This is a genomic window from Parvularcula marina (genome assembly GCF_003399445.1).
Lineage (GTDB): Bacteria > Pseudomonadota > Alphaproteobacteria > Caulobacterales > Parvularculaceae > Parvularcula > Parvularcula marina.
On record NZ_QUQO01000001.1, the window covers coordinates 1,201,879 to 1,258,550 of the forward strand.

A 56,672-nucleotide genomic window follows, 5' to 3' on the forward strand; every position below is an offset into this window, starting at 1 on the left:
GTATAGGAAGGCGCAGAAATCTGGGCCGTCAGCCCGTCGTAAGACGCCCCGCCGCCCAGATGGGCTGCAATATCCGTCCCCAGGGTATCAATGCTGATATCCAGAGCTGATGCGACGCCTGTGAGCTGCGCGACATTGACGGCATCGGTATCCGCAGACCCAGCTGCGAGATTAGTAAGCTGTCGGGCCGCACCCGCACTGCCAATGGAGACTTCACCGACTGAGCTTTGAGCGCCTGTTACACCGATGGCGGTATAGCTGGCTGTCCCTCCCCGAAGCGCGATTGAGTTCTGCCCAAGGGCGGCAGAGTTCGCAGCATCGACCGATGCCCCAGCGCCTAGCGCAAGACTCCCAACGGCATTAGCTGCAACATTCGCATCTGTCCCGAGCGCAATCGACTGGGTCGCGGTCGCATCCGTGACGGCGTTATTCCCGAAAGCGATCGAGTCTGCCTCGCCCGCAATAGCCGCCTCGCCTCCCGTCCCAAGTCCGGTAATCTGGTTGCCACCAATGGAGATGCCGCCTTCGGTGTCCAGTTGGAATGCATCAGCTGTTGCCGCGCACATGTCAGCCGGCCCAACGAGATCGCCGTCGAGAGCAACAACCTGCAAAGAGATATTCCCGCCTGCTGCGGCGTCAGATAGCAACGTCGTCGTATCAATCGATAAATCCGGAATCGTCGCACCAACAATTGGGATAATCTCTATAATCCCCAAAGCATTGTTGACCGTATTTTCTGTCGGCGCGACAATCCCTTCTATAATAGGTGTGATGACATCCGTTATGGTACTTCTACTGAGAGAAACACCGGAACATACACTTACAGCATCACCTGGCGCTATTTGAGCACTAGCCGGATTATTATAGAATAATGCGGATATTGCACTCACACCAACACACAAACGGAAGCGCATGATACGCTTTGACATAGTATAAACCACACTCCACCTCCCAGATATATATATACATCATGCAATAATCCAAAATCTTGACTCTGATTATGACAAATATATGCCTTGTTTGGAGTCATGCAGAGTCGAATTGAATCGACTATTAATTAGAATCAGAGACTATATTTGTGTGCACTGCACATTTTTGGTCGATGGAATCTACTGCTTTGATATTCAATCACACTTTGTGACACAACCTATTTGTGTGTCTAATATTATTTCTCTACCTTAGTTTGTGACTGCGACTCAATATCGCCGCCAGTGGCAGCAGCCCTGCGTCAACGCTCTGAACTGCCGGCACTTATATGCTATTATTTGGATTTATCGATATACATAAAAGCTATTTCGCCTTCACATCGCGTACCACTACCAGTACGGGCAAGAGCAGTTTATGCCACCCTATGGTTGCGTCAGAATGTCGCAATTATAACCAGATGTTAGCCATCGGCGCGCGGACCAATAGCCCTTTTAACTGCATTACGAACGCGCGCAGTCATCTATACTTGAACGTCAGTAATCCCCATTCACCAGGGGTCAAAACGCGCCCGCTGCGCCGGGGAAGACAACTGGCGTTTCAGAGCCGTCCTTTGCGACAGCAGAGACACCGAAATAGTAATTGTCGATCACGATGTTCGTGAAATCCCACACTGTGACATTCCCGACGAAACGGGAATTCGTCCATTGCGGCGCTGTCGTCTCACGCCAGTAAACCCGGTATCCGGCAAGGTTCTTCATCGCCTTTTTGTCTCCGCCATGCTCCCAGGTGAGCTTGGCGGAGGGCTGGACCGCCCCTTCGGCTTTGACATTGGCAGGGAATGGCGGCGCGCCAGCGATCCCGGCAAGCGTCACCATGTTGAGCGCCGTCAGCTTGGCGGCATATCCCGCATCGACTCCATCGAGCGTATCGCCATATTCACGGCCCTCCTCTGTCCGAAGGTCCTGATGCTGACGGTCATAATGCTCATGGGTTTCCATGATCCGCACGCCCGGAATGCCAACTGCATTGAAGGGCCGGTGATGCCCACCCCGCCCGAACCGGTCGAGACGGTAGATCATCATGACATCGAGATTGGTCAGATACTGATCCGCCATGCGGTCAATATAGCGCGCAAGGTTCCGCGACGGGCTGTCGACTTCGCCACCGGTAAAGCGGCGGGCGCGTGCTTCTTCGGGCGTCTCGACTGCCCGCGTGCCCTCTGAGAATACCCGTGCCACCGTATTATCCGTAACCCCATCAATGCCGGAGATATTCGAGATCATGTCATTGTTGAGGACGGCCTTGATCTGCCAGCCCTCATCGAGCGCATGTTGCGCAACGATCTTGCCGCCAAACAGCCCCTGCTCTTCACCCGCAAGGCCGGCATAAATGATCGTCCCATCGAACTCATATTTTGAGAGGATGCGTGCGGCTTCAATCGTCCCCGCCATGCCGCTGGCATTATCATTCGCCCCCGGACTGTCGGACGTTGCGTTCATGGCGTCCGTTACCCGGCTGTCGATATCGCCCGACATCATGACCATGCGGTTCGGGTCGCGCTTGCCGCGCTGGATCGCGAGCACCGAGACGACCTCGACCGGATCTGGGATGCGCGTCTCGCCGGAGACCGTGTCCCCGACATAGATCACCTCAAGGCAGCCGCCGCATTCATCTGAAATCTTCTCGAACTCGGCGAAAATCCAGCGCCGGGCCGCGCCGATGCCGCGCGTGTCGCTCTCTGTTTCTGACGCCGTGTGCCGCGTGCCGAAACTCACCAGCTTTTCAATGTCGGCATAAATCCGGTCCGCCGATGGCGCCTCGGCGATGTCATAAAGCTTCATGACCTCCGAAGGCGGCGCGGTCTGGGCAGTTGCGGCGGCGCCCAGCATCAGGGCGGTGGTGATGGCGGCAAGTCTGATCATGGAGGCAATCCTCATTTTTGCCGGACCATGCGATATTCGGGCGAGCGCCGCAAATCCTAGCGTGAGGGATAATACCAGACCCGTCGGATCAGCCCCTCGTCGAGCTGATAGACCGCGATGGAGGACTGCTCTTTTTCCTCGCCATCGGCGCCTGTCCAGCTCGCGGTTTCCGTGACAGCAACGAAGTCGTCATTGACCGACCAGTTTGAAAGCTCACCATGCGGAAAAGTGGCGGAGACGAAATGCCCCGTCATCTCTTCTGCCAGCGCCGCTGTCCCTGCGGAAAAGACCTCGCTCTCTGATCCATCGACCGCGATCCATTCGATATCGGGATGGGCGAGAGCCATCATGCCGTCGAGATCCTTGGCATTATACGCTGCCACAAAGCCCTCAATCACGTCGCGGCTCGCCGGCATCTCATCCGGCTCGGCATGCCCCATCCCGGTGAGCAACAAGATCGCAGCGATCATCGCAAGAGGTTTCATGGCGCGCTCCTTCTTCCTCTCCTTCAGCCTATCGAAGCCCCCCGGCCGTGACGAGTCTGCGATGCGGTGCCCAGTTGTCGTCACACCGACGCGCTGTGCTAGTCAGCCCGGATGAGAGAGATCAGCGACGCCTTAGGGCTGGAGATATCGCCGCGGGTCACCGGCAGCGGGCAATTGCCCTCCTGCTATGCGGTGACGGATCTGGCCGTTCATTCCTTTGCCGCGATCGGGACGGCGCTTGCTGGCCTGATGATGGAAATGGGCCTGACGCGAGAGCCCGCGCCAGTCACCGTTGACCGGCGGCTCGCCTCCCTCTGGTTTGGCTTCTCGATCCATCCGCAGGGCTGGGAGCTGCCGCCCGTCTGGGATCCCATGGCAGGGGATTATGAGACAATCGACGGGTGGATTCGTCTTCACACGAACCTCCCCCATCACCGGCAGGCAGCTTTGCGCGTTCTTGGCACCGAGCCGACCCGTGACAGCACCGCGCCTGCCGTCCGTGAATGGCAGAAGGATGATCTTGAAGCCGCCATCGTGGCCCAAGGTGGCGTCGCTGCCGCCATGCATTCCCGCGCCGAATGGCAGGCCAATCCGCAAGGCATGGCCGTCGCCGCCGAACCGCTGATCGGTTGGAGTGATCCGGTTCAATCCGCCCCCAGACAATGGGAAGGCACAGCAGACCGCCCGCTGAAGGGACTGCGCATACTCGACCTCACTCGCGTCCTCGCAGGGCCCGTCGCAACCCGCACCCTTGCCGGCTATGGCGCGGAAGTCCTGCGCATCGATCCGCCCGGCTGGGATGAGGCCAATGTCATTCCCGAAGTGACGCTGGGCAAACGCTGCGCCCATCTCGACCTCAAAACCCCGCAGGGGCGCGAGATTCTCGAAGACCTGCTCTCGCAAGCAGACATCCTTGTTCACGGCTACCGGCCGGGCGCGCTGGAGGCGCTAGGTCTCGATGCCTCGCGCCGGCGATTGCTTTCCCCCGGCCTGATCGAGATTACACTCGATGCCTATGGCTGGACCGGGCCCTGGGCGGGACGGCGCGGTTTTGACAGCCTTGTGCAGATGTCTTCGGGTATCGCCGATCAGGGCATGAATTGGGCGAGCACGGATAAACCTCACCCCCTGCCCTGTCAGGCCCTCGATTTTGCCACAGGCTATCTGATGGCCGCCGCCGCCATGGTCGCGCTCCGAAAATCCCTTTCAGGCAGCGTTCATTCCGCCCGGTTCTCCCTCGCCCGGACGGCAGAACTCCTCGCATCCTATCCGGCACCGGAGATACAGACCTTCCCCATGTCATCGTCTACGGACGATCTTGATGAGAAGATCGAGGAAACCAGCTGGGGCCCCGCAAAAAGATTGAGGCCGCCCTTGCACGGGAGCGGCCTCATTTGGGGTTGGGACCGTCAGGCCACCGAGTTGGGCGCCTCCCTCCCCCAATGGGCAGGACGCACCCCGTAACGCTAGAACGTCTTCGAGAAATTGATCCCGACAATCGGATTGAAGGCAAATTCGCGCGCCTCACGGAACAGGAACTCACCATCCGGCCGCTGGCCATCATAGACGTCGCGGCGGAAATCTTCCGTGTAGTTCAGAATGTTGAACACATAGATTTGCGCATTCATGCCAAAGAAATCCTTGTGCTCTGCATAAATCTCACATGTCGGGGCGCTCTGGTCATAAAGGCTAACCTGAGTGCCAAAGAAGGCTTCTGAATTTTCAAAATCCTCGATCGACATGCCCCAGGCATAATCCGTATCCGGTATGTCGTGCCGGTATTCAAAGCGGTAGAACCATTTTGTCTCGTCATTCAGGCGGCGAAGGGCCCCTGAGAACGGATCGGCAATTTCGCTTTCTCGATAGAAAACGCGGTAGTCGAACTGGCCGCCCTTGACGCCCATCTTCTCGAGCATCTGGGTCCCCTGCAGCTCAATCCGCCAGCGCGTGGCCTCGGGAACATTGCCAAAGCCTTCGCTCATCACCGTATCCATCGTCATCGGATCAGTGACGGCAATCGGGATACGCTGGACGATGTCCTCAATGTCTTCATACTGGAAGGACAGCGTCACCTGACTTTCGTCCTTAAACGTCTTTTCGATCGCCGCCTCATAGAACCAGGATTGCTGGGGTGAGAGGTCGGTGTTCCCGGCCCGGTCATTGCCGTCCTGAAGATCGACAGAGCTGGCAAAGGCAAAGAAATCGAGCTGACCGACACGGCGGTCGACCCGCGCACGCAGCTCAACATTCTCTGACCAGTCATAGGTCGCGGAGACAAAGCCCTTGGGCCGTGTGAAGGACCGCTTATTGCCATTATCGCCGGTCTGTTCGAGCTCGGAATATTCCATGGCCAGCGAGGCCTGAATGTCGAGTTTCTTGCCCAGCGGGAAATTATAGGTCCCGGAGATTTCGCCGCGGCGCTCTTCGATCTTGGTGTTCCCGCCCGGAACATCGAATTCCATTTCGGTGCCGTCTTCAGCAATGTCAAAGAAAGCGGATTCAGCTTCGTTGAAATTATAGACAGCTTCTGCGCCAAGCTCGAAAGACTTGCCCTCGCCCATCGGCCAGTTCTGCTCGATACGGAGGATACTCTCCCCCTCATCGACCGTCCGCTCGAACCGTTCAGAATAGACAAATCCGTTCTCGTCATGCAGGCGGCCTTCAGATTTGAAGGGGCTGTGTTCGAGATACTGAAAGCCGATCAGCTTCATCCGCCCGCCAAAGGCATCAAAGGCGTAATCGCCGCTGATCTCCGTGTTCCACTCATCCTCATAATCATCAATGACACGATAGCTGTCAGGGATCATCGGATCGGTCGGGGACCGGCGAGAAATCTCGGAGAACTCAAAATCGAAAAGCGCAAAGCTGGCATTGAAATTGGCTTCGCGGCCGGCGGCATCCTTGTGACCCAGGCTCAGCGTGACTTCCGGATTCTCCCCATAGGGCTGGACGTCATCGTAACGGGTTTCAAGGATCTCCCCGTTCGGACCCGTCACAAGCTCTGGTCCCCATGCGCCATTGCGGAAGGCATCATTCTCAAAACCGAGCGTATAAGAGACGCCCTTCGCCGTCCCGGAGACAGAGACCGAGCCATTGGTCCAGCGGGTCGCAAGGCCTTTACGGAATTGCGGGCGCCATTCGAAATTGCCCGTCGTTTTGGTCGTGTTCAGAACGACATTCGCAACCGGTCCGGATAGCCCTGAGATCCCCAGCGTTGCGCCGTCGAGAATCTCGATACGGACGACCGCCTCGCGCGATGTCCGGGAGAGAACATCAAGCGGATCTGTTGATTTGCCAGACACCCGCGAGCCATTGATCAGCACATTGGTGCCGCCCTGCCCCAACCCGCGCTTCTGATCTGCTGAACGAACCTGAAAGCCCGGCACATTGAAGATCATGTCCCGCGCTGTTTGCGGGGCATACCGATCAAAATATTCCGGCAGGAAGATCTGCTTACCATCTTCCTCATAGGTCAGCTGGCCTGCGTCCTGAGCGGCATATGCTGGCGCGAGCGCCATCATTGCGGCGCACACGGCGCACGCTGTCGAATTCAACAATTTCACCTGTTCGGCTCCCCGATATCTGCCCGGTCGTACTCTGTGCGGTACGATCCCTCACTTACTGGATATCGATAACGGGAAACGAATTAGACTACACGTGTAGTCTTGGAAAGGTTCCAGTCAGACTTGGTTAATCACCTGAATTTTCGTCACTATTTCTCTTCGCCCGGGTCAGCACCTTAGGCAGAAGATAAGTCGACCCGATCAACGCGATTAGGACCACTGAGAAGACGAGATAGCTGAAATTCCGGTGCCCGAAATACCACCAGGCAACCGCCAGAATGAGTGCTGTTCCCTCGATCAGGCCATACCACATGAAGAATTTTGTATCGTCCTGCTGCTGATCACTCATCGGTCACTTCTCCAAAAATGCCGCGCGCCTCGATCTCCGAATCGATGCGGGCTTCATCTGATGCCCAATAGTCAAAAGTGCGCGGGCTGCGGCCATTATCGGCGGCCAGCGCAGCCACCCGCCCCTGCCCGGTGAAAAGCGTCTCGGGGATCATCTGCGCGATGGAATCGGCAAAGGCCTCATCGGGGCTGACGATCTCCCAGCCAGCTTCGCGCAGCGCGGTCACAAGATCATCCGCATAGAGCGCGGCAATGTCATTTTCATGAAGAAGGAGCACATGAATGGGCGACCGGCCGAGCGTGTCTACCGCCGCCTCATCGAAGAAATCCGCTGCACCCAGTAACATATCCGTATAAAGCTGGCCGAGCTTTTCGAAATCGACCTCGCGGCCCTCTTTCAGGGCCTTTTGCATCTGGCTGTCGATATACCAGTCATAGTTATCGATGGTGACATAGCCATTGCTGAGCCCTCTCTCCGCCAGCCCCGCTGCAATGACATCCCGCTTTTCAATCTCCCGCCCTTCATCAAGATAGGGATAGCGATACCAGGGCCGCCAGTTCTCAAACCCCTCCAGCCGGACAATCGCCTCGTCGATATCGGCAAGATAGTCCTCAGCAGAAACTCTGTGCGCCCATTGATGCGTATGGGAATGATTGCCAATGAGGTGCCCTGCCGCCGCATAGCGCTCCATCCGCGCCTTGCCGCCCGGCAATTGATCAAACCCGTCCGTCGTCACGAAAAATGCGACGGGTCCTGCCTCAACGCCCTTGAGCGCCGCGATCAGCGCTGTTGCCCGCTCATCGCCGGTAAAGACCCGCCCATCCTCACGTGGCCCGTCATCATAGGTGAGCGCAATGCGCCGGGGCGCAGGCTCCGCTGCGGCCAAGGAAAAAGCGGCGATCAGGGCGGTCAGCAGGGAGAGAAAGGTTTTCATACCAGCCAGTCTAGGCCGGTCATGACCTTCTGTCACTTTTGCGGCGGGCTGAAAGGCAGCATCATTGCGGTCTGGATCGCGCTTGCCAGCAGCTTTCCCTTGTCATTGAAAAGCTCCGCCGAGGACGTGCACAGGGTCGCCCCCATCCGCGTGATCCTTGCCGTGCACCGCATCGGTCCGGGCAGGCCCGGGCGGTGGAACTGGGTGTGAATGTCCGTGGTCGACGGCATCATGCGCCCGGCTGACATGATATGCATCAGCGGGCCCATCGTATCGTCCATCATCGCGGTCAGGATGCCGCCCTGCACTTTTTGCGCAGGGTTCAGCATACGGTCCGTTGCCAGAAAATCGATGGTCGCCGTGCCGGCCTCGACATCGATCTCGACAACATCAAAGCCGAGGAACTGCGCCGAGGTCGGCGTCGGAAACCCGGCCATGAAGCGGTCTCGATAGGCGGTGAGTTCCTCCAGCGTCGGAGGCTTCGTCACCATGGCTCAGCCGGCTTCTGCGGGCTCGGAATTGGGCAGCTTGCCGATCTTCTTCGCCGCCGATCCATCATAAAGCGACGCCTCGGTCAGCGAGGTATTGTCGCCCTCAGGATCGGAGGTGTGACGGCCCGGATTGAACACACCCGGCTCGACATATTCCCCGCGATCGAGCTTGCCGAGGATCTCCTCGAGTTTCTCCGGGGTCAGATCTTCGTAGTAATAGTCATTGATCTGGGCCATCGGCGCGTTGCAGCAGGCGCCAAGGCATTCGACTTCGAGCCAAGAGAGATTGCCGCTCTCATTGACCGTGTTCTGCGGGCCGATGACCTTTTCGCAGACTGCCGCCAGATCCTCTGCCCCGCGCAGCATGCAGGGGGTCGTCCCGCAGAGCTGGACGAAATAGGTGCCGACCGGCCGCAGATTGAACATCGTGTAAAAGGTCGCGACCTCATAGACCCGGATATAGGGCATGCCGAGTTGCGAGGCGATCGCCTCCATCGCCGGGATCGAGACCCAGCCTTCCTGCTTTTGCGCACGCCACAGGAACGGAATGACGGCAGAGGCCTGACGCCCTTCAGGGAATTTGGCGATCTGCGTCTCGCACCAGGCTTTGTTCTCTTCGGTCCAGGCGAAACTGTCGGGCTGCTGTCGGGCGGGTTTACGGTCGGCCATGGAATATCCGTCGCGTTAGGAGATTGTCTTGTGGCGGGCCTTTTCGTGATGTCGCCCGTGAATGTCCAGCGCAGATCATGCTACAGGGTGTCTCAAGGATACCTTGCATCGAAATTCGATAAGACTATCTTGGATCTAGCGATCACCGGAATGAGGGATAAATTCATGCGCGCATTTCTGCTTACACTTCTCGGCACGACGGCTCTTGTCGCCTGTAGCGGCGACAAAACGCCGGCGGAGACCGGCAAGACCGAGACCAGCAAAGAGGTCTCCTACACAAAAGCTGAGATCGAAGCGGAATCCGCCCGGCTCAATGAATGGTTCGAGGATCGCTGGCTGGAGCAGCTGGAGTTCTCGCCGATCACCAAGGCCTCCCTTGGCATCAAGGACGAAGATTACGGCAAGATCGACGATGTTTCCGAAGCTGCCGAGGACGAACAGCTCGAATGGCGCCGCCAGACCGTCGCCGATCTGAAAGCGAATTTCGACTACAACAAGCTGAGCCCCGAGGCGCAGACCTCCTATGACATCTGGATCTATGAGCTCAAACGCGCAGAAGACGCCCTGCCCTTCCGGCGCATGGGCTATGTCTTCTCCCAGATGCAGGGGCCGCAAAGCTCGCTGCCGAATGTCATCATCAATTTCCATTCGGTCGAGACCGAGCAGGACATGGCCGATTACGTCTCGCGGCTTTCGGAACTCGGGCGCGCCCTCAACCAGCTCATCGACCGGGCCGAGCTAAGCGCCGCCGAAGGCATCCACCCGCCGAGCTGGGCCTATGAAGCCGTGATTGAGCAGTCAAAAGCGCTCTCAAGCGGCGCGCCGTTCGAGGGCGAAGGCGAAACCCCGCTCTATGCTGCCGCCAACCAGAAACTGGCAGGCCTCCTCGAAGCCGGCGTCATTGATGAGGCGGAGGCGGAGGAATTCCGCGCAGCGGCCCGCACCGCCCTCCTCGAGGACGTCAAACCCGCCTATGACCGTCTCATCGCCTTTGCTGAAGGCGATCTTGAGAACAGCCCCGAAGTCGCGACCGGCTTCTGGCAGTTCGAGAATGGCCGCGAATTCTATGCCGAGCGGCTCGCCTTTGCGACGACAACTGATCTGACGGCGGACGAAGTCCATGAGATCGGCCTGTCGGAAGTCGCCCGCATCCGCGCCGAGATGGAAGCCATCAAGGAGCAGGTCGGCTTTGAAGGCACGCTGCAGGAGTTCTTCGCCTTTGTCCGCGACGATGAACAATTCTATTTCCCGAACACGGATGAAGGCCGTCAGGCCTATATCGACGCCGCCGATGAGCACCTCGCATTCATCAATGATAAGCTGCCTGAGTATTTCGGCCTGCTCCCGAAAGCTGATCTCGTCGTAAAACGGGTCGAAGCTTTCCGCGAACAGGATGGCGCTGCCCAGCATTATTATCCGGGCACGCCGGATGGCTCGCGCCCGGGCGTATATTACGCCCACCTCTCGGATATGAGCTCGATGCCGATCCCGCAGCTGGAGGTGATCGCCTATCACGAGGGCAATCCGGGCCACCACATGCAGATTTCGATCGCGCAGGAACTGACCAGCGTGCCGACCTTCCGGACGCAGTCTTTCTTCAACGCCTATGCCGAAGGCTGGGCCCTCTACTCCGAACTCCTCGCCAAGGAGATGGGCGCCTATGAAGACCCCTATTCAGATTTCGGCCGGCTGACGACCGAGATCTGGCGGGCTATCCGGCTCGTCGTCGATACGGGCGTCCACCACAAGGAATGGACCGAGGAAGAGGCCATCGCCTATTTCCGTGACAATTCCCCGGCTGCGACCCAGCAGATCGTCTCAGAGGTCCGGCGCTATATCGTCTGGCCGGGTCAGGCGACCTCCTACAAGATTGGTATGCTGAAGATCCTCGAAATCCGCGCCAAGGCCGAAGCAGAGCTTGGCGATGATTTCGACATCAAGGGCTTCCACGACACCGTTCTTGGCGGCGGCGGTCTGCCGATGAACCTGCTCGAAAAGCGCGTCGATCAGTGGATCGAAAGCCAGAAGGGGTAAGTCCCTCATCATGGTAGGGCGGAACGCCGAAGGCGCTCCGCCAGTTACACATCGCCCAAAGTGGCGGATGGCATTGCCATCCGCCCTACGCATTGTTTCTGTAGGGGCCTTTTTCTTTTATCTCACCCCCAACCCCTGCTACCGGTCAAGCCCATGAGCGAGACCGACACCAAAACGCCTGACGCCGTGCCGACCTTCGTCGACAGGCTGCCCCGCCCGATCCAGCCCTATCTGCGCCTCATGCGTGCTGACCGCCCAGTCGGGGTCTGGCTCCTTCTCATCCCCTGCTTCTGGGGATCGCTGGTCGCGCGGCCCAACCCGACACCGGCCCATGAGATGTTCGGTTTCTGGTTTCTCTTCCTCGTCGGCAGTTTCGTCATGCGCTCGGCGGGCTGCATCTATAATGACATTATCGACCGCGACATCGACCGGCAGGTCGAGCGCACCGCCGCCCGGCCCCTCGCCAGCGGCCGGATTAAACCCGCCGCCGCTTGGGTGCTTCTCGTTCTTCTCTGCCTGATCGGTCTTGCCGTCCTCCTCCAGCTTGGCCTGCCCGCGATCATTACAGGGCTCTGCTCGCTGATCCTTGTCGCGGGCTACCCCTTCATGAAGCGGATCACCTGGTGGCCGCAGGCCTGGCTCGGGCTGACCTTTAACTGGGGCGTGCTGGTCGGGGCCGCGACCCTTGCCGGGACGATTCCCGTCAGTGCGATGATGATCTATGCCGCCGGCATTTTCTGGACGCTCGGCTATGACACGATCTACGCCCATCAGGACCGGGAGGATGACGCGCTGGTCGGGGTCAAATCCTCCGCCCGGCGTCTGGGTCAGCATTCCGCCACCGCCATCGCCGCCTTTTTCGGGCTGACCCTCGTTCTTTTTGCCTTCGCCCTTATCGCAGAAGACGCCCTTCACGGGCTCCCCTTCCTTCTGCCCGCAGCGCTCCATTTCATCTGGCAGATCCGCAAACTTGATATCGAGGACCCGGCGCTTTGCCTGAAGCTCTTTAAATCGAATGTCCTGACCGGGATCCTCCTGACCCTGCCCCTTTTTGCCGCATGACGCGTAACCTTGAGCGCGCCCGCCCGAACAGGCAGGTGTAGAGCCATGAGCAAGACCCTCACCTTCGCCGCTGCCCTCCTCGGATTTCTGGCCGTCGCGGCTGGCGCTTTCGGCGCCCATGCCCTTGATGGCCAGCTCACCGAAAAGGCGGCGGACTGGTGGCAGACCGGGACGTTCTACCTTCTGACCCATGCCGTGGCGGCCTTTGCCGTCGGGGTGTCGGGACAAAAGGGCCTGTTTGTCACCGGCGGATGGTGCCTCGCCCTCGGCTGCACCGTCTTTGGGGCCTCGCTTTATGCTCTCGCTCTTGGAGCGCCGTCGATCCTCGGGGCCATCACCCCGATCGGCGGCATCCTGATGCTGGCGGGATGGGCCCTTGCGGCCATCGGCGCGATAAGGAGATGAGTGATGCATTTTGCGATGACACGACGGACCATGCTTCTGGGGTCGGCGGCGCTGATCGGCGCGGCCTGCACTTCTGGAGATGCGCGCGAGGCAAAGGAGGATTCCATGATAACCGATGACAGCAATATCGACTGGGCGAACCTCACCGAAGCTGAGTGGCGCGAGCGGTTGAGCGAAGAAGAATTCCGTGTCCTGCGCAAGGAAGGCACCGAGCGTGCCGGCACCTCTCCTCTTAATGATGAGAAACGCGAGGGCACATTCGTTTGCGCAGGGTGCGAGCTGCCGCTTTTTGCGTCTGAGACCAAGTTCGAATCAGGCACGGGCTGGCCGAGCTTTTACGACCACCTCCCCGGCGCGCTTGAAACCAAGCGCGACTTCAAGCTGGTTGTCCCGCGCACGGAATATCATTGCTCGCGTTGCGGCGGGCATCAGGGCCATGTCTTCAAGGACGGCCCTCGCCCGACGGGGCTGCGCTATTGCAATAATGGCGTGGCGCTGAAATTCGTCCCCGCCTAAGCCGGTCCGTAGATTTCCTTCCAGGCGCCGGGCGGGATCGTCAGACTCCCGCCCGACAGAATCACATTCGTTACGCTGTCATCCGTCGCGGTGAAGCGGACCGTCTGGCCGTCGAGCAGGCCGAGGGCGGATAAATCCTCATAGCTCCACACATCATCTGCGGGTGATTGCGCCGGGCCGGTCGTCACAGCCGCACCTGAGGCAAAGCCATCTGTGCCGCTACCAGCGGCATAGTCCGCCATATCGAGCGACGCAGAATGACTGCCCAATGACGGGTCCGTATAAAGCGGATCGGTGATTGTCGTGCCGACCTCTGCTGCGCCGGCCGTTCCCAGATCGCTGGTATTGCCAAAGAAAGTCGATGAGGTGATCGCCGATCCAGAGGCCTGCCAATAGCCAACTGAAAAGCTTTCATCGAGATCTATAGCTTTCGTGTAGCCTGTAAAAATGCAGTCATCGATCGTCAGCTCACTGAAGCCCCCGGGATCGTAATTGGCGAACAGGAAGCTGGTGCTGACCCCTGCGGCAGGACCGGTGAAGACACAATTCTCGAAAACGGGCACGGCACTCGCCCCCTGCCGCAACCTCACACTTCCCTTTCCATAGCATCGGGTCATGACGCCCTCGAATGTGTTCATTTGGGCATAGAAGTGCACAAAACTATCCGTCACCTCCGCGGCTGTGAGCTTAACATAGTCCGTTAACGTCCCGAACTGGCATTGATCGAAGACGGCAATTGCGCCGCCGCCAACATCGTTGACTGCCCCGCTGGGACTCGGCAGAATCCGGCAACGGAAGAATTCATGACCCCCCAGCGAGCCTTCGAACCCGCCAATAATACCTGCGGGCGCTCTGACATCCTCACCGCCATGTCCTTCGCCGCCGATGAAGGTGCAATCTTCGTGATAGGACGTGCTGTCATTGACGTGGACAGCTGCGTATTTGTGACAGTCTTCAACCCAGCATCTATAGGCTTCCAGTCTGCCGTCAGCATGTGCCGTCAGGCCATCGCCGCAGTTGGACACCTTGACATCATGCACGGTCAGATCACCTGATCCGTGCACGGCAAGACCATTTGATGAGCTCTGGAAATCATCCGAAGCGATTTCGTCGAGGCCTTGCCAATCACGGATATGAAGCCCGTTCCCATATAGGATAACGGTGCCGTCCGTCATATCGAATGCTTGCGTCGACCCAACACCGGTGAAGGTTGAGCGAAGTGTTGTCCCCGGCTCAAACACTAATGTGATCGTATTGGTATCGATGGAATAAACCAGCAGTGGATCATCCACATAGTCGCCCTGCTTGATCCGTACATTGACGGATGCACTCGTGGCAAGGCTTCCTAGTCGGCTTGATAGTTCTGAAAGCGTCGCCAGAGGCGCAGCCGGCACGCCTGTATTGCCATCACTGCCAAGCACCGTATCAACGACAAAATCAAAAGTCAGATCAAGTCCTAGCAACGCTGGAGGCGTGGGTGCGCCATTCGGCAGCGCGGGCGTCTCCGCCTCGATCACATATCCCCATGCTCCCTCTGCTACATCATAGGATCGTCTCGGCGCGCCTGTGGCCGCGGCAGCCGGTTTGCCTGTGTCGAGAAGAATAAGCGGATTGCTCCCAGCACTGAATTCAGCATCCTCGGGTGACAAGAGGTTTGAAATAGGGCCCGTCGCTTCGGTCCAGACCGCCGCTTCCTCTGCAGAGATTGCAAAACTCGCACCTGCGGGCACCCATGCAGGCGCAGAAGGCCCGCCAATGCCTGTCGAGTTGGGAAAGCTGACTTCCCCCGTCTCGTGATCAATCAGGATCGCATCAACAAATGTCTCGCCGTCCGCACTGACCCGAATGGTCAGATCGTCCGAGCCCGTCAGGCCGATCTCGACACGGCCCGACGCCCCAGTCTGAAAGACAAGTGAGGCCGTATCACTCGCACTCGCCTTGTTGATCGACTGACGCATGTCCCCCGTCCCCGGCGTAACGTCATCATGGGAGAAGAGGACAGCATCAGTCTTCACGGCCAGCCGATTGGTATCATCCGGCCCCGTATTGATCCCGAAGCGGGCCGCCTCTTCACTTCCGAAAGCACCCCATTCAGAGCCGTCCCAGACAATGTGCCGCCCTTCGTCAGCGACATAGGCCGTGATGCCTTCAATCGCGGGATATTCCCGCCAGGCATTATCCTGCCAGACAGCGATTACATCATCAGCAAGACCAGACCAGCTTTCGCCCGTTTTGCCAGACGGCAGGATATACCCCTCGCCTTGAGCAGGTTCTTCAGGCTCTTCGCTGACCGTCCGGGAGCTGACAGATAAATGCACCAACGCATCAAGAGACCGGATCGTTTCATTGACCGTGACATGCTTTTGCGCCTGGGCTTCCATCACGTAAGGGAAAGAAAGTCGGGTCGAGTTGTCCATGACGTCTCCGGAGAAGGCTCGTTTCAGCGTTCAAGATAAGTCAGGCGCGAGGTGCGGGGATAAGTTTGCGGCGGCGGGCAAGATTGACCCCGCCCCTCTCGACTGTTCTAGTCAGGACAGGAGAAATTGAATGCTGATTTCATTATTGGGCCTCATCGCCGCCAGTTCCACGATAGCCCAGGAACCCGGCTCACCGCCTCAGGACGGCTGGGAAATTGGCGCTGTCTCCTTTGAGCTGACCATCAATGGAAAGCGCGGGAAGAGCGAGCCCATCCCCACCGTTTTTACGGTCAGGGAAGACGTCCCCGGCGTCCTCTTTATGTGTGACCAGTCTTCCTATCGTGTACGGATCGCCGAGAAGCCGATGCCGATGCACAATGTCGTTCACGGCACACAAAAACGTAACGTGCCGAATGTCCGGTTTTTCCTGTTCCTGGATGATGAGAAAGTGCTGACCGGAAGGGCTGATCGCTGGACGCAACTTGACGCCATCGCACCGGTGGGACGCGAACCAGCCGCAAACCTCTTCAATGCGATCATCACCGGCCAAAAGGCTGAATACGCCTTGCGCCGGGAAAAGAACCGTCAGCTGCTCCATCTGCCGCCCGTCGATGAAAACTTCCGTGCCTTTGCCGATGCCTGCAAGGCGCTCCAGTCATCGTCTGAATAGAGCGAACTCCCGCAACCTGATTATTTTTCGCAGTTGCAAAATAAAGGTGGTCATCTGCGCGAAAATATGCGCTCATGCCCCATCGAAACATGACGGGAATTCAAAGCCTTACTTCCAGCAGCTTCGAAATCACTTTCTCGTCATTCCACTTCCAAAAGGATCAATGCCTGTGTTCAAGCGTCTCGCCCTTATGGCCATTTTTGTTCTTACCGCCGCTGCCTGCGCCACGACGCCGGAAGAAGGCGAGACTGAAAAAGACGATGATGGCACGCATTGCACCGTCGAACGCGACATGGGCTCCCGCATGGGCACCAAGGTCTGCCGCTAAGACACGATTTGCCGGGATGACTGTCATCTGACTGCATCCCGGTCTGTCATGCCTCCCCTCGAATGGTAGGAAGTCAGAGCCGCCGGCAACACCGGCGGCTTAAACTTGTTGCTGCCCAATTCCGGAGGAAGCCCGCATGACACGCCGTCTCATCTTCACGACATTCGCCGCTCTATTGCTTGGCGCCTGTACGACGCCGCCCGAAGAGAAGAAAACGGCTGAAACCGAAGACCCTGAGGGGCTCACCTGTACCGAAGATGCGCTCGTCAACACGCCGCGTGATCCGGTGAAAATCTGCCGCGACTGACGCCTCCGGCATTCATGAACACATGAAAAAAGGGCGGCTTTCTCCCAGAAGCCCCCCTTCCCTTGCCTCATCAAGATCGAGAAACGGTCAAACGAGGCGTTCGTGATCCAGCGAAAAACTCAGAGTCTTTTCATCAGGACGGAAGCGTAAGGTGCCTTTGTCGGCTTTGCGCCACCAAAAAACTGGGCCCCGAGCTGACCGAAAAACCCAATCACGAGTGCTGTTGCCAACTGCTCAGTATCAAGGTTCGGGATCGGCAGCGGTTCACCACCAGGAAGGGTCGTTGGTACCCCAACGATCTTCGCCACCAAAAGAAGCACGATGACTGTGATCAGAAGATTGATCACGTAGCCGAGGAAAAACTGCTTTTTGACGTCATTTTTTTCCTGTGGCGTCAGCCCCTCGCCTGTAAATTGTCGCTTCTGTGCCTCCAAGCGATTGAGAATATTCGGCATATTGACGAACCAGCCCAGCAGGAAGAGCAAGAAGATTACCCCGCCGCCGAAATAGGCGAAGGGTACCCCCACCACTTTCATCAACAACCAGCCAAAGAACCAGATCGCAAGAAACTGCGCGACAAATTCGATCAGCATCAGGATGACCAGACCCGCGATCATGGTGCCCATCGAGACGCTTTCACCAGATGCGGCATTGGCTGCGACGTACGGGCTCTCGCCCCCTTGTATCACGCCTTTGAAGCCAACGACCTCCGCATAATCGGGGTCTTCTAGAAACGCATTATCGAGAGCTTCCTGACGGCGTTTGAGCGCACGGAATTGGTTCAGCGATACCATGGCGCTGGTCGCGAAGATCGAATACATTGGAATTTCCCACCCAACTATTGCCCCAGAACTCTTGTCTAGCCTCTGCAATGTGCAACTTCAAGGCTAGGAAGAAGACTGGCTCAACTCCCCAATTGGCGTAAGATGAGGATCCAGATCGGCGCGGTGATCAACGACCCGACGGTTGCAAACATCACTGCACTGGCCGCCGCGCCGGTGGCCCTTCCGTAAAGCTGCGCAAAGACAAATGCGATGAGCCCTGATGGCATCGCCGCCGTCAGGACGGCCGATTGCGTGACCTCAAGCGGCAGATGCATCGGCCCTGTCGCGAGCCCAATGACAATCAGCGGATGAATGATCAGTGAGAGACCGGCGACCATGGCGGCCTCGCCGAAGGCCCGCTTGGGTTCGCACTTTGTCAGCACGCCGCCTAATCCGAAAATGGCCGCAGGCAACGCTGCTTCTGCCAGCATATCGACGCTGTCCATGATTGGCGACGGGACGGTCAGCCCGGACAGATTGACGATAAAGGCCGCAGCCAGCCCGATCATCAACGGGTTGCGTACGACCTCTCGCGTAATGAGTTTCAGCGATGCCGCAGAGAACTGCCCATCCGCCTTGGCCAGCTCCATTGCCGTGATCCCGACCAGGAAGCAGATCGGTGAGTGAATGGAGATGATTGCGAAATTCGGGCCGAGCGTGTCGGGGCCGAAAGCTCGTGCCGTGATCGGCACCCCCAGCATCAGGCAATTGGTAAAAAGCGCGGCAAAACCAATTACGACACTATCCGTCCAGGGACGGTTGAAGATCAGCCGAGCGCCCAGCATGCCGAGCACGAAACAGCTGAGTGCACCGGTATAGAATGATACGAACAGCGCCGGATCGAACGCCGCGGCCAGGTCCAGACGGGATATCTTGCTGAAAAGAAGACAGGGAAAACCGAAGGTCAGGATAACTTTCATCATCCCGTCAATCGCGGCGATCGGGATCACGCCCGTCCGGACCGCGGCAAAGCCGGTGCCAATAATAATAAAGATCGGCGAGATGATCAGCAGGATTTCCAACATCCACCCGCCATGCGCGCGCCGTGCGGGAAGGTCAATCTCTGCTGCGCTCGGCGCCTGACAGGTCGCAAGACGAATGATAGATTGCAGCCGTCATGCGGCCCCTCTCTTAACGCCGCCGAACTCGAAAAGGAGTTTCATCATGGTACAGCGTATTCTTCTTGCCGCCCTTCTTGTCCTTTCGGCTACGGCCTGCGTCACGCCGCCCGAAGAGGGAGAGAAAGAAGCGAAGAAAGAGCCCGATGCCAAATATTGCGACACCGACGCCGATGACCGCCTCGGCACGGAAGTCTGCCGACAATACTGATTTTTCCCGGCCTTGCGGCAGTAGGACAGCAAGGCCGGTTCTTATTCCGATGGCGTCATGACTTCTTCGAAATAGATTGCCCAGCTCTCACCCTGGTCGAGCGAGTAATCGACCGTGAATGTCTTGGGAGCACCAAGGTCCCAACGCAGACGAAAATGCATCTTCTGATCATCACCGAGTGGGAAGTGGGTGTCGCTGCGCAGATTGGTGACCTCAAGCATTTCAGGTTCGGTGAAACGCCCCTCATAGATGTCCATCAGCCCCCAGGTGTCATCGACGACAGCCACGCGATATAGCTGTCTGTACTGATCATAGCTCATTTGGGTCTTGAGGGTGATCAGCTCTTCCAGACCAAGATCCGACGTCCGTTCTTCTTCCAGAACCCGGCCATTCAGCACGAAATGAGAAGTGCTCGTCGCTTTGCGCAATTCAATCGGGCCATCAGGCGTATGCCGGACGCCGGTGATGACGAACTCCCCTTCGAGCGGCGCCAGTCTTGCCATGGCCTCCAGAACCGGATCCTCGTCAGCAGTGGCGGACCCGATCCCCAGACCGAGGGCGAGCATGAAGGGCAGGAATTTGCGGAACATAGCGACCTCACAATTATCGATAAACGATACATTGCGCAGCGCTGACGTCAAGCTCTTACCGCGTCTCCAGATCGAGTTCCTCGAGCTTGCGGATCTCATCACGGATACGCGCCGCGTCCTCGAATTCGAGATTGGCCGCGGCCTCGCGCATCTGTTTTTCAAGCGCAGCAATATGGGTTTTCATATTGTCGCCATGCTCGAATTTCGTAGCCTCCTCGGCCATGCCGCCCGCGCCGGTCAGTCTTTGCGAACTGAAGGTCGTCCCGGCGGCCGCTTTCAGCGCCTCATCATCGCTGTCGGTGATTTCAGCGATCTTCGCCTTCACCGTTCTCGGCGTGATGCCATGCTCCTCATTATGGGCGAGCTGTTTCTCGCGGCGGCGTGAGGTTTCGGCGAGCGCCCGCTCCATCGACCCCGTCATGCCATCCGCATAAAGAATGACACGGCCATCGACGTTCCGCGCTGCCCGGCCGATCGTCTGAACCAGTGATGTTTCTGAGCGCAGGAAGCCTTCCTTATCGGCATCGAGAATCGCCACCAGCTCGCATTCCGGGATGTCGAGCCCTTCGCGCAACAGGTTGATGCCGATCAGCACATCGAAGGTGCCGAGACGCAAGTCACGGATGATCTCGATGCGTTCAATCGTGTCAATGTCCGAGTGCATGTAGCGAACGCGGACGCCCTGCTCATGCATATATTCGGTCAAGTCCTCGGCCATCTTTTTCGTCAGGGTCGTGACGAGCACCCGACCGCCTTTGGCCGCGACCTTCTTGCACTCATCAATGACGTCATCGACCTGATTGATCTGTCCCTTGGAGACGGGCCGGATTTCGACCGGCGGATCGACAAGCCCCGTCGGACGGATCACCTGCTCAACGAAAACACCGCCCGTGCGGTCCAGCTCCCACGGCCCCGGCGTGGCGGAGACATGCACCGTCTGGGGCCGCATCGCGTCCCATTCCTCGAATTTGAGCGGCCGGTTATCCATGCAGCTCGGCAGGCGGAAGCCATATTCCGCCAACGTCCTTTTTCGCGCAAAGTCACCTTTGAACATGGCGCCGATCTGCGGGATCGTCACATGGCTTTCGTCGCAGAAGACCAGCGCATTCTCCGGCAGATATTCAAAAAGCGTCGGGGGCGGATGACCCGGCTTCCGGCCTGTTAGATAGCGGGAGTAGTTCTCGATGCCGTTGCAGACCCCTGTCGCCTCCAGCATCTCAAGATCAAACGTCACCCGTTCGCGCAGGCGCTGCGCCTCGATCAGCCGGCCTTCGGCCTCCAGAACCGGCAGAGTTTCGGCCAGCTCCTTCTTGATCCCCTCCAGCGCGCGGCGGATCGTCGGGCGCGGCGTCACATAGTGAGAGTTCGCATACATCTTGATCTGGTCGAGTTCTGCGATCTTTTGTCCCGTCAGCGGATCAAATTCCGTGATCGCCTCAACCTCGTCACCGAACATGCTGACCCGCCAGGCGACATCCTCGAGGTGCGCCGGGAAGATCTCGATGACATCGCCCCGTGCCCGGAAACAGCCCCGCGCGAAAGCAACATCATTGCGCTTATATTGAAGCGCCACGAGGTCCGCGAGCAATTGCTGGCGCTCAATCTCCTGCCCTTTCTCTAGGGTGAAGGTCATCTCCGTATAGGTCTCAACCGAGCCGATACCGTAAATACAGGACACCGACGCAACGATGATTACATCATCGCGTTCGAGCAGCGCCCGGGTGGCCGAGTGGCGCATCCGGTCGATCTGCTCATTGATCGTGGATTCTTTCTCGATATAGGTATCCGTGCGCGGAACATAGGCTTCGGGTTGGTAGTAGTCGTAATAGGATACGAAATACTCGACCGCATTATTCGGAAAGAAGCTCTTGAACTCACCATAGAGCTGCGCGGCGAGCGTCTTGTTATGCGCAAGGATCAGCGCGGGCCGCTGCATCGCTTCGATGATCTTGGCCATGGTGAAGGTCTTGCCCGACCCCGTGACCCCGAGCAGCACCTGATCGTGCTCCTGCTCTTTGATGCCTTCAACGAGTTCAGCGATCGCCGCCGGCTGGTCGCCCGCCGGCTCGTAATCCGAGACGACCTCGAGCCGCTTGCCGCCTTCGAGCTTGTCCGGGCGGGCGGGCCTATGCGGCGCCCACTGCCCCTCCATCCGGTCATGATAGGAGACAACGGCTTCGGAAAATCCAAGGTCTTCGGGCAGGGTCTTGCTCATGGGGAAGAGTTAGGCGCGAGGGGCGGCCGGAGCAATGCGTCAGACCCCCATGCTGCAACCAAAGCTTCGCGTGATGCGTTAAATGCGTTACGGAAGATGCTGGGCGCCGGGGGGCCCCTGTTGGAGAGAGACCTGTGAAACCTGTCATTGGATGGCTGGCCGCCTTGGCCGCCGCGTTTAGTTGTGTTCACGCCCAGACGGTCGATCAGGAGCAACCCCTGTTCGATACGGCCCTTCCCCCGCAAGCGATTGGCGGTAGCTCAGAGCAGAAACTGGCGCAGACTTTTACCGTCGGTGTGACCGGCGGCCTGACCGCCATCGAAATCCCCGTCGGTTGCAGCGATGGCCAGCTTACCGTTGAGATCCAGGGGCAGACGGCTACTGGTGAACCCAATGGCATTGCCCAGCGCCGGGCTATCGTAAATGCCGATGAAGTGCCCCCGCCGCCAGACGATTTTGTCCGCATTCATCTCCCAACAGACCTGCCCGTGAGGGCGGGAGCGAGGCTGGCCCTCGTCCTGACGAACACCAGCGGCACTTGTGGCCTCGCCCGCGCGCCTGCCGGCGAAACCTATTCTGGCGGCGGACTATTCTTTGATGCCCGCCCCAATCCACCGGGCTGGATTTCCAACAAGACCTTTTTCGGGCCAGATGCGGATGTACCGCTGGACCTGCCGTTCCGCACCCTGATGGCCACGGGCGCGAGAGGCGGCGCGGACGATGATCGCTGCACTGTCATCACCAATGACGGCCCGCAAACACTACCGATCCCGGATAGCGTGCCGCTTTGCCGGTGCCTTGAAGATGCCGGAGCCCGAGAGCTGCGCTGTCGGCTCATCCATCCTGATTTCCTTTTGACCCGCCGCATCCAGACGCCATTTGAGCCCGGCTCGCCGTTTGAAGAGGAATGGATGTTCACGCCGCTGAAAGAGCTGAAGACACCTGTCATGATCGAATTGGCTGGCGCGGGGCTCGACAAGCCGGCACGCCATGTCTTCGGCAAGAAAAGCAAACCCGGCACGTTCGAGAGATGGACGGTCAAAGGGATCGCGCCGAAGACCGAGAAGACACTCGGCGGTGTCGCGACGGTCCTTTACGAGGGTTTGAGCCTCGGCAATTCCGACGGCCCGGTAGAGTTCCGCTTTGACCGCACCTTGCCCGATAGCGCGCTGGGTAACTGGCCGGAGCTGATGTCTCCCCCGAAACCCTGACGGAATCAGCATTCCTCGCCACTTGCGTTTGCGAGTGGCGAAATCCTGCCCAGATGCTAGGCTCCACCGTCGCTGGATGGGGGATCTATGGGGACGACGAGAAAAAGTCTGTTCGGACGCATGGGCGCAATGGCGGGGCTCGGCCTTGCCCTTTCGGGCTGTGTCGCCTTCATGCCGGACCGCATCCATTATGTGTGGGAGCCGGATGAGACTGCCGCTCCGACCACGGAGATAGTTTCACACGACCAATTTGTCGGCCTTGCCTTCTCCGGCGGGGGCAGCCGCGCGGCTTATTTTGCTGCCGCCGGGGCCGAAGCGCTGAACGAAGCGGGCCTCCTCGAAGAAGTCACCCATATCTCCAGCGTGTCGGGCGGGTCGATGGCGGCCTCCTATCTTGCGACGCGCCCACCGGAAGCCTGCGGCCCCCGCGATGTTCCCTGCACCCGCGCCTATTTTGATGCCTACAAGGCGACGATGCGCGAGAATTATTTCTGGCCGATGGAATGGGGGCAGATCACCAAACCCAACCGGTTCCTCAGCCCGACGCGCCGCATCTCCTCCCTGCAGAATGCTTTCGATACGAAATATCTTGATGAGAAGACCTTTGGCGATTTGCCCTCCTCGCGCGTCCTCCTGATCAATGCGGCGAGCTATGATGACGGGCGGCGTTTTGTCTTCTCCAACCGGCCGATTGCCAATGGCGGACAGACTGACCTGCCCTTGAGCAAGGACACGCTCCGCTCTCGCAATTTCAGCACCTCGGCTTGCGCTTATCCGACGCCGGACGATTTCCCTATCGCGCTGGCTGTTGCCTCTTCTGCCGCCTTCCCGCCCGCTCTGGGGCCGGTCGCCATCGAAGTGCCGCCCGCCTGCGGCGAGACGCAAACGCAATACTGGCATCTCGGCGATGGCGGCATCCTCGAGAACAAGGGCGTTGAGACGCTGCAGGAGATCCTGCTGCTTAATACCCAAACGCCTGCGCCGCCCAAACGCGCCGTCATCTTCTCCTTTGATGCGGGCAAGCAGGATTCGCTCGAACGCAATCTTGCCAATCGGGATTTACGGCTGTGGACCAGTGACCCCGGCCGTGTCGTCAGCATCACCAACCAACGAGCCGATGCCTATTGGCAGATCGTCTGGGAGCAGGCGAAAGCCCGGCTCGATATCCCCGTGACGATCATCAATATCCGCTATACGGATCATATCCCGACGGAATGGCCGGAAAGCTGCAAAGGCCGCATCCGCAAAGGCTCGATTGAGGATGCCCTCAATGCCGTGCCGACACGATTCTCCATCACCCCTTGCGATGCCGGTCTGATCGAAGCCTCCGCACGCCTTGGCGTCGCCCGTGCGGTCGCTGAGCATCGGGACACACTGGTCGAGCTGAAATAACGGGATAGCCCTCACCACAAGAAGGACAAAAGCATGCGCGCACGATCTGGACGGAAAGTCATCGGCCTGCTGACTGGCACTTTCATCGCCTTCGCGCTGCCCGCCGCAGCCCAGGATATCCAGTTCGCCACTTTCCCGGTCGAAGGTGACACGGCTTATGCGCAAGGTGAACTTGGCGAGCCGACACCTGCGATCATCGAAAAGCTGCTCAAGGACAATCCCGGCCTCAAGAAAATCGTCATGACCAATGTACCGGGCTCGGATGATGATGAAGCCAATATTAAGGCCTCGATCATGGTCCATGAACATGGCCTGACGACTTATGTGCCCGCCTCAGGCATGATCGCGTCGGGCGGTGTCGATTTCTTCCTCGCTGGCAAGGAGCGCGTTATCGAGGAAGGCGCCTGCATCGGCGTGCATGCGTGGCAGGATGATGATGATCCGACGCCCTCCAGCGAATTGCCCCGCGATCACCCGGGCCACAAGGTTTTCCTAGATTACTTCAAAAAGATCGGCATGGATGAGGAATTCTACTGGTACACGCTGCGCGTTGCCAAATTCGATGACATGTATTGGCTGAGTACGGAAGAACTCCTGAAATATGGCGTCGTCACGAAAATTATTGCCCCGCCCGAAGGGACATCAAGCTTTCAGCTGATCTGCGATCATCGCTGACCGCCTCAAGGGGCGGGATATAAAATCGCCTCCGCATCAGCCATCAGGGCCCGGACTTCCGGCGAATAGCGACCCTCCGCCTTCAGTCTGTCGATAATGCCGCGGGCCTCCTCGGCATAGGCATCATCGCCCGTCCCGTCCGCTGTCCGCGCCAGCGCTTCAGCGAGCAATAACTCACCGCGGAGAACTGTCTCCTGTTCACCCGCAAGCCCCCGCATGATCGCCAACATCTCAATGAAGGTCGCCTTGGCTGCCTGATCATTGCCAACGGCTCGATACGCCCCGCCGGTCTGCGCAAGCGAGAACGCCACATCCTCCCGGAACTGAGCGTTCAGCGGATGGCTCGCCATCAGCAGACGGGAGATCTGAAGGCTTTCCCGATAATGGCTCAACGCCTCTGCCGGGCGCTCTAGTTCCATCAGGACGTCACCATACATCTCAAGCGACACAGCCAGATTTCGCTGCGCGCGCAGACTGTCCGGCTCATTGGTCGCCAACTGACGATCAATCGCTAGGCTTTCGGCAAACAGAGCTTCCGCCCGCGGAAAATCTCCCGCCTCTAACGCCAGCTCTCCAGCACTTTCCAGTGCGCTAGACAGATCCCGGCGGCGCGCAGGCTCATCAGGTTGAGCGGCCAGTCTTTGCCGCCGCAGGACCAACACTTCCTCATGAGAGGTGCGAGCCGCATTCGGGTCTCCCAGCATCGCCTCAACATCGGCCAGTCCTTCCAGGGTATCCGCCAATATCAAAAGGTATTCATCATTACCCGGCTCCGCTTCATTCAGAGGACGGACAATCTGGAGGATCTGCTGGAAGCGCTGTCTTGCAAGCTCCAGCTCTCCAGCCTCAAATTCAAGGAAAGCAAGCTCACTCAATGCCGTCAGCCTTTTATCAAGGTCGTCGGCCACATCAGCCGCCGAGGCGGCCGCTGCTTTCGCAGCCCTCACATCGCCGTTTTGCTCATATTCAAGTGCACTCAGCGCTATCCAGGTTTCATAATGTCCGGGGTCAATCCGAGCGGCCTGTTGATAAGCCTCAAGCGCGATCGCAGGATCACGGTCATAAGCCAACGCCCCAAGGTCACGCCACGCAATGGCGGCATCCGCGGAGAGGTCATCGGCTCGCGCCTGCAGCGCCCTAAAGCCCGTTCTGAAATCTCCATTTGCGATTGCCTGTGCCGCAGCAGGATCAGCATTCGCAACGCGCATCGCTGCGTCTCGCCGCTCCGCCACACGTGAGGGCGATAACTCGGCAGGGTCTGAAGGCGCCGTTTGTTCAAGTAATTGCGCGATCATCAGACGCTGGGCGGCAAGCTCGCTCTGCAAGTCCTCGACCTGTTTTGAGGATGCCGTAGACGGCTGGAACATGCTGACGATCGTCGCAAAATTGCCGAAGAAAGACACTGCCCCCACAAAGGCAACGCCGGCTGCACTCCACCGGACAACCCTGCTCCTGATAAAATCCTGCACGATTTGGGAGCGTGTCTTGGGACTCAAGTCGTCAATCTGAGACTCGACGCCATCAGCAGGGAGATCTTCTTCCCCGGCCTTTTCCTCCTGCGTCTGATTTTCCGTCACAACCGTCCCCGCCGCTGTCGCACGCCCCTCAAACAGGTTTCTTCCTTCTACGCTGCGCTTTGATCTTTCTCAAATCGCTGGCTCTTCCTCCCTCATAAGGGTGCAGTCAGATAAACAGTAGGAAGGTGCCCAGATGACCCACACGCCACATGAGCTGTCCGAGGAATTTCCTGAATTCACCGACACCCTCCACCGGCTGAAAACCGGCGATCTTCATTTCCAGAAGCTCTCGGAGGAATATCACAGCCTTAACCGTGACATTCATCGCGCCGAAACGGACGTCGAGCCGACTTCTGATGACCATCTGGAAGAGATGAAAACGCGCCGCGTCAGGCTGAAAGACGAAATCTATACGATGCTTAAGGCTACCGTCTGAGAGTTCGGGTTCTTCTCATCAGGAATATATCGGGAGCGGATGGGAAAATGCAGAAACGCTAAGGTTAATGCTTTTTCGACGGCCAATTTGATCTGCGTCAAAGCGCCTCGTCTCTTTTTCAGCTAACCGTCCGGTTCACGACTCTTTTGAAGACGGATTGGGCATGTCTCATACGCCATTTGAACTTTCAGAAGAATTTCCGGAATACGCGCCCCTTATTCAGAAAATGAACAAGGGAGATGCGCATTTCCAGCGTTTGACTGAGGCCTATCACACACTGAACCGATACGTTCATCGGGCAGAATCCGATATTGAGCCGACATCGCATCAATATCTCGAAGAGATGAAAGTCCGCAGGTCTCATCTCAAAGATGAGATCCTTCAGATGCTCAAGACCGGCAGCGAGAAGCCGGAATCAGACACGCCGTCTTCAGAAAATCCGTCAATTCATTCAGACTTCTGATCATTGAAACCAGCGTATCTCTTTCGGATAAGAAGGAGAAATCCGTGGACCCGGACGGCATTTGCCCCTCCGGACGGGCATTCATATAGTCCTCTCTGTTTTTGGCGGATCCCCGCCGGGTGTTTCTGGAGAGAGATTGTATGCGCCACGTCACCTCGTTCCTGATGATTTCAGGAGCCGTTATCGCCCTTGCCGGCTGTGCCGAGCGCGCATCTGACGCCCCCGCCAAAAGCCATATCGATGTGACCGCCGCTGGGGATCTCCTCACCGCACCCTATACGGGCCGGGTCTATGTCACGGTCTCTGCTGATGCCTCTCGTGAGCCGCGCCTGCAGAGCCGCTGGTTCAACCCGCCCCTGACGGTGATTGAAGACGTCGAGAACTGGTCCGGCAGCAAGCCGGTCAGTCTGGATACGGATGATGCTGCCCATCCCGGATCGCTGGGCGATCTTGAGCCCGGCACCTATCAGGCGCAGGCCTATATCCGGCTCAGCCCCACCTCCCCCGATGCCGGGCGTGGTGCAGGCGATCTCTACAGCGAGCCCACCGAACTGGTTGTCGCCGAAGACGGCACATTCGACCTCGATCTCAGCCTTTCAAAGGTGGTCGAGGAAGAGGCTTTTGACGCCCCCGATCAGGTCAGCGTCATCAACCTCCCCTCGAACCTCCTCTCGGCATTTCATGGCGAGGACTATGCGGTCGATGTCTCTATCCGTCTGCCCAAGGACTGGTCCGCCGACAGTGAAGAGACATGGCCGGTGCTCTATTACATCGGCGGCTTTGGCAGCGATCACACCGCACTTTCGTTCCTCGTGCGCGACGAGTTCGCCCCGGCGCTCGATGAGATGATCCTCATTGTGCCGAATGCGCTCAATTATTGGGGCCATTCGGTTTTCGCCGATTCAGTGAATACCGGCCCATGGGGCGAAATGTTCGTGAGCGAACTGGCACCCTATATCGATGCGACCTATCACGGCGCCGGACCGGACGAGCGCTATGTCACCGGCATCTCTTCGGGGGGCTGGTCGTCACTCTGGCTGCAGGTCGAATACCCCGAAGCCTTTGCGGGGGTCTGGTCCTTTGTCCCTGACCCGGTCGATTTCCGAGATTTCCAGCAGATCGATCTTTATGCCGAAGGCAGCAACATGTTCACGGACGAGCAAGGACACCCGCGCCCGCTCGCCCGGCAGAATGGCGAAGCCATCCTGTTCTACGAGGATTTCGTCAATGCCGAGACGATCTACGGGCCGGGCGGGCAGATCCGCTCTTTCGAAGCCGTGTTCAGCCATCAGGATCAGGACGGCCTGCCGCAGCGGATCTTTGACCCCAAGACGGGTGAGGTTTTCACAGATGTTGTTGAGGACTGGAAGCCCTACGACATCAACCTGAAAATCCAAGAAGAATGGGACACGATCGGCCCGGCGCTCGAGGGCAAGATCCGCATCTATGCGGGCGGTGAGGATACGTTCTACCTCGAAGGCGCAACGGAGCTTCTGGCGGTCACGCTCGAAGAGCTGGGGTCAGATGCGCATGTAGAAATCGTCCCCGGCCTGCCGCACCGGCCCAAACCGGGCGTTGCCGCAGAAATGCTCGAAGAGATTACCGGCGTTTCTCTCAGGCCTGACGGAGGCGAGTAAGCCCTATTCTGCCGCCAACGTGCCGGTCGCAAATGCGACCTGCCAGCTGGCGCGGATGACCTGGGCTTTCGCATTCACATCGCCGACCTGCGCGGCGAGGAGGTCTTCCTCCACGCGCAATACGTCGAGCACGGAACGCTGGCCGACTTCACGCTCAAGCTGCACGCCCCGCCAGGCAAGCTCTGCTGCTTCCAGCCGGGCACTTGCGGCCTCGGCTGCCCGAAGGGAGGCCTGATAGCCTGCCATCGCTGTCTGGATGTCGGCGGTCACCCGGCGCAGCGTATCGGTCTCGGCAAAGCGGGCGGCCCGATCCTCGGCCCGCGCCTGCCTAATCCGTGAACTGATCGCTCCGCCTTCAAAAAGCGGCACCTGCACCTCTGCAGCGATCGAAGCGTTACTGGAGCGATCGCCTTCAAAGAACTGCCCTTCGGCATAGGAGTAAGCGCCGCGAAGCTGGACCTTGGGGGCGCGGCTGCCCCTTGCCCCTTTGACCGCGGCCTGCGCGGCATCCCGGTCAAGGGCGGCCGCAGCAAGTTCTGGATGCTCTCTCACCGCGATGCTCATCGCCTCATCAACGCTTGCCGGTACGGCGGCGCCCGTCTCGGGCAGGACAAAATTCTGGATCCCGTCACCACCGACAACAGCGAAAGCCTGACGCGCAGCAATGGCATCGGCCTGCGCGCCGGCAAGCTGCGCGCGAACAGCGGCGAGCCGCGACTGGGCGAGCGCGACATCCGTCCGGGTCGACTGCCCGGCCTCAAAGGAAACTTCCGTCGCGCGATGCGCCTGCATCAGGGACTGAACGCTTTTCTCGACCGCGCGGATTTCCGCCTCCGCCGAGACGACCCGCAGATAGGCATCGGCGATCTGGTAAGCATAGCCCTGCCGCACGCAGTCCAGTCGGGCGGATGCTGCCTCGACACTCGCTTGCGCTTCACGGATGCCGTTGAGGATCTGAAAACCGGTGAAGATAGGCTGGGTGACAGCAATCTGCGCCTGATTGGAGACCCGCCCGTCGCCGGGACCGAAACTGTCCGCAAGGTCAGGGCCCATCTCATCCATGCCGCCATCGCCCATCGGCGAGCTGAAGACCGAAGCAATCGCCGCCTCGGCCTCATCACCGGGGTCAAAGCTGCCTTCGGAGTAAGTTGAGCTGCCCATGATCTCGACATTGGGCAGGCCTTGCGCCCGCGCCTGCACGATGGCTTCGCGCGCCGCTTCAAGCCGGGCCGTGTCCGCGGCCAGCGCCGGATTACTGGCCAGCCCCTCCTCGACCGCGACCGAAAGAGGCTGCGCTGTCGCGACTGATAACCCGGCCATCAGAACCGGCATTAGAATTGCGAGATGCCTCATCAGAAATTCCAGTTGCTGTCTTTCCCTAACAGGGGTTGCCATTTCCCGGCTATGCCCTTGATAGGCAAGACGCCCCGGCCTATGCGCCGGAAGTTGTGCATGTGCGAACGCTGCCCCACAGTATCAATATGGGACGGCAGGAGAGGATTAAGGGCGGATGTCACTCACCCATCTCGACCGGCTAGAGGCCGAAAGTATTCATATCATGCGGGAAGTAGCCGCCGAATGCGACAATCCGGTCATGCTCTATTCGGTGGGCAAGGACTCATCGGTGATGCTGCATCTGGCGCTCAAAGCCTTCTATCCGTCGGTCCCGCCCTTCCCCTTCATGCATGTCGATACGACGTGGAAATTCCGGGAGATGATCAAGTTCCGGGATGAGACAGCGAAAAAGCTCGGCCTCGATCTCGTCGTGCACATCAATGAGGATGGCGTGAAGGAAGGCGTTGGCCCCTTCACCCATGGCAGCGCCTATCACACCGACGTGATGAAGACCCAAGGGCTTAAACAGGCCCTCGACAAATACGGTTTTGATGCCGCCTTTGGCGGCGCGCGCCGTGATGAGGAGAAATCCCGCGCCAAGGAACGCATCTTCTCCTTCCGCGCGCCGGGTCACCGCTGGGATCCGAAGAACCAACGCCCGGAGCTCTGGTCGCTCTACAACACGCGCATTCACAAGGGCGAGTCGATCCGTGTCTTCCCGCTGTCCAACTGGACCGAGCTTGATATCTGGCAATATATCTACCGCGAGAACATCGAGATCCCGTCGCTCTATTTCGCGGCCGAACGCCCGGTCGTCGATATTGATGGTACACTGATCCTTGTTGACGATGACCGCATCCCGCTTGAGGGCCGTGAGCCCGAGATGAAGTGGGTGCGCTTCCGGACGCTCGGTTGCTACCCGCTGACCGGTGCGGTCGAGAGCCGCGCGGCGACACTCCCCGACATCATCCAGGAGACGCTGCTGGCGACGAGTTCAGAGCGTCAGGGCCGGGTCATCGACCATGACCAGGCCGCCTCCATGGAGAAGAAAAAGCAGGAAGGGTATTTCTAAGATGTCCATGAGCTCTAAGGACACCGCCCTGATCGAACAGGATGTCGTCGCCTATCTGACGCGGCACGAGAACAAATCCCTGATGCGCTTCATCACCTGCGGCTCGGTGGATGACGGCAAGTCGACCCTGATCGGCCGCCTGCTCTATGATTCCAAGATGCTCTATGAGGATCAGGTCGCCGCACTTGAGGCGGATTCAAAGAAATCCGGCACGCAAGGGCAGGATATCGACTTCGCCCTTCTCGTTGACGGCCTCGCCGCCGAGCGGGAACAGGGCATCACGATCGATGTCGCCTACCGCTTCTTCTCGACCGAGAAACGCAAATTCATCGTCGCCGATACGCCGGGTCATGAGCAATATACCCGCAACATGGCAACGGGCGCCTCGACGGCGGACCTTGCCGTCCTGCTGGTTGATGCCCGTGCGGGCCTGATGACCCAGACACGGCGCCACAGCTTCATCTGTTCGCTCGTCGGCATCCGCCATGTCGTCCTTGCCGTGAACAAGATGGACCTCGTCGATTATTCCGAAGAGCGCTTCAACGAGATCACGGCCGAGTACCGCAAGTTTGCTGAAAAGCTCGGCTTTGAGAGCATCCTCTGTGTGCCGATGAGTGCGCTCGGTGGCGACAATGTCACCGAAGCCTCTGACAAGACCCCCTATTATGACGGCCCACCGCTCCTCACCTATCTTGAGGAGCTTGATATCGGTTCGGATACGGATGCGCCGTTCCGCCTGCCGGTCCAGTGGGTGAACCGCCCGAACCTCGATTTCCGCGGTTTCTCCGGCACCGTCGCAAGCGGGCATATTGAAGTCGGCGATCCGATCATCGCGATCCCGTCGGGCCGACGCTCGACGGTGAAATCAATCGTCGTCATGGGCGATGATGAAAAGCAGCGCGCCGAAAAGCGCGAAGCCGTCACGATCACCCTCAATGATGAGATCGATATCTCCCGCGGTGACATCATCTGCGGCAAGGATCATCCGGCGCATCAGACAGACCAGCTCTCCGCACACGTCATCTGGATGGCGGATGAAGCCCTGCTGCCTGGCCGGCAATATGTCATCAAGACCGCCAACCGGCTGGTCAATGGCGTCGTCACCGATCTGCGGAACAAGATCGATGTGAACACGCTGGAAGAACGCCCCGGCAAGACGCTCAGCCTCAACGAGATCGGTGTCTGCAAGTTCAACCTCTCCCATCCGGTCGCCTTCGATCCGTATCAGGAGAACCGCCAGACCGGCAGTTTCATCATCATCGACCGCCAGACCAATTCGACGGTCGGCGCCGGGATGATCGATCACTCACTGCGCCGCGCGGAAAACGTCGTCTGGCAGGACCTCGAAGTCGGCAAGGCTGAACGCGCAGGCATGAAGCACCAGAAACCGGCTCTGCTCTGGTTCACTGGGCTTTCGGGCGCTGGCAAATCGACCATTGCCAACCTCGTTGAGAAGAAACTGCACGACCTTGGGCGCCATACCTATATTCTGGATGGGGACAATGTCCGGCACGGGCTCAACAAGGATCTCGGCTTCACCGATGCCGACCGCGTTGAGAACATCCGCCGGGTGGCCGAGACCGCCAAGCTGATGGTCGATGCGGGCCTCATCGTGCTTTCCGCCTTCATTTCTCCGTTCCGGGACGAACGCCAGATGGCCCGCTCCCTCATGGGCGAAGGTGAGTTCATCGAGGTCTATGTCGATACGCCGCTTGAGGTTGCCGAACAGCGCGATGTGAAAGGCCTCTACAAGAAGGCCCGCGCCGGTCAGATCAAGAACTTCACCGGTATCGACAGCGCCTATGAGCCGCCGCGCCATGCGGAGATCACGATAAACACGGTTGAGATGACGGCAGCAGAAGCCGCCGAAGTCATCGTCAAACGGCTGACCGAAGGCGGTTATCTGGAGGCATAAGGGTTCGGGCCCGGATTGCCGATCATCCGTGATCCCCATTCAGGATTTCTGAGCACGCCGCTCCTTCAATGAGGAGATGGGTGAGCAGGCAATCTGATGCCCGCCCGAAAGCCGCCTTCTTGCCGGTTTGACAGCTCCAGCTGGCCGCCATGCGCGCGTGCCGCGCCATCGGCGATGGCAAGGCCGAGGCCCGCCCCGCCAGTCTCACGATTGCGCGAGCCCTCGCCCCGCCGGAAGGGCTCCCGCAAGGCATCAAGCTGCGCTTCAGGGACGCCTGGTCCGTCATCATCGACCGCGATCAGGATGCCGCTCTCCTCGTTCAGGAGGCGCAAGGTCACATCGCCGCCATAGCGAAGTCCATTCTGGATGAGGTTGCGCAAGGCCCGTTTGAGGAGCGCGGGATAAACTGGCGTGATCAGTGGTGGCGTATCGTCATCGAACGACACTTTCCTGTCACCCGTCCCCATATCATCGGCGAGCTGCCTGCAGAGCGATGAGAGATCGAGCTCTTCCTGCTCCGTGCCCGGCGCACCATCGCGCGCAAGGATGAGGATGTCCTCCAGCATGGTCGACAGCTCATCAATCGAAATGATCATCCGTTCGCGAAGCTGATCATTCGCGACCTGCTCGACCCGGATGCGCAAAGAGGTCAGCGGGGTGCGCAGATCATGCCCGATCGCGCCCAGCATGGCGTCCTTTTCGGTGAAGGCCCGGCGCAGGCGCCCGCGCATCTGATCGAACGCCGCCGTCAGGGAACGGATATCGCTCGGGCCTTCTTCGGTCAGGGCAATGTCCTGACTATCGAGCCGGAACCGGTTCGCGGCATCCGTCAGCCTGCGGAGCGGACGCGCCAGCCTTGCCGTCACCAGAAGCACAGCCGCCATCAGGCCGATATAGATGAGCACCGTCTGCAGGATCAAGGGTTTGACATCGAGCGAGCCGCCCTGCGGCGCCGGCGAGACGGCATTAAACCATTGCCCGCCCTCAATTGCGGAAGAGAGAACGATGGCGAGTTCCTCGCCTTCCCGCATCGGCCGCATCATGCGGGCGGCCATGGCGCCGTCTGCATTCAACCCCGCCTCCCGTAGTTTCTCCTGAAGCCGCAAGGTCAGTTTTTCGTCGACATCGCCAAGGGTGGCGAGCGGCGCATTCGTCACGCTGACCGGCACGCGGCGGCGGCGCGGACGATCTTTGATGCGTTGCAATGCCTGATCATTCTCCGCGCCCGCGACAAAACGTTCGATCTGCGTGTCCTCACGAGCCGTCCGCACACGTTCCCGTGCTTCGAGCAGAAAGAAGAAATTGACTGCCTGCGCGGCCAGCAACGCAATCGCCAGCACGACCGCCATCTGGGCCGCAAAAGATGCGCGGCGGATCATTCTTTGGTGACCTTGGCGGCCAGCACATAGCCCCCGCCCCGTACCGTCTTGATGATGGTCGGATCCTTGGGATCTGGCTCGATCTTCTTCCGCAGGCGGCTGATCTGGTTATCGATCGAGCGGTCAAAGACATGCGCCGAGCGGCCTTGGGTGATATCGAGCAACTGGTCTCGATTGAGGACGCGGCCCGTCCGTTCCGTCAAAGCGAGCAAAAGCTCATATTCCCCGCCGGTCAGCTTGACCTCCTCACCGGCAGCATCGAGCAGGCGGCGGCCTTCGATCTCAAGCGTGAAACTCTCAATACGGAATTTCGTCCCGCCGGGGGTCAGAGGCTCGCTCGGGCTATCCTTGCTGCGGCGCAGGACCGCCTTCACCCTTGCTAGGAGCTCGCGCGGATTGAACGGCTTGGTCACATAATCATCCGCGCCAATTTCAAGCCCGACAATGCGGTCGGTATCCTCGGCCCGCGCGGTCAGCAGGATCACGGGCAGCGTGCCCTTTGCGCGCAGATCACGGCACAGGCTGAGGCCATCCTCGCCCGGCATCATGATATCAAGGAGGACGAGATCGATGCCCCCCTCTTCGATCAGGCTGCGTGCCGCATCGGCACGGCCCGCCGTTTTGATCTCATAGCCATTACCGCCCAGATACTCCGCCAGCGGATCACGGATCGAGGGTTCGTCATCAACGACGAGGAGCACAGGTTTGCTTGCGCCGGACATGTCAGTCCTCCTCTGTCGGCGCGCTTTCATCCGCAGCGCCGGGGATCGCATAGCCCTCTGAGAGCCAGCGATTGAGATCGACCTTGCGGCACCTGTCTGAACAGAACGGCCAGTCTTCCTTGCTGGCCGACTTGCCGCAGATCGGGCATTTGGGGTCAGGCTTTGACATGGAAGTCTCCGTGGGGGTCTCCGTCTCCAAGGGCCTCGACACGCAGGCGGGGGCCAAAACGCGCAGTCAGATCGTGCATCGGACTACCCGCCTCATCAAGCAACGCTATGGCGCGTTGTGTAACAAAGAGTGTCACCTGGCCCGTGCGGTTTTCTTCCAGCGCTCGTTCAGCCGCGCGGAACGCCTTTGCGGCGATGACATCGGCGCAGAAGCGGCGGCCGGGGAAAGTGTCCGTCCCTGGCTCGGTCAGGATTTCGCGCAATGACGGCCGTGGCCGCGGGGCGATGATCGTGCACAGCCCTTCTGGCGTGACCGCCGGCACCGAGACCCGGCCCAGCGGTTTGAGCGCCCGTGTGATCTGGTCACGGACGATCTTTGGCGCGGCAATCGCCCCGCGCGGCACATCGATAATGACCTGCCCGCCAAGGCCCATGACGCCGCCAATCCGCCCGAGCGTTGAGAGCGCCTCGCCCAGCAGTTTCGTGCCCGCGCCTTTTTTGGATTGCCCGCCCTGCGAGCCGAGATCGAGATCGACAGCGAACAGCGCCTCTGTCTCCTCAATCGTTAGCCTGCCGCCGCCGGGAAGGTCATGGCTGCGCGCCAGTGCTTCTTCCTCTGCCGCATCAAGCCATTCGGCGATCCCTCGCGCGGGGCCGACATCAATCGGGAAATCGGACGGCATCCCTGCCGCGAGCCGGGACTTTGTGTCGGCCCGCGTCACCTCGATGAAGGAGATCTCACTCGTCAGCAGGCCGAGCATCAGGCGGGACAGAGGCGCGAAAGGATCAATCAGGCCGATAGGCCCTTCCGGGGTAAGCTTAGCCTTGAACTCTGGCGGGAAGGTGTCTTCCCCCAGCGGGCCGGCCCGTTCTTCCTCATCGCCAATGCGCCAGCTTGCCATGGCGCCGCGCAGGACGGGTTTGTCCGAGACATCCGCGCCCTTGGTGCCGATCGGCTCGCGCTTGACCTCAACGATCAGGGTACGCCCGACAACGGGCAGAGGGCCGCTCCTGCGCAAGAACCCTTTGGTGCCCCCAAGATCGAGATAGACAGCGCCGAGGCGCTTATCGACATCGGTGACTTTCGCGCGATAGAGCGCGCCCAGCATCGGGTCCGCGCGGCCCGGGAACCAGTGCCGCAGGGCGGTGACCTCGTCATCCTCCACACGCGCGATGCGGACGGAGAGCGGCGTTTCCTCGATCAGGAGACCGGCGCTCATTTGGAGCTCCCGAAATTCACAGACCGCCCCAGCGCCGCCGAGAGAAGATTTGCGGTTTCATAAAGCGGCAATCCGACCACGGCGGAATAGCTGCCTACAATCTGAATAATAAACGCGGAGAAGCCGCCCTGAATACCGTAGCCGCCCGCCTTGCCGGCCCATTCGCCGCAATCGAGATAGGCGGCCCGCTCCTGCGCGGAGAGCTGTTTGACCTTCACGCGCGTTTCAACGATCCGCTGGCGGAGGACACCCTCGCCCGGCCCTGCGACCGCGATGCCGGTGAAGACCCGGTGCGCGCGCCCGGAAAGAAGATCGAGACAGGCCGCAGCCTCTTCACGGGTTTCCGTCTTGGGCAGAATGCGGCGCCCCACCGCCACCACCGTGTCTGACCCCAGCACCACCGCGCCGGGATGCGCGCCCGCAATCACGGCCGCTTTCTCTGCGGCCAAACGGCCCGCCAGCACGCGCGGCAGCTCGCCGGGCGCTTCGGTCTCGTCAATATCGGCGGGGAGGATCTCGTCGGGCGGAAACCCGATCTGCTCGAGCAATTGCCGCCGCCGGGGCGACGCGCTTGCGAGGATAAATCTGGGGCCGGTCACAACGGCACCCGTCTTACTTGAAGCGATAGGTGATCCGGCCCTTGGTGAGGTCGTAAGGGGTCATTTCGACCAGCACCTTGTCGCCCGCCAGCACCCGGATGCGGTTCTTACGCATCTTGCCCGCCGTGTGGGCGATGATCTCATGGTCATTCTCAAGCTTCACGCGAAAGGTCGCGTTGGGGAGGAGTTCCTCCACCGTTCCTGAAAACTCGAGCAATTCTTCCTTGGCCATGCGATCCCTTTGGTTACCGAGAAGGCGTGGCATTTGGGCGCTGCCGGGCGATACGTCAAGGCGGGATTAGGGATCACCCCTCCCCAAACGCCTCTTTGATCTTCGCGCGCAAGCCGTGAAGGCAGGTCCGGTAGGCCGCAAGAACATCAAGGTCCGAGCCTCTGACATCGGTTGGATTGGGCGTATCCCAATAGGTCACTTTCGCGCCCGCCCGGCGGGCCTCGGCGGCAGCTTCGGGGGTCAGGGCGATCACATGATCGAACTTGTCGACCTCGACCTTGGCGAAGGTCTGGGGATCACGCGAGGGGATCGGGATGCCTTCTTCTTCTAGCACGCGCGCGACAAAGGGATCGAGAATGCCGGCAAAGACGCCGCAGCTCTCGATGTGTACCTCCGGCCCCAGAATGTCTTTCGCGAGTGCTTCAGCCATGGGGGAACGGACGGAATTCATGTTGCAGGCAAACAGGATCGATCCCGCCCCGGCCATCACTGATCTCCCCTGTTCGCGGCCCGTAGGGAGATGGAGCAGATCAGCGTGAAAAGCCGCCGCGCCGTCTCGAAATCGAGCTCTATTTTTCCTTCAAGCCGCTTGATCAGCAGCTCCGTTCCCTCGTTGTGAACGGCTCTGCGGGCCATGTCGATGGTTTCGAGTTTCTCGGGCATCGCCGCGCGGATCGCATCGTAATAGGTCTCACACAGCATGAAGTAGTCTTTGATGAGCCGCCGGAAAGGCGACATCGAGAGGTGATGGGCGGCCAGCCCCTCCCCGTCTTCGGAGCGGATTTCAAAGACCAGACGACCGTCACGCTCGAGAAGGCTGAGCGCATAGGGCCCGCCATGCTCCACCCCGACCGGGTTGAAGGCATTGTCAGCGAGCAGGTCATGCATCGCGACTTTGCGCTCATGGTCGATTTCCGACCCGCGCGCGGCGAGGCTCGCCTCGTCAATCTGGATGGACGCAAGATGGCGTGCGCCGGACATGGTTTTTCTTTCTCATTCTGTCGTTGCGTGCTGCAACGCAGCAGAGAAGGTTTCACAAGCCGTGAATGCGCGCAAGCGTTCTAGGCTTTGAGCTTGCCCCGGCCCTCCTTCGCCGCAGATTTATAGGCCCCGGTGCCCGCCGCGCGGACCAGCCGCAGAAAGGTCGGGCATTCCATATGGCTCGGCGCGCCGCAATTGGCGGCATGAAGGAGGCCCCGCCGCATGGTCGTCAGCTTACGAATGGTTCGTTCAAGCTCTTCGGCTTTGTCGAGCAGCGCCTGCCGGTCGATCTGGGGCGCGCCTTCGGGCGCGAGCATCAGGCCGATTTCATCAAGAGAGAACCCCGCCGCCTGCCCCAGCGCAATCAGCGACAGCCGGTCGATGATGTCCGCATCAAAGACCCGTTTGAGCCCATGCCGTCCGACCGAGCGGATGAGGCCTTTTTCCTCATAATATCGCAGGGTAGAGGCAGGCACGCCCGACCGTTTTGAGACTTCTGATATATCGAGCGCAGACACCTCTTGACCTCAAGTCAGCTTGAAGTGGCAGAATGTCCCTCACACTGCACATAGGCAAGCCCGCAAAGGACGCACATGACCGAGAAACCCAAAAAGACCGAGACGAGAAAGAACGACTGGAACAGCGGCGCGGCCCTTACCTGGGTCACCGCGCAGGCCCTCCTCGACGGTATGTTTGAGCCCGTCGAGACGCTACTTGCCGAGGCCGCCCGCAAGGCCGGTGCGAAGACCGTGCTTGATGTTGGCTGCGGGACGGGCGCGACCACGCTCGCCATCGCGGGCGCGCTTGGGCCCGACGGCACCTGCACAGGCATCGACATTTCCGAAGGGATGATCGCCGCTGCGGAGGCCCGCGCGCGCGAGGCCAGTGTGAACGCTGAGTTCATCCGGGCCGATGCCGAAACTCATCCTCTGCCAGCGGAGCAGTTCGACATGGTCACCTCCCGGTTTGGCGTCATGTTCTTTGATGACCCCGTCCGGGCATTCGCCAATCTTCGCGGTGCCACCAAGAATAAAGGTCACCTCAGATGCGTCGTGTGGCGCTCCCCTGAAGACAATCCTTTCATGACGACCGCCATCAAGGCGGCTGCGCCTTATATCCCTGACCTGCCGCCCTTTGACCCGGACGCGCCCGGCCAGTTCGCCTTCGCCCGAGAGGAACTGGTACGGACGATCCTCGAGAAAAGCGGCTGGCAGGAGATATCTTTCACGCCACTCGATTTCGAGTGCGAATTCCCCGCCACGGAGCTGGAGTTCTATTTCAAAAGGTTGGGCGTTGTCGGCCGGATGTTCGATCAATTGGATGCGGCAACGCAAGCAACTGTGACAGCGGCCATGCATGAAGCCTTCAGGCCCTTCGTGGACGGAGAAACGGTGCGTTTTACCGCCGCCTGCTGGGACATCAGCGCCAGAGCCTAGTGAGGCTCATCCTCAAGCCGCCGCCGCACGCTCTCGCCATGGGCCCACAGGCCCTCTTCATCGGCAAGGGTGGCGGCGTCAGGGCCGATGGCACGCACCGCCTCTTTCGTGCAGGCAATCAGGCTCGTGCGTTTGAGGAAATCGAGCGTTGAGAGGCCGGATGAGAACCGCGCCGCCCGGGCGGTGGGAAGAACATGGTCCGGACCCGCCACATAATCGCCAACGGCCTCCGGCGTATAACGCCCAAGGAATATCGCCCCTGCGTGCCGGACCAGCGGCAGGAGGAGTTCGGGATCCTCGACCGCGAGTTCCAAATGCTCTGGTGCCAGCCGGTTGACCAGCGGCATCCCCTCTTCGAGCGAGGGCACAAGGATAATCGCTGAATTATCGTCCCATGCGGCGCGCGTGATTTTGGTCCGCGGGCTTTTCCCGATCATCGCCTCGATGGAGGCCGTGACCCGGCCCGCAAATGCCGCATCATCCGTGATAAGAACGCTTTGTGAGCTTGGGTCGTGTTCGGCCTGGCTTAAAAGGTCCGCGGCGATCCAGTCGGGATTATTCTCGCCATCTGCCACCACAAGGATCTCGGAAGGCCCTGCAATCGAGTCGATGCCGACCTGCCCGAAGACCTCGCGCTTGGCCGCCGCGACCCACGCATTGCCGGGCCCGACAATCTTGTCGACCGGCACAATACTGTCTGTTCCATAGGCCAGCGCGGCCACGGCCTGCGCCCCGCCGACGCGGTAGATTTCCGTAACGCCTGCGATCTTTGCCGCTGCGAAGACCAGCGGGTTTGCCTCGCCCTTCGGGGTCGGCACGACCATCACAAGGCGCTCAACGCCTGCAACCTTCGCCGGAACGGCATTCATCAGCACACTGGAGGGATAGCTAGCGAGCCCGCCGGGCACGTAAAGCCCGACGGCATCTAGCGGCGTCCAGCGCCAGCCGAGGACGACGCCCTCTTCATCTTCCCAGCGCTCATTCTGCGGTGTCTGCAGCGCGTGATAGGCGCGGATCCGGTCCGCCGCGCGTGCCAGCGCCGCCACCGCCTCCGGATTAGCTTTCGCCGCCAGTTCATCAATCTCGTCAGCAGACAGCCGCAGGCTCGCCGGGCGATAACCGTCGAATTTTTCCGTCAGCTCAAGGAGCGCCTGATCGCCGCGCGCCTGCACATCGGCGATGATGCCGCGCACGGTCTCACCCACTTCAGGGGAGCTTTCGCGTTTGAGGGACAGGAGTTCGGCGAATGCCGTCTCGAACCCTGCCGCCTGCATGTCGAGGCGGCGGGCCATCATTCGGCTCCGTGATCGGGTTTTTTGGCGGTCCGCCACGGATCGGAGATATCTTTCAGCGTGCCGTTGATCGCCTCGACATCGAGGGCAATGCCCCCGCCCCCGGCAAGATTGAGCGTGATCGTTCCGCCATTCTCATCACCCTCATAGGTGACCGAAAGAATGTCGATGACTGCCTCTTTTGCATCGAGCCTGACGGATTTCGTCCGTACACGGGTCACATCATCGAAATGGACGCCCGTCCGCACGCGCAGGAAAGGCCCGTGGTTCCGCTTGACGCCGTCTTCCCAGACGAAACGGTTCGCAACGAACGCAAAACGGCGCTGGTTCGGGAACCAGCCTAGGTCGCCGATCTTCGCGACGGCGTCCTGCAGGACTGAGGAGACGATTTCGAGATCCTCGCCATCGGCAGCCAGCATGGCGAGAGGGATATAGTTTTTTGTGCTCATGGCAGGGGACATAGGGTGTCCCGCCCTCAAGGGGAATGGGGGCAGTGAGGTCAGTCCTCGTCTTTCACCCTCTCGACCAGCGCGCCGACTGATTGCAGCTTCTCATCGAGCCGCTCAAAACCCCGGTCGAGGTGATAAAGGCGGGAGACCATGGTCTGCCCTTCGGCCGCGAGGCCCGCCACGATCAAGGACATCGATGCCCGAAGGTCCGTCGCCATGACCGGCGCGCCTTTGAGGACCTTCTTGCCCTTCACCGTCGCGCATTGCCCGTCGATATGGATGTCCGCGCCGAGCCGCATCAGCTCGGGCACATGCATGAATCGGTTCTCGAAAATCTTCTCGCAGATGACGCTAGTGCCATCGGCGAGCGACATCAGCGCCATATATTGCGCCTGAAGATCGGTCGGAAAGCCGGGGAACGGCGCGGTCTCGACATTGGTGCCGACGGTCGGGCGGCCCCATTTGGTGACGCGAAGCCCGCCTTCCTCATCACTCAGGGTCAGCCCGGCCTGCTCGAGGATCACATCCGCCTCGCCGAGCAACGCCCGCCTTCCGTTCTTGAGCAGCAGCTCGCCGCCCGCGGCACCCACGGCCATGGCGTAGGAGCCCATCTCGATCCGGTCGGCCACGACCTGATGGGTGGCGCCGTGAAGTGACGCGACGCCCTTGATGCGGATCGTCTCCGTGCCCGCGCCTTCGATCCGGGCACCCATCGCGATGAGGCAATCGGCAAGGTCGATGATCTCCGGCTCTTTCGCCGCATTCATCAGGACCGTCTCGCCAACCGCCAGTGCCGCGGCCATCATTGAATGCTCGGTCGCGCCAACAGAGACAAAGGGGAAAGTGATCTCCGCCCCGCGCAAGCCGTTCGGGGTCGTGGCGATAACGTATCCCTCATCCAGCTCGATCTGGGCGCCCATCGCTTCGAGGGCTTTTAGGTGCAGATCGACAGGGCGCGCGCCGATTGCGCAACCGCCGGGCAGCGACACCCGGGCCTTGCCTTCACGAGCCAGGATCGGTCCGAGCACGTTGAAACTCGCCCGCATCTTGCGGACGATGTCATAGGGCGCCTCGGTCGAAGAGATGTCCCCTGTTGTCAGGCTTAGAGTGGAGCCCTCGCGCTCCACCTCGACACCGAGATGGGTCAGAAGCTGAATGAGCTGACGGACATCTGCCAGGTCCGGCACATTTTCGAGCGTCAGCGTGTCGGCTGTGAGAAGGGCTGCCACCATCACTTTGAGGGCGGAGTTCTTGGCGCCGGAGATGGCAAGCTCACCATAGAGCTCGCGGCCTCCGATAATTGCTAGTTTATCCATTCAGTCCTTCTTGCGGTCCTTTGCGGCGGCTTTACGGCGGCGCAGATTTGCCCTGAGCGCTTCGCCGAGACGGTCCTCACGCGAGGCGGGCTCCTTTTTGCGCGTCGGCGCCTTCGGGGCCGGTGCTGGCGCCTTGTCCTCGTCCGTCATGGCCGAATTCCCGTAACCACCAAATCCAAGGGGCATGTGATAGCGAATCGCCCTCACCTTACGCAATGCCGCGCGATTCTCCTCCTCGCATGGGGACATCATCTGGCCGGCAACAGAAATGACTATGCTCAAAGAGCCGCTTTCAGATCGCGACCGTTGCAGAAAAATCACTGGGCAGTTTCAGAAAGTCTCTATCAAAACAATACTTTGCCGTTTTTATACGGACTCAAAAAATCCTAAAACAGAAGGCTTGGATATTGGTCATCAACACAAGCTCTAGCAACTCAAGGATGTTGCGGCTAATTTATGCTCCAATTTGAAGGGGGCACAAATGGACAGTGAAAAGACAAATTCTCCGCCCCCGAACAGGAATGAACCGCCCGAAGCCGCGCTGAAGCGTTTCGCCGCAGAAGGTCAGCCGCCTGAGGCGGATCATGATGATCGCCGGAACTGGCCGGATGAGCCCGATCCCGATCCCGAGAATCACGCCTCTCACCGCGCCCCGAACCAGGCAGAGACCACGCGCCGCCTGAAAAAGAGTGACGGCAGCCGCCTGCCACTTTCGTCAAAGAGATGGCGGAAGGCCAAGAGCTTCCTGCGCCGTTCCCAGCAGTCGAATTACTGGAAATACAGTGACGACGCCGATATCGAGCGCGAACCCGAAGACCTCGAAATGTTCAAGGATCGGCACAAATACGATCCGGAGCTGCACAAATATTTCAACTTCCGCATCGACTATTATCCGGGGTTCGAAAACGAGGATCTGGTCGACGGGATCTGGTTTGCCGATATCAATGACGAGATGATCGAGGCGAAATTCCCGCGCGACATGGATGTGCGGGCATTCATCTCCGCCTATCACATATCCGTCCGCCGCAATCAGTGGCTCAGCATCTTCCGTAAACGGATCTGGCAGGCACTGGTCAGCATCCTTCTGGTCCTGCCGATATTTATCGCGACGGTCTTGATCAAAACGCGTCCGGCGGAAACGTCGGGCGGGTCAGAGGGAAGTCTTTTCACTTCTGGCCTTGTGAGTCTTGAGATCATCCTCAGTCTGGGATGCCTGTTCGGCGCCATGGCTGTCGCACGGACGCATCTGTCCTTTCTGAACCAGCAGCTCACTCAAGTGATGCAGGGCAATGCGCAGACGCTGAACGCCAAGATCCAGCGTAGGCTGAACGTTCTTAGGCAGAACTTCACGCGCTTCTACAAGGCGATCTCGGAAGAAGAATTCTCCGGCGCCAACTCACAAGGCGCCGAATGGACCGACCGCGCAAGGTGGTGGACGCGGCTTGCCATGTGGAACCCCAAGCGGATCGAATATATCGAGAAGTTCCTTCAATCGGAGATGCAGCGCATCCGCGTTTTCCGCCGCTGGTCGGACGCCATCGGCAACCTGATCTCGCTTGGTGTCTTCTTTGCGCAGGCTGGAGCGATCCTGTTTCTGATGTATCGTATGGGTCCGGCACTGACCAATCTTCAGCTGGGGATCGGGATTGCATCGATCGTGATCGCAGGATGGATCACTTATATCTCAACCGGCAAGAAGTTCTCTGTGCAGAATAGCTGGATCAAGCGCTGGATCGGCGATGATGACTGGCCGCGCTTCTCCAGCATCGGCCTTGATGTCGAAATCGGCGAGATCGTCCGGCGCGACAAAGACCGTATCCGCCAAGAGAAAATGCGCGGCGGCGGGTTCGGGACCGGCGCAAGCTGACCGGTCTTTGCGGGCGGGGCCTACCCTTCCCGCTTGCCGTCCACCCGGCGCGGTAGGGCATCGGGATTTGCGTCCCGTAGCATCTCGGGCAGCAGCCCTTCGGGAAAATTCTGATAGCAGACCGGCCGCAGGAAGCGGTCGATAGCCAGAGTGCCTACCGATGTCGTCCGCGCATCGGTTGTCGCCGGATAAGGCCCACCATGCACCATGGCGTGACAGACCTCGACCCCGGTCGGAAAGCCGTTGACGAGGATGCGCCCGGCTTTTCGTTCCAGCAGCGGCAACAGATCGCGCGCCGCCTCCATATCCGTATCCTCCATCTGCAGGGTCGCGGTAAGCTGGCCTTCCATCGCAGCAAGCGCTGTGAACACATCCGCGAGCCCGCTGCAACGGACGATCAGTGAGACAGCGCCGAAAACTTCCCTGTGCAGAGCGATATCATTCCTGAAGGCCGCCGCTGTCGTCTCCATCAGCGCAGCGGGCTGGCAGGGATTGACCGCCGCCCCGCGCGCAAGCTCTTTCACGTCCGGATGGCCTGCCAGCGCCGCCACCCCATCCTGATAGGCAGACGCGATCCCCGCCGTCAGCATGGCGGCGCCTTCATTGCCGCCAATCGCCGCGGCCACCGCATCGCGGAAAGCCAGATAGTCCGCCTCCGCCTCATCGATGACGAAGACCAGACCCGGATTGGTGCAGAACTGCCCGGCCCCGAGCGTCGTTGAGGCGGCCAGCCCCTCCCCGATCTCTCCACCACGCGCGGAGAGCGCGGCAGGCAGGATGACGACCGGATTGATGCTCGACATCTCCGCATAGACCGGAATGGGGTCCGGCCGGGCGGCGGCCACTTCTGCAAGCGCCAACCCGCCAGCCTGCGAGCCTGTAAAGCCGACAGCCTTGATTTCAGGGGCCGACACAAGGCTCGTGCCGATCTCAACCCCGCCATGAACCAGCGCGAAAGTGCCCGCTGGCAGGTCATGTACCCTGACCGCTTCATTGATCGCCTTACCCGCCAGTTCCGACGTGCCCGGATGAGCGGGATGCGCTTTCGCAATAACCGGACATCCCGCCGCCAGCGCGGAGGCTGTGTCCCCGCCTGCCACGGAGAAAGCCAGCGGGAAATTGCTCGCGCCGAAGACGGCGACGGGCCCCAGCGGGATTTTCCGCAGGCGCATATCCGGGCGCGGCAGCGGCGCCCGGTCAGGCAGTGCCGGATCGATCCGTATAGAGAAACATTCGCCATTGCGTAGCTCTTCGGCGAACAGTCTGAACTGGCCAATCGTCCGGCCTAGCTCGCCATTTAGGCGAGCCTCAGGAAGCGCGCTTTCGGCCATAGCCCGGGGCACGATTTCCGCCCGCGCCGCCTCCAGCCTGTCTGCGACAGTCTCAAGGAAACTCGCCCGCGCCTCGGGGCTTAGCGCGGCAAAAACGGGCGACGCTTCGCCAGCATGGCGGGCGGCTTCGGCGACATCACCGGGACAGGCTTCGCGGTAGACCGGGGCCAGCGTCTCGCCGCTCGCCGCGGCAACGCCTGAGAATTCAGGGCCCTTCCCTTGACGCGCTTCGCCCCCGATCAGATTGACGCCTTCGATGGCCATGCCGCTCACTCCCTGATGCTAGCGCTCACATTTGCGCTTTGCAGCCGCCTAGCAGGATGCCCGCCGATGAAAAACCGGGCGGTACAGAGAGGCGTAAAATGAGAGAAATGGTGCTGCCGGAGAGATTTGAACTCTCGACCTCTCCCTTACCAAGGGAGTGCTCTACCCCTGAGCTACGGCAGCGGACCTTCGAGCGAGGCGCTATAGGGTTGGGCATGCGGCGGGTCAACGAAGAATTCTCGCTTGCCCTACCGTCAGCCCGCTAGTTCAGCATCTTGTCGATATCGAGGACGAGGATCGCACTCGCGCCGACGGATTTAAGTTCGGCGAGATGCTCCCACAGGACATCCTCGTTACAGACCGAATGGATGGCGACCATGTCGCCCTCGCCTGCCAGCTCCAGGATCGTCGGTGAATCCGCCCCCGGCAGGACGGCCGTGATCGCCGGGATGGCCGAGCGCGGCGCGTTCATCATCACATATTTGGCGTGCTGGGAGGCGAGCGCCCCGCGCATCCGGCCTTTCAGCGCGCCGAGCATTTCCGCCTTCGCCACATCGAGCCCGGGCGCGGCGATCAGCAGGGCTTCGGAACGATAGATCGTGTCCGCCACTTTGAGCCCATTGGTATCAAGCGTCGCGCCGGTCGAGACGATGTCGCAGATCGCATCGGCGAGCCCGAGCCGGGGCGCGATTTCGTGGGCGCCATGCATCAGGACGATCTGCGCGTCCTTCACGCCACTCTCTTCGAGCCATGACTGGAGTAGCCCCGGATAGGAGGTCGCAACCTTCTTCCCCGAGAAATAGGCCGGACCCGCATAGGCCTCACCCTTCGCAACCGCGACGCAAAGGCGGCACCGCGAGAAGCCGAGCGCATCCGCAATGACGGCGCCCTCGCCGTCGCGGGTCAGGCGATCCTCTTCAAAGACATTGCCGCCGACGATCCCGGCATCCGCCGCCCCGCTGGCGACCAGTTCGGGGATGTCGTCATCCCGCACCAGCAGGACATCGATCGGCAGTTCATCGATCCGCGCGAACAGGCGCGAGCGGCCATGCCGGACCTTCAGCCCGCATTTTGCGAGCAGGTCGAACGTGTCGTCTGCCAGCCGTCCTTTCTTCTGGACGGCGAGCCGGAGGCGCGGGGAATCGGTTTCTTTGGACATGGCCGCCCTCTAGAGGGGGCTTGCTTTCTGAACAAGCATCAGCTCATATCGATATTCGGTAAGGCGGCCCGATTTTTCCTAAGTGAACGGCGAGAATATTAGGGGGAGCCTCCTATCAACCCGAGAGGAACCATCGATGAAGAACCTATTCATGGCGAGCGCCGGCCTGTTAGCAATTGGCGCCTGTTCAAACGAACCGGCCGAGGACGTAGCCGAAACCTCCGCTCCCACCGAAGTTGCCCGGACTGCTGAGGTCGAGACCGTCGCATCCGACAGGGCCGAACTCGGTGATTGGGGCATCGTCCTTGAAGACATGGATATGGCCGTCGATCCGGGGGATGATTTCTTCCGCTACGTGAACGGCAATTGGCTGGACCGGTTCGAAATCCCTGCCGAGTTCTCAAACTATGGCTCCTTCACCGTCCTCTTTGAACGCTCCGAGGCCAGAGTAAAATCGATCATCGAGGATGCTGCTGCGTCCAATGCGCGTGACGGCTCGATCGAGCAGAAGATCGGCGATTATTACGCAAGCTATCTCGACACCGATGCGATCAATGAAAAGGGTCTCGCGCCCATTCAGGGCCAGCTTGATTTCTATGACGGGCTTGAAACCCATCACGATGTCGCCCTCGCCTTTGCCGAGATCGACTATAATTCGAACACGCCGATCAGCCTTTATGTCGGCGTCGATAACAAGAACCCTGAGACCTATGTGACCTATCTGTCGCAATCGGGCCTCGGCATGCCAAACAGGGATTATTACCTGAAGCCTGAATTCGAGGACAAACGCGACGCCTATATGGACTTCCTCAATGCGATGCTGGGCTTTACCGGCGTTGAGGATACGGGCGACCGGGCCGCTGCCGTCTATGCGCTGGAGGAAAAACTGGCGGAGGTGCACTGGGCGCCGTCCAAAAGCCGTCAGGCAGAGCTGACCTATAATCCCTACACGCTTGATGAAATCCAGGCCTATGTCCCAGAACTTCCGTGGGCAGAGATCTTTGACAAGATGATGATCGGCGAACAGGACAGCTATGTCCTGCGCCAGAACGACGCCATTCAGGCCGCCGCAAAGATCTTCGCCGATACACCGGTTGCGGTGTGGAAGGACTATCTGAAGATCCATGCGCTGTCGTCGAACGCCTCTGTTCTGCCGACCGAGATCGACGAAGTGCAGTTTGCCTTTTATGGCCGCGAGCTCTCCGGCACGCCGCAGCAGCGTGAGCGCTGGAAGCGCGGCGTCTCAGCCGTCAATAACGCCATGGGCGAGGCCGTCGGTCAGGTCTATGTCGAGCGCTACTTCCCGCCTGAATCAAAGGCGCAGATGGAAGAGCTGGTCGACAATCTCAAAACCGCCTTTGCCGCCCGTCTCGATGAGCTTGAATGGATGGGCGAGGAAACCAAGGCCGAGGCCCGCGACAAGCTCGCCAAATTCAATACCAAGATTGGCTACCCGGAAAAATGGACCGATTATTCGGGCCTCGAAGTCGTGCGCGGCGATGCGTATGGCAATTCGATCCGGGCAGGCCGCTTTGGCTATGAGGACATGATCTCCAATCTCGGCCAGCCGGTCGACAGGGAAGAATGGTTCACGACGCCGCAGACCGTGAATGCCTTTTATTCCCGCAGCCGGAACGAGATCGTCTTCCCGGCCGCGATCCTGCAGGCGCCGTTCTTTGATCCGAATGCGGATCCGGCAGTAAATTATGGAGGCATCGGCGCGGTGATCGGCCATGAGATCGGCCACGGCTTTGACGATCAGGGCCGCAAGGCGGACGGTACCGGCCTGCAACGCGACTGGTGGACGAGCGATGATGCCGCCCGCTTCACCGAACGCTCAACCAAGCTCGGCGCACAGTATGCGACCTATTCGCCGGTCGAAGGGCTCTTTGTGAACCCTGAGCTGACCATGGGTGAGAATATCGGCGACCTTGGCGGGGTCACCATGTCATATGACGCCTACAAACTGTCTCTTGGCGGGGAGGAAGCCCCCGTCCTTGATGGCTATTCTGGCGATCAGCGCTTCTTCATGGCCTGGGCGCAGGTGTGGAAACGTAAATACCGCGAGGATGAGCTCAAACGCCGCCTCGTCAGCGATTCCCACTCTCCGTCGGAATTCCGGACGAATGGTGTCGTGCGGAACATGGATGTCTGGTATGACGCCTTCGACGTCACCGAAGACGATGAGTTATACCTGCCCAGGGAAGACCGCGTTCAGATCTGGTAACAGGCCCTTTATCATCTCTTAGGGGCAGTGGCCTTGCCGGTTGACGGCAGGGGCGCTGCCCCTTCATGTGAGCGCTCTCATCCGAGCATCTGAAGAGGACAAGTATGGCCCCGACCCGATCCGAGACCAGCCCCGGCGCAGTTCTGGCCGAACGCCTGACCAAGGATCTCACGAGACTCCGGGGGCAGATTGTCGAGGACCCGTTACGCAATCCGGTGCGCGAGCTGTCGCAGCGCCTGTCGCGTGACATGGAAGCCGGCCTGTTGGGGCTCGATGATCTGGCTCAGCTTGTCGACCATCTTGATCTGGAGGCCTTTGCCGGCCGTTGCCGTCACACGAGGGATTATCTGATTACGGACGGGATTATTCCCGGCACTGAAGCCGTGCCCGCCGCCGTCAAGCAGCTCTCCTTCGACCTCACCTCTTTTGATGCCTTCGCCGCCTTCTGGTCGCGTCGTCACGAGACGCTTGTTTTCACCGGCCATCCGACCTTCGCGCTTGCCCGCAAGACGCGCGAGCGGCTCGCCGACCATGCAGCGGACAATACCGAACCCACCGAAGGCGCAGGGCTTCCCGACCCGGATATCACGCTCAGCCTTGAGCATGAGCAGGCCGAAGCCGCCCTGCGCCATGCCGCCGCCGCCGTGCATGACCTTAATCGCGCGGTCCTTGCCGAGGGCCGTGCAAAATTCCCCGATGACTGGAAGAAGCTGACGCCTGCGCCAATCGGTCTTGCGACATGGATCGGCTACGACATGGATGGCCGCACCGATATCGGCTGGGGTTCTGTCATCCGGCACCGCGTGCACGAAAAGGCGATCCGGCTCGATCTTTATAAAGACCAGCTTGAAGCCTTGGGCCCGGTCGTTGCCTCGATCACCGAGACCGTGGCTGCGGCTGCCGCTCGCGCGCATGCCCATGTCGAGGCTTTCTCAAAAGACCTGACGACCGCCGAAGGGCTGATAACGGCGGCAAACGCCCTGACCGATGACAAGGACAATTTGACCTCGCTCAAAGGTGTTATCGCCGAGCTGGATGAGATCACGGCCAGTACGGATGATGCTGATGTCGCGTTGGAGACAGCCGCCATCGCCGCCGGGATGCGGACCTTCCGGCTCGGCATGGGTGATATTCACTTCCGCCTCAACGCTGCCCAGGTGCGCCACGCCGCCCGCTCGATCCTTGAGCTTTCCTCCGGGCAGGACCTTTTCGGGCGTGGTCCCCTCGATGAGATGTCCCGCCTGATCGCCGGCGTGAAGGAAGTCTCGGTCAATTTCCGCTCATTGGCGGTTGAACAGGGCGCGTCTGCCCGCCTCTTCATCGCCATGAAGCAGATCATCAAGCATATCGATGCTGATGCGCCGATCCGCCTGCTGATTGCCGAATGCGAGAACCCACTGACCGTGCTCGCCGCGATCTATCAGGCAAAGCGCTTTGGCGTGGCCTCACATGTCGATGTCTGCCCGCTTTTTGAAACCGCGGTCAGTCTCGACCGGGGCCGCCGCATCCTTGATGTGTTGCTTGCGCAGGCCCCCTATCGCGATCAGGCCAGAAAGCGCGGACGGATCTGCATCGAGACGGGTTTCTCCGATGCCGGACGGTTCATGGGACAAGTGCCCGCTGGCCTCGCCATTGAGCGGCTGCAAGGCCAGCTTGCCGATGCGATGACCAAGCACCGCCTCGCCGATCTCGATGCGGTCATCTTCGATACCCATGGCGACAGTATGGGCCGGGGCGCGCACCCCGACAGCATTGTCGACCGCTGCCTTTATGCGCTCTCTCCCTGGGCACGCGCGAAATTCCGGGACCGGAATATCGACCTGACCCATGAGCAGAGCTATCAGGGCGGTGACGGCTATGTCTGGTTCACCAATGACTGCCTCGCCCGCCGCACGCTTGCAGGGATCCTGCGCGCGATCCGTATCGCCGAGGAAACCCCGACGGCCGAAGACCCGTTCTATCAGCGCACCAGCGCCAGCCTCGATTTCTACCATGCCGTCAAACGCCGGCAGGAAGAGCTGTTCCGCGATCCTTCCTATAACCTTGCGCTGGGGACGATCGGCCTGCCGCTCCTCCCCCAGACCGGCTCGCGCAAATCGAAACGGCAATTTGACCGGCATGCGGATGAAGAGACATCACTGCGCCGCATCCGCGCCATTCCGCATAATGGCATGCTCCAGCAGCTTGGCTTTCTTGCCAACATCATGGGCGGTCTGGGACAGGCGATCGCGGTTGAACCCGAAGCTTATTACCAGCTTCGTCAGGACTCAGATCGCTTTGACCGGATCATGCGGCTGGTGAACCGTGCCCGTCAAGGCTCGGACATGAAGATCTTCCTTGCCTATATCTCGATCTATTCGGGCTCCTTCTGGGCGACACGTCCGCTGTCCGGCCAAGAGCCTGAGCTGGAAGATGCCTGCGCGGTCCTCGCCGAGACTCTCGCCGATGACAGCCGCTATTTTGCCGGCACCCAGCTTGCCGCAAGGCTGAGGTCTGACGCGATCCAGCTCAGCCGCGCGCTCGCCGAGATGGGCTTTGATGCAGCAAACCTCTCCGGTCAGACCGATGAGTCCCTCGACCTCCTCCATGCAGTGCGCCTCGCCCTCCTTCAGCACAGCTTCCTTCTCGCCGCGCGCCTGCCGGCCCATTCCGCGGACGGCACATTGCCGCGCCGTGAAGTGCTCGAACGGGTGCTGTCGCTTGATTTCGAAGGGGTCGCCCGCGCACTTGATGAAGCAGGCCCGGACCCGGCCCTGCTCGCCGTCGAGAATCTGTCCGAATATGCCACCTATCCCGGGCCCAAAGCGCCCGAGAAGATGAATGGCGGCGATCTGCGCCGGGAGTTCCGCCGGGTCGGCGAGCTTAATCACCGGATCAGTATCGGCATCGCTAACCATTACGCCGCCATCGGATAGGCACCCCGGCATAACCTAAATCCAGTTAGAACAGGCCCCGCCCATTGCGCGCGCGGGCCTGTTCCCGCATCCTTGCTGCGGGGCAGCACAGGCATGGCAGGGACGGTATGACGGCACTCCTTCTTTCTCTCATGGCAGGCATCATCGGCGCCGATGATGCGCCCGCGGACAGCGCCATTGATTTCGCCGGGCGCTGGTACACACAGGAAGAGAAATCCATCGTCGAGATCTATGATTGCGGTGACGGCAGCCCCTGCGGCCGCGTCGTCTGGATCGATCCCGATCAGGAAAATGTCTTCACCGACGATCACAACAAGGATCCCGAGCTTCGTGGCCGCCGCCTCGAAGGAGTTATGATCCTCAGCGGCTATGTCCGCACCGATGCGGGTTGGAAGGACGGCAAGCTCTATAATCCCGAAAACGGCAAACATTATGCCTCGAAAATTGAGCTCGAAGCGGACGGCACATTACTGGTCAAAGGCTGTGTCGGCCCTATCTGCAAAGGATTGCGCTGGACTGAGGCGCCTTGACGCGGATTCGCTTCATGCCATTCGGTCATTAACCCTCTGATGCTAGGGAGCAGTGCTTGAGAATTGACCGGGCCAGAGAGGACCCGAAGAGTAGTGACCGACCAGACTGAAAGCACAAGCCGGCGACAATTGCCGTCCTCTTACATTTCCGCCTTTGTGATCCTGGCCGTCGTCGTTCTTTACTTCGCGATCGGCACGATATTCGGCGGCTCGGAGCAAACCGAAGCCGCAACTGAGACCGAGCGCCCGCCCTTTACAGTGCTTGTCCGCAACGTCTCGGGCGAAGCGCGAGCCGAAACCCTCACCTTTTCCGGCCGGACTGAAGCCGCCCAGCGGGTCTATGTCCGGGCCGAAACGCCGGGCCGGGTTGCGCGCATCGTCAATGATGAGGGCGCCGAGGTCTCGCGTGGCGATGTCCTTTGCCGTCTTGAGGCGGACAGCCGTCAGGCCACCCGCGCCGAAGCCGAAGCGGCCTTTGCCAAAGCGTCGGCCGATTTCGACGCGGCCCAGACTCTCCACGCCGAGGGCTTTGCCTCGGACACTGCCCTCAAACAGGCCCGCGCTGCGCGTGATGCGGCCGAAGCCGCCCTCTCCCGCGCCTCAGATGATCTTCGCAATATTTCGGTGACCGCGCCTTTCGACGGGCTGGTTGCGGAGATGATCGCCGAGCCCGGCGATGTCCTCTCTGTCGGCGCGCCCTGCGCCGTCATTGCCAATCTCTCGCGCATGATCATGGCTGGCGGCGTGCCCGCCCGCGATGCCGCTCGCATCTCGGTTGGGGACAAGGCGCATGTCCGCCTGATCGACGAACGCGAATTCGATGCAGAGGTTCGCTTCGTCTCGGATGTGGCTGATCCTGCCACCCGGACATTCCGTGTAGAGCTTCTTGCCGAAGACGCTTCAGGCATCCCTGAAGGGATTGAAACCCGCGCAACCGTCACCGCCGGGACCAAAGCCTCGACCCTGATCCCGCGCAACGCCCTCGTCTACAGCGATGAAGGCGTGCTGGGTGTACGGACGGTTATTCCCTCCGGCGAGAGCCGCAAAGATGACGAAGAAACCCTGCCGCTCGGCACGGTGCGCTTCATGCCCGTCACCATTATCGGCGAGGCCGAAGGCGGCGCCTATGTCACCGGGCTCGATGAAGCGGCCTCCCTGATCGTCCGCGGGCAAGATTATGTCAGTGACGGGATCACCGTCACCTTCGCACAAGAGGCCAGCGAGTGAATTCGGGCCACCACCCTCTCGTCTCGGCGGCCTTTGCGCGCGCCAAAGTCGCGATGCTGGCGCTTGTCGTCCTGTCGCTGATCGGGCTGAGCACCTATCGCCATGCGCCACGTGAGGCGGACCCGGATATCCCGCTGCCCTTTGTGCAAGTCCTTCTGCCCCTACCCGGGGTCTCCCCCGAAGATGGCGAGCGCCTGCTGATCCGCCCAACAGAGACAGAGCTTCAGAGCCTTGAAGGCCTCGAAGAGATGAATGCCGTCGCCTTTGACGGCGCCGCTGCGATCACGCTTGAGTTCGAACCCGGCCTCGATATGGATCAGGTCGTCTCCGACGTGCGCGAAGCTGTCGACCGGGCCAAGACCAAATATCCAACGAGTGCGGAAGAACCACAGGTCGCCGAGTTCAATGCGCAACAGCTCTTCCCCGTCATCACCGTCATCCTCTCAGGCGAAGCCCCCGAACGCGCCCTCTTTCGTGCAGCCAAGGAGCTTGAAGACAAGCTGACCGCCATTCCCGGCGTGCTCGAAGCCGATTTGATCGGCTCGCGCGAGGAGCAGGTCGAGATCACGATCCGCGCTGAGACGCTGGAGACCTTCGGCCTGACCCCCGGCGAGATCAGCAACGCCATCCGCCGCAACAATGCGCTGGTCACCGCCGGTACCCTGCGGTTCGAGGACGGCGCCTATAGCGTCAAAGTCCCAGGCCTCTTCCGTGATCTGAACGGTATCGGTGAAATCCCGATCCGCTCGAACGAAGACAGTGTCATCACGCTGGGCGACATCGCCGATATCCGCCGGACCTTCGAAGAGCCGACCGGTTATGCGCTGTTCAATGGCCAGCCGGCCATCGGCATCAATATCTCAAAACAGACCGAAGCGAACCTTCTTGAAGTCACGCAAGCCGTCGTCACCGAGACCGAACTGATGGCGGAAGGCTGGCCATCGACGATCCGCACCGATTTCATCGGCGATCAGTCGAGCTATGTCAGCGGCATGTTTTCGAGCCTGACCTCGACCATCGGACTTGCCATCATCCTTGTCATGATCATCGTTGTGGCAGCTCTGGGCATCCGCTCGGCGGTCCTTGTCGGCATCGCGATCCCCGCCTCCTTCCTGATCGGCTTTGCCCAGATCGGTTTCTTTGGCTTTACCCTCAACAACCTCGTCATGTTCTCAATGGTGCTGGCCGTCGGGATGCTGGTTGATGGCGCCATCGTCATTGTCGAGCTGGCGGACCGCCGCATGGCGGAAGGGGCAGACCGGCGTGAGGCGTTCCTTGATGCCTCGACGCGGATGTTCTGGCCGATCGTCGCCTCGACCGCGACGACGCTCGCCGCCTTCGTCCCCTTCCTGTTCTGGAATTCGATTGAGGGTTATTTCCTGCGCTGGATTCCGATCACTCTGATCCTTGTGCTGAGCGCTTCGCTTTTCGTTGCCCTCATCTTCCTGCCGATTATCGGCTCGGCCTTTGCGATCCCTGAGGCCATCAAACGCAAATTCAACATCAAGGGTCAGGGCGAAGGCCGCGACAAGGTCGATCTCGACAATGTCGACCCGACCAAGCTGCGCGGCTTTACCGGTCAATATGCCCGCAGCGTCGACTGGCTAGCGCGCAAGCCGGTCACCGTTGCCGTCCTCGGCCTGCTGACGGTCATGTTTTGCCAGAAGA

At 60.0% G+C, this 56,672-nt stretch carries 54 protein-coding genes and 1 tRNA gene (2 of these 55 only partly in view); 24 read left to right on the forward strand and 31 right to left on the reverse strand.

Annotated features, from left to right (window positions below):
• From DX908_RS05685 to DX908_RS05695, 3 genes are all read right to left on the reverse strand, one after another.
• Positions 1-647 carry the 5' portion of a YadA family autotransporter adhesin gene (locus DX908_RS05685; protein ID WP_158548524.1) on the reverse strand. The gene continues 1,129 nt to the left of window position 1, outside the view, so the window shows 647 of its 1,776 coding nt (coding positions 1-647); its start codon is at positions 645-647; its stop codon lies beyond the left edge, outside the window.
• An 837-nt stretch (positions 648-1,484) separates the two neighbouring features.
• The gene (locus tag DX908_RS05690) at positions 1,485-2,816 is read right to left on the reverse strand and encodes a M28 family peptidase (protein ID WP_369122913.1); all 1,332 of its coding nucleotides are present in this window, start codon (positions 2,814-2,816) and stop codon (positions 1,485-1,487) included.
• A gap of 89 nt (positions 2,817-2,905) precedes the next feature.
• Entirely contained in the window at positions 2,906-3,334 is a 429-nt protein-coding gene (locus DX908_RS05695) for a nuclear transport factor 2 family protein (RefSeq protein ID WP_116391449.1), read from the reverse strand.
• 111 nt (positions 3,335-3,445) lie between these two features.
• On the opposite strand from DX908_RS05695, the gene DX908_RS05700 reads away from it, so the two are divergent.
• Positions 3,446-4,798: a CoA transferase gene (locus tag DX908_RS05700; protein WP_116391450.1), complete on the forward strand. Its 1,353-nt coding sequence runs from the start codon at positions 3,446-3,448 to the stop codon at positions 4,796-4,798.
• Between the two features lie 2 nt (positions 4,799-4,800).
• Here the strand turns inward: DX908_RS05700 and DX908_RS05705 are convergent, their stop codons facing one another.
• The 5 genes from DX908_RS05705 to nuoE all read right to left on the reverse strand — a co-directional run bounded on the left by DX908_RS05705 (position 4,801) and on the right by nuoE (position 9,340).
• Complete coding sequence (locus DX908_RS05705) at positions 4,801-6,897, reverse strand: TonB-dependent receptor plug domain-containing protein (protein WP_147303735.1); 2,097 nt, start codon at positions 6,895-6,897, stop codon at positions 4,801-4,803.
• 127 nt (positions 6,898-7,024) lie between these two features.
• Positions 7,025-7,246 carry a hypothetical protein gene (locus DX908_RS05710; protein ID WP_116391452.1) on the reverse strand — a complete coding sequence of 74 codons (222 nt, stop codon included), beginning with the start codon at positions 7,244-7,246 and terminating at the stop codon, positions 7,025-7,027.
• Positions 7,239-8,180 (reverse strand): polysaccharide deacetylase family protein, encoded by a 942-nt coding sequence (locus DX908_RS05715; RefSeq protein WP_116391453.1) that lies wholly within the window; start codon positions 8,178-8,180, stop codon positions 7,239-7,241. The genes DX908_RS05710 and DX908_RS05715 overlap by 8 nt, the downstream gene beginning before the upstream one ends.
• 32 nt (positions 8,181-8,212) lie before the next feature.
• A complete protein-coding gene (locus DX908_RS05720; RefSeq protein ID WP_116391454.1) occupies positions 8,213-8,671 on the reverse strand; it encodes a PaaI family thioesterase in 459 nt (152 codons plus the stop codon).
• Positions 8,672-8,674: 3 nt separating this feature from the next.
• Positions 8,675-9,340, reverse strand: a complete 666-nt coding sequence (gene nuoE / locus DX908_RS05725; protein ID WP_116391455.1) for an NADH-quinone oxidoreductase subunit NuoE — start codon at positions 9,338-9,340, stop codon at positions 8,675-8,677.
• A 165-nt stretch (positions 9,341-9,505) separates the two neighbouring features.
• Here nuoE and DX908_RS05730 point away from each other — a divergent pair, with 165 nt between their 5' ends.
• The 4 genes from DX908_RS05730 to msrB all read left to right on the forward strand — a co-directional run bounded on the left by DX908_RS05730 (position 9,506) and on the right by msrB (position 13,357).
• Positions 9,506-11,374, forward strand: coding sequence for a DUF885 domain-containing protein (locus DX908_RS05730; RefSeq protein WP_116391456.1), 1,869 nt, complete (start codon positions 9,506-9,508; stop codon positions 11,372-11,374).
• A gap of 153 nt (positions 11,375-11,527) precedes the next feature.
• The gene (ubiA, locus tag DX908_RS05735) at positions 11,528-12,436 is read left to right on the forward strand and encodes a 4-hydroxybenzoate octaprenyltransferase (RefSeq protein WP_116391457.1); all 909 of its coding nucleotides are present in this window, start codon (positions 11,528-11,530) and stop codon (positions 12,434-12,436) included.
• 45 nt (positions 12,437-12,481) lie between these two features.
• Positions 12,482-12,841: a DUF423 domain-containing protein gene (locus DX908_RS05740; protein ID WP_116391458.1), complete on the forward strand. Its 360-nt coding sequence runs from the start codon at positions 12,482-12,484 to the stop codon at positions 12,839-12,841.
• A gap of 105 nt (positions 12,842-12,946) precedes the next feature.
• The gene (msrB, locus tag DX908_RS05745; protein ID WP_438943330.1) at positions 12,947-13,357 is read left to right on the forward strand and encodes a peptide-methionine (R)-S-oxide reductase MsrB; all 411 of its coding nucleotides are present in this window, start codon (positions 12,947-12,949) and stop codon (positions 13,355-13,357) included.
• Here msrB and DX908_RS05750 read toward each other — a convergent pair.
• Positions 13,354-15,774, reverse strand: coding sequence for a DUF2793 domain-containing protein (locus DX908_RS05750; protein WP_116391459.1), 2,421 nt, complete (start codon positions 15,772-15,774; stop codon positions 13,354-13,356). The genes msrB and DX908_RS05750 overlap by 4 nt on opposite strands.
• A 130-nt stretch (positions 15,775-15,904) precedes the next feature.
• On the opposite strand from DX908_RS05750, the gene DX908_RS05755 reads away from it, so the two are divergent.
• From DX908_RS05755 to DX908_RS16280, 3 genes are all read left to right on the forward strand, one after another.
• Positions 15,905-16,444, forward strand: coding sequence for a hypothetical protein (locus DX908_RS05755; RefSeq protein WP_116391460.1), 540 nt, complete (start codon positions 15,905-15,907; stop codon positions 16,442-16,444).
• Positions 16,445-16,634: 190 nt separating this feature from the next.
• Positions 16,635-16,772, forward strand: a complete 138-nt coding sequence (locus tag DX908_RS16275; RefSeq protein ID WP_158548526.1) for a hypothetical protein — start codon at positions 16,635-16,637, stop codon at positions 16,770-16,772.
• Positions 16,773-16,908: 136 nt separating this feature from the next.
• On the forward strand, positions 16,909-17,079 hold the full coding sequence (locus DX908_RS16280) for a hypothetical protein (protein ID WP_158548528.1): 171 nt from the start codon (positions 16,909-16,911) through the stop codon (positions 17,077-17,079).
• Between the two features lie 119 nt (positions 17,080-17,198).
• Here the strand turns inward: DX908_RS16280 and DX908_RS05760 are convergent, their stop codons facing one another.
• Together DX908_RS05760 and DX908_RS05765 are read right to left on the reverse strand one after the other, a co-directional pair.
• Positions 17,199-17,900 carry a hypothetical protein gene (locus tag DX908_RS05760; protein WP_116391461.1) on the reverse strand — a complete coding sequence of 234 codons (702 nt, stop codon included), beginning with the start codon at positions 17,898-17,900 and terminating at the stop codon, positions 17,199-17,201.
• Positions 17,901-17,983: 83 nt separating this feature from the next.
• Entirely contained in the window at positions 17,984-18,928 is a 945-nt protein-coding gene (locus DX908_RS05765; protein WP_116391462.1) for an AEC family transporter, read from the reverse strand.
• 139 nt (positions 18,929-19,067) lie between these two features.
• Between DX908_RS05765 and DX908_RS16285 the strand changes: the two genes are divergently transcribed.
• Complete coding sequence (locus DX908_RS16285; RefSeq protein ID WP_158548530.1) at positions 19,068-19,232, forward strand: hypothetical protein; 165 nt, start codon at positions 19,068-19,070, stop codon at positions 19,230-19,232.
• 41 nt (positions 19,233-19,273) lie between these two features.
• On the opposite strand, the gene DX908_RS05770 is transcribed toward DX908_RS16285, so the two are convergent.
• Both DX908_RS05770 and uvrB read right to left on the reverse strand, forming a co-directional pair.
• Positions 19,274-19,822, reverse strand: a complete 549-nt coding sequence (locus DX908_RS05770) for a DUF1579 family protein (protein WP_158548532.1) — start codon at positions 19,820-19,822, stop codon at positions 19,274-19,276.
• A gap of 55 nt (positions 19,823-19,877) precedes the next feature.
• Positions 19,878-21,974, reverse strand: a complete 2,097-nt coding sequence (uvrB, locus tag DX908_RS05775; RefSeq protein WP_233508714.1) for an excinuclease ABC subunit UvrB — start codon at positions 21,972-21,974, stop codon at positions 19,878-19,880.
• A 197-nt stretch (positions 21,975-22,171) separates the two neighbouring features.
• Here uvrB and DX908_RS05780 point away from each other — a divergent pair, with 197 nt between their 5' ends.
• The 3 genes from DX908_RS05780 to DX908_RS05790 all read left to right on the forward strand — a co-directional run bounded on the left by DX908_RS05780 (position 22,172) and on the right by DX908_RS05790 (position 25,315).
• The gene (locus DX908_RS05780; protein ID WP_116391465.1) at positions 22,172-23,248 is read left to right on the forward strand and encodes a hypothetical protein; all 1,077 of its coding nucleotides are present in this window, start codon (positions 22,172-22,174) and stop codon (positions 23,246-23,248) included.
• A gap of 87 nt (positions 23,249-23,335) precedes the next feature.
• Positions 23,336-24,640 (forward strand): patatin-like phospholipase family protein, encoded by a 1,305-nt coding sequence (locus DX908_RS05785; RefSeq protein ID WP_116391466.1) that lies wholly within the window; start codon positions 23,336-23,338, stop codon positions 24,638-24,640.
• Positions 24,641-24,673: 33 nt separating this feature from the next.
• Positions 24,674-25,315 (forward strand): COG3904 family protein, encoded by a 642-nt coding sequence (locus DX908_RS05790; RefSeq protein WP_116391467.1) that lies wholly within the window; start codon positions 24,674-24,676, stop codon positions 25,313-25,315.
• A 5-nt stretch (positions 25,316-25,320) separates the two neighbouring features.
• Here DX908_RS05790 and DX908_RS05795 read toward each other — a convergent pair whose 3' ends face one another.
• Positions 25,321-26,892 (reverse strand): tetratricopeptide repeat protein, encoded by a 1,572-nt coding sequence (locus DX908_RS05795; RefSeq protein WP_116391468.1) that lies wholly within the window; start codon positions 26,890-26,892, stop codon positions 25,321-25,323.
• 133 nt (positions 26,893-27,025) lie between these two features.
• Here DX908_RS05795 and DX908_RS05800 point away from each other — a divergent pair, with 133 nt between their 5' ends.
• The 3 genes from DX908_RS05800 (at position 27,026) to DX908_RS05810 (ending at position 29,368) form a co-directional block, all read left to right on the forward strand.
• The gene (locus tag DX908_RS05800; protein ID WP_116391469.1) at positions 27,026-27,268 is read left to right on the forward strand and encodes an HP1242/YdcH family protein; all 243 of its coding nucleotides are present in this window, start codon (positions 27,026-27,028) and stop codon (positions 27,266-27,268) included.
• Between the two features lie 163 nt (positions 27,269-27,431).
• Positions 27,432-27,731, forward strand: a complete 300-nt coding sequence (locus DX908_RS05805; protein ID WP_116391470.1) for an HP1242/YdcH family protein — start codon at positions 27,432-27,434, stop codon at positions 27,729-27,731.
• Positions 27,732-27,871: 140 nt separating this feature from the next.
• Positions 27,872-29,368, forward strand: a complete 1,497-nt coding sequence (locus DX908_RS05810; protein ID WP_116391471.1) for an alpha/beta hydrolase-fold protein — start codon at positions 27,872-27,874, stop codon at positions 29,366-29,368.
• Between the two features lie 3 nt (positions 29,369-29,371).
• Here the strand turns inward: DX908_RS05810 and DX908_RS05815 are convergent, their stop codons facing one another.
• The gene (locus DX908_RS05815) at positions 29,372-30,688 is read right to left on the reverse strand and encodes a TolC family protein (RefSeq protein WP_158548534.1); all 1,317 of its coding nucleotides are present in this window, start codon (positions 30,686-30,688) and stop codon (positions 29,372-29,374) included.
• A gap of 190 nt (positions 30,689-30,878) precedes the next feature.
• Here DX908_RS05815 and cysD point away from each other — a divergent pair, with 190 nt between their 5' ends.
• Positions 30,879-31,775, forward strand: coding sequence for a sulfate adenylyltransferase subunit CysD (cysD, locus tag DX908_RS05820; protein ID WP_116391473.1), 897 nt, complete (start codon positions 30,879-30,881; stop codon positions 31,773-31,775).
• A gap of 1 nt (position 31,776) precedes the next feature.
• The gene (cysN, locus tag DX908_RS05825; RefSeq protein ID WP_116391474.1) at positions 31,777-33,690 is read left to right on the forward strand and encodes a sulfate adenylyltransferase subunit CysN; all 1,914 of its coding nucleotides are present in this window, start codon (positions 31,777-31,779) and stop codon (positions 33,688-33,690) included.
• Between the two features lie 65 nt (positions 33,691-33,755).
• On the opposite strand, the gene DX908_RS05830 is transcribed toward cysN, so the two are convergent.
• From DX908_RS05830 to DX908_RS05870, 9 genes are all read right to left on the reverse strand, one after another.
• On the reverse strand, positions 33,756-35,069 hold the full coding sequence (locus tag DX908_RS05830) for a sensor histidine kinase (protein ID WP_116391475.1): 1,314 nt from the start codon (positions 35,067-35,069) through the stop codon (positions 33,756-33,758).
• The gene (locus DX908_RS05835; RefSeq protein WP_116391476.1) at positions 35,066-35,791 is read right to left on the reverse strand and encodes a response regulator; all 726 of its coding nucleotides are present in this window, start codon (positions 35,789-35,791) and stop codon (positions 35,066-35,068) included. Before DX908_RS05835 ends, DX908_RS05830 begins: the two co-directional genes overlap by 4 nt.
• A gap of 1 nt (position 35,792) precedes the next feature.
• Positions 35,793-35,960 carry a DNA gyrase inhibitor YacG gene (yacG, locus tag DX908_RS05840; RefSeq protein ID WP_116391477.1) on the reverse strand — a complete coding sequence of 56 codons (168 nt, stop codon included), beginning with the start codon at positions 35,958-35,960 and terminating at the stop codon, positions 35,793-35,795.
• On the reverse strand, positions 35,947-37,179 hold the full coding sequence (locus DX908_RS05845) for a ribonuclease E/G (protein ID WP_116391478.1): 1,233 nt from the start codon (positions 37,177-37,179) through the stop codon (positions 35,947-35,949). Before DX908_RS05845 ends, yacG begins: the two co-directional genes overlap by 14 nt.
• Positions 37,176-37,778: a Maf family protein gene (locus tag DX908_RS05850; RefSeq protein WP_233508637.1), complete on the reverse strand. Its 603-nt coding sequence runs from the start codon at positions 37,776-37,778 to the stop codon at positions 37,176-37,178. The genes DX908_RS05845 and DX908_RS05850 overlap by 4 nt, the downstream gene beginning before the upstream one ends.
• Positions 37,779-37,791: 13 nt before the next feature.
• A complete protein-coding gene (gene infA, locus DX908_RS05855) occupies positions 37,792-38,010 on the reverse strand; it encodes a translation initiation factor IF-1 (RefSeq protein WP_031550659.1) in 219 nt (72 codons plus the stop codon).
• 73 nt (positions 38,011-38,083) lie between these two features.
• On the reverse strand, positions 38,084-38,497 hold the full coding sequence (locus DX908_RS05860; protein ID WP_116391480.1) for an arsenate-mycothiol transferase ArsC: 414 nt from the start codon (positions 38,495-38,497) through the stop codon (positions 38,084-38,086).
• Entirely contained in the window at positions 38,497-38,991 is a 495-nt protein-coding gene (locus DX908_RS05865; RefSeq protein ID WP_116391481.1) for a UPF0262 family protein, read from the reverse strand. The genes DX908_RS05860 and DX908_RS05865 overlap by 1 nt, the downstream gene beginning before the upstream one ends.
• Positions 38,992-39,071: 80 nt before the next feature.
• Positions 39,072-39,509, reverse strand: a complete 438-nt coding sequence (locus DX908_RS05870) for a helix-turn-helix domain-containing protein (RefSeq protein WP_116391482.1) — start codon at positions 39,507-39,509, stop codon at positions 39,072-39,074.
• Positions 39,510-39,584: 75 nt separating this feature from the next.
• Here DX908_RS05870 and DX908_RS05875 point away from each other — a divergent pair, with 75 nt between their 5' ends.
• On the forward strand, positions 39,585-40,427 hold the full coding sequence (locus tag DX908_RS05875; protein WP_116391483.1) for a class I SAM-dependent methyltransferase: 843 nt from the start codon (positions 39,585-39,587) through the stop codon (positions 40,425-40,427).
• Here the strand turns inward: DX908_RS05875 and hisD are convergent.
• Genes hisD through DX908_RS16290 form a run of 4 tightly spaced genes read right to left on the reverse strand, consistent with a single transcriptional unit; the run spans position 40,424 to position 43,670 of the window.
• Complete coding sequence (gene hisD / locus DX908_RS05880; RefSeq protein WP_116393004.1) at positions 40,424-41,719, reverse strand: histidinol dehydrogenase; 1,296 nt, start codon at positions 41,717-41,719, stop codon at positions 40,424-40,426. The two genes, DX908_RS05875 and hisD, sit on opposite strands and share 4 nt — an antisense overlap.
• On the reverse strand, positions 41,719-42,168 hold the full coding sequence (locus tag DX908_RS05885) for a DUF2948 family protein (RefSeq protein WP_158548536.1): 450 nt from the start codon (positions 42,166-42,168) through the stop codon (positions 41,719-41,721). Before DX908_RS05885 ends, hisD begins: the two co-directional genes overlap by 1 nt.
• Positions 42,169-42,218: 50 nt before the next feature.
• A complete protein-coding gene (gene murA / locus DX908_RS05890) occupies positions 42,219-43,484 on the reverse strand; it encodes a UDP-N-acetylglucosamine 1-carboxyvinyltransferase (protein WP_116391485.1) in 1,266 nt (421 codons plus the stop codon).
• Positions 43,485-43,670: a hypothetical protein gene (locus DX908_RS16290; RefSeq protein WP_116391486.1), complete on the reverse strand. Its 186-nt coding sequence runs from the start codon at positions 43,668-43,670 to the stop codon at positions 43,485-43,487.
• 295 nt (positions 43,671-43,965) lie between these two features.
• Between DX908_RS16290 and DX908_RS05900 the strand changes: the two genes are divergently transcribed.
• On the forward strand, positions 43,966-45,351 hold the full coding sequence (locus DX908_RS05900; RefSeq protein ID WP_116391487.1) for a hypothetical protein: 1,386 nt from the start codon (positions 43,966-43,968) through the stop codon (positions 45,349-45,351).
• Positions 45,352-45,371: 20 nt separating this feature from the next.
• On the opposite strand, the gene DX908_RS05905 is transcribed toward DX908_RS05900, so the two are convergent.
• The 3 genes from DX908_RS05905 to hisG all read right to left on the reverse strand — a co-directional run bounded on the left by DX908_RS05905 (position 45,372) and on the right by hisG (position 48,105).
• A complete protein-coding gene (locus tag DX908_RS05905) occupies positions 45,372-46,946 on the reverse strand; it encodes an aldehyde dehydrogenase (NADP(+)) (protein WP_116391488.1) in 1,575 nt (524 codons plus the stop codon).
• Positions 46,947-47,054: 108 nt separating this feature from the next.
• A tRNA-Thr gene (locus DX908_RS05910) sits at positions 47,055-47,129 on the reverse strand.
• 79 nt (positions 47,130-47,208) lie between these two features.
• Positions 47,209-48,105: an ATP phosphoribosyltransferase gene (gene hisG, locus DX908_RS05915; protein WP_116391489.1), complete on the reverse strand. Its 897-nt coding sequence runs from the start codon at positions 48,103-48,105 to the stop codon at positions 47,209-47,211.
• Between the two features lie 136 nt (positions 48,106-48,241).
• Between hisG and DX908_RS05920 the strand changes: the two genes are divergently transcribed.
• The 5 genes from DX908_RS05920 to DX908_RS05940 all read left to right on the forward strand — a co-directional run.
• Positions 48,242-50,332, forward strand: coding sequence for a M13 family metallopeptidase (locus DX908_RS05920; protein ID WP_116391490.1), 2,091 nt, complete (start codon positions 48,242-48,244; stop codon positions 50,330-50,332).
• Between the two features lie 104 nt (positions 50,333-50,436).
• Positions 50,437-53,247: a phosphoenolpyruvate carboxylase gene (locus tag DX908_RS05925; RefSeq protein ID WP_116391491.1), complete on the forward strand. Its 2,811-nt coding sequence runs from the start codon at positions 50,437-50,439 to the stop codon at positions 53,245-53,247.
• Between the two features lie 107 nt (positions 53,248-53,354).
• Complete coding sequence (locus DX908_RS05930) at positions 53,355-53,777, forward strand: DUF2147 domain-containing protein (RefSeq protein ID WP_116391492.1); 423 nt, start codon at positions 53,355-53,357, stop codon at positions 53,775-53,777.
• A gap of 93 nt (positions 53,778-53,870) precedes the next feature.
• A complete protein-coding gene (locus tag DX908_RS05935) occupies positions 53,871-55,004 on the forward strand; it encodes an efflux RND transporter periplasmic adaptor subunit (protein ID WP_158548538.1) in 1,134 nt (377 codons plus the stop codon).
• Positions 55,001-56,672: the 5' portion of an efflux RND transporter permease subunit gene (locus tag DX908_RS05940; RefSeq protein WP_116391494.1), read on the forward strand. The gene runs 1,631 nt beyond the window's last position; 1,672 of the gene's 3,303 nt are visible here — the first part of the coding sequence; its start codon is at positions 55,001-55,003; its stop codon lies beyond the right edge, outside the window. The genes DX908_RS05935 and DX908_RS05940 overlap by 4 nt, the downstream gene beginning before the upstream one ends.

What these genes read in the sequence shown, in the direction of transcription:
- DX908_RS05690 (WP_369122913.1), bottom strand. Translation starts at nt 2,816, where the DNA reads ATGCTGGGCGCCGCCGCAACTGCCCAGACCGCGCCGCCTTCGGAGGTC.
- DX908_RS05695 (WP_116391449.1), bottom strand. Translation starts at nt 3,334, where the DNA reads ATGAAACCTCTTGCGATGATCGCTGCGATCTTGTTGCTCACCGGGATG.
- DX908_RS05700 (WP_116391450.1), top strand. Translation starts at nt 3,446, where the DNA reads ATGAGAGAGATCAGCGACGCCTTAGGGCTGGAGATATCGCCGCGGGTC.
- DX908_RS05710 (WP_116391452.1), bottom strand. Translation starts at nt 7,246, where the DNA reads ATGAGTGATCAGCAGCAGGACGATACAAAATTCTTCATGTGGTATGGC.
- DX908_RS05715 (WP_116391453.1), bottom strand. Translation starts at nt 8,180, where the DNA reads ATGAAAACCTTTCTCTCCCTGCTGACCGCCCTGATCGCCGCTTTTTCC.
- DX908_RS05720 (WP_116391454.1), bottom strand. Translation starts at nt 8,671, where the DNA reads ATGGTGACGAAGCCTCCGACGCTGGAGGAACTCACCGCCTATCGAGAC.
- nuoE (WP_116391455.1), bottom strand. Translation starts at nt 9,340, where the DNA reads ATGGCCGACCGTAAACCCGCCCGACAGCAGCCCGACAGTTTCGCCTGG.
- DX908_RS05730 (WP_116391456.1), top strand. Translation starts at nt 9,506, where the DNA reads ATGCGCGCATTTCTGCTTACACTTCTCGGCACGACGGCTCTTGTCGCC.
- ubiA (WP_116391457.1), top strand. Translation starts at nt 11,528, where the DNA reads ATGAGCGAGACCGACACCAAAACGCCTGACGCCGTGCCGACCTTCGTC.
- DX908_RS05740 (WP_116391458.1), top strand. Translation starts at nt 12,482, where the DNA reads ATGAGCAAGACCCTCACCTTCGCCGCTGCCCTCCTCGGATTTCTGGCC.
- msrB (WP_438943330.1), top strand. Translation starts at nt 12,947, where the DNA reads ATGATAACCGATGACAGCAATATCGACTGGGCGAACCTCACCGAAGCT.
- DX908_RS05750 (WP_116391459.1), bottom strand. Translation starts at nt 15,774, where the DNA reads ATGGACAACTCGACCCGACTTTCTTTCCCTTACGTGATGGAAGCCCAG.
- DX908_RS05755 (WP_116391460.1), top strand. Translation starts at nt 15,905, where the DNA reads ATGCTGATTTCATTATTGGGCCTCATCGCCGCCAGTTCCACGATAGCC.
- DX908_RS16275 (WP_158548526.1), top strand. Translation starts at nt 16,635, where the DNA reads ATGGCCATTTTTGTTCTTACCGCCGCTGCCTGCGCCACGACGCCGGAA.
- DX908_RS16280 (WP_158548528.1), top strand. Translation starts at nt 16,909, where the DNA reads ATGACACGCCGTCTCATCTTCACGACATTCGCCGCTCTATTGCTTGGC.
- DX908_RS05760 (WP_116391461.1), bottom strand. Translation starts at nt 17,900, where the DNA reads ATGTATTCGATCTTCGCGACCAGCGCCATGGTATCGCTGAACCAATTC.
- DX908_RS05765 (WP_116391462.1), bottom strand. Translation starts at nt 18,928, where the DNA reads ATGTTGGAAATCCTGCTGATCATCTCGCCGATCTTTATTATTATTGGC.
- DX908_RS16285 (WP_158548530.1), top strand. Translation starts at nt 19,068, where the DNA reads ATGGTACAGCGTATTCTTCTTGCCGCCCTTCTTGTCCTTTCGGCTACG.
- DX908_RS05770 (WP_158548532.1), bottom strand. Translation starts at nt 19,822, where the DNA reads ATGTTCCGCAAATTCCTGCCCTTCATGCTCGCCCTCGGTCTGGGGATC.
- uvrB (WP_233508714.1), bottom strand. Translation starts at nt 21,974, where the DNA reads ATGGAGGGGCAGTGGGCGCCGCATAGGCCCGCCCGCCCGGACAAGCTC.
- DX908_RS05785 (WP_116391466.1), top strand. Translation starts at nt 23,336, where the DNA reads ATGGGGACGACGAGAAAAAGTCTGTTCGGACGCATGGGCGCAATGGCG.
- DX908_RS05790 (WP_116391467.1), top strand. Translation starts at nt 24,674, where the DNA reads ATGCGCGCACGATCTGGACGGAAAGTCATCGGCCTGCTGACTGGCACT.
- DX908_RS05800 (WP_116391469.1), top strand. Translation starts at nt 27,026, where the DNA reads ATGACCCACACGCCACATGAGCTGTCCGAGGAATTTCCTGAATTCACC.
- DX908_RS05805 (WP_116391470.1), top strand. Translation starts at nt 27,432, where the DNA reads ATGTCTCATACGCCATTTGAACTTTCAGAAGAATTTCCGGAATACGCG.
- DX908_RS05810 (WP_116391471.1), top strand. Translation starts at nt 27,872, where the DNA reads ATGCGCCACGTCACCTCGTTCCTGATGATTTCAGGAGCCGTTATCGCC.
- DX908_RS05815 (WP_158548534.1), bottom strand. Translation starts at nt 30,688, where the DNA reads ATGGCCGGGTTATCAGTCGCGACAGCGCAGCCTCTTTCGGTCGCGGTC.
- cysD (WP_116391473.1), top strand. Translation starts at nt 30,879, where the DNA reads ATGTCACTCACCCATCTCGACCGGCTAGAGGCCGAAAGTATTCATATC.
- cysN (WP_116391474.1), top strand. Translation starts at nt 31,777, where the DNA reads ATGTCCATGAGCTCTAAGGACACCGCCCTGATCGAACAGGATGTCGTC.
- DX908_RS05830 (WP_116391475.1), bottom strand. Translation starts at nt 35,069, where the DNA reads ATGATCCGCCGCGCATCTTTTGCGGCCCAGATGGCGGTCGTGCTGGCG.
- DX908_RS05835 (WP_116391476.1), bottom strand. Translation starts at nt 35,791, where the DNA reads ATGTCCGGCGCAAGCAAACCTGTGCTCCTCGTCGTTGATGACGAACCC.
- yacG (WP_116391477.1), bottom strand. Translation starts at nt 35,960, where the DNA reads ATGTCAAAGCCTGACCCCAAATGCCCGATCTGCGGCAAGTCGGCCAGC.
- DX908_RS05845 (WP_116391478.1), bottom strand. Translation starts at nt 37,179, where the DNA reads ATGAGCGCCGGTCTCCTGATCGAGGAAACGCCGCTCTCCGTCCGCATC.
- infA (WP_031550659.1), bottom strand. Translation starts at nt 38,010, where the DNA reads ATGGCCAAGGAAGAATTGCTCGAGTTTTCAGGAACGGTGGAGGAACTC.
- DX908_RS05860 (WP_116391480.1), bottom strand. Translation starts at nt 38,497, where the DNA reads ATGGCCGGGGCGGGATCGATCCTGTTTGCCTGCAACATGAATTCCGTC.
- DX908_RS05865 (WP_116391481.1), bottom strand. Translation starts at nt 38,991, where the DNA reads ATGTCCGGCGCACGCCATCTTGCGTCCATCCAGATTGACGAGGCGAGC.
- DX908_RS05875 (WP_116391483.1), top strand. Translation starts at nt 39,585, where the DNA reads ATGACCGAGAAACCCAAAAAGACCGAGACGAGAAAGAACGACTGGAAC.
- hisD (WP_116393004.1), bottom strand. Translation starts at nt 41,719, where the DNA reads ATGGCCCGCCGCCTCGACATGCAGGCGGCAGGGTTCGAGACGGCATTC.
- DX908_RS05885 (WP_158548536.1), bottom strand. Translation starts at nt 42,168, where the DNA reads ATGAGCACAAAAAACTATATCCCTCTCGCCATGCTGGCTGCCGATGGC.
- murA (WP_116391485.1), bottom strand. Translation starts at nt 43,484, where the DNA reads ATGGATAAACTAGCAATTATCGGAGGCCGCGAGCTCTATGGTGAGCTT.
- DX908_RS16290 (WP_116391486.1), bottom strand. Translation starts at nt 43,670, where the DNA reads ATGCCCCTTGGATTTGGTGGTTACGGGAATTCGGCCATGACGGACGAG.
- DX908_RS05900 (WP_116391487.1), top strand. Translation starts at nt 43,966, where the DNA reads ATGGACAGTGAAAAGACAAATTCTCCGCCCCCGAACAGGAATGAACCG.
- DX908_RS05905 (WP_116391488.1), bottom strand. Translation starts at nt 46,946, where the DNA reads ATGGCCATCGAAGGCGTCAATCTGATCGGGGGCGAAGCGCGTCAAGGG.
- hisG (WP_116391489.1), bottom strand. Translation starts at nt 48,105, where the DNA reads ATGTCCAAAGAAACCGATTCCCCGCGCCTCCGGCTCGCCGTCCAGAAG.
- DX908_RS05920 (WP_116391490.1), top strand. Translation starts at nt 48,242, where the DNA reads ATGAAGAACCTATTCATGGCGAGCGCCGGCCTGTTAGCAATTGGCGCC.
- DX908_RS05925 (WP_116391491.1), top strand. Translation starts at nt 50,437, where the DNA reads ATGGCCCCGACCCGATCCGAGACCAGCCCCGGCGCAGTTCTGGCCGAA.
- DX908_RS05930 (WP_116391492.1), top strand. Translation starts at nt 53,355, where the DNA reads ATGACGGCACTCCTTCTTTCTCTCATGGCAGGCATCATCGGCGCCGAT.